General features: G+C 71.9%; 55 protein-coding genes and 1 tRNA gene. 21 read left to right on the top strand and 35 right to left on the bottom strand.

All coding sequences use genetic code 11. The features are described from left to right. The first annotated feature begins 17 nt into the window (after positions 1 to 17). On the top strand, positions 18 to 728 hold the full coding sequence (locus ACIRPK_RS27235) for a VC0807 family protein (protein WP_403042817.1): 711 nt from the start codon (positions 18 to 20) through the stop codon (positions 726 to 728). A gap of 173 nt (positions 729 to 901) precedes the next feature. Here ACIRPK_RS27235 and ACIRPK_RS27230 read toward each other — a convergent pair whose 3' ends face one another. The 6 genes from ACIRPK_RS27230 to ACIRPK_RS27205 form a co-directional block, all read right to left on the bottom strand. Further along, on the bottom strand, positions 902 to 1,792 hold the full coding sequence (locus ACIRPK_RS27230) for an alpha/beta fold hydrolase (RefSeq protein ID WP_403042814.1): 891 nt from the start codon (positions 1,790 to 1,792) through the stop codon (positions 902 to 904). Next, on the bottom strand, positions 1,789 to 2,868 hold the full coding sequence (locus tag ACIRPK_RS27225; RefSeq protein WP_403042811.1) for a branched-chain amino acid ABC transporter permease: 1,080 nt from the start codon (positions 2,866 to 2,868) through the stop codon (positions 1,789 to 1,791). Before ACIRPK_RS27225 ends, ACIRPK_RS27230 begins: the two co-directional genes overlap by 4 nt. Positions 2,869 to 2,984: 116 nt before the next feature. Beyond that, entirely contained in the window at positions 2,985 to 3,851 is an 867-nt protein-coding gene (locus tag ACIRPK_RS27220) for a branched-chain amino acid ABC transporter permease (RefSeq protein ID WP_403042808.1), read from the bottom strand. After that, positions 3,851 to 4,621 (bottom strand): ABC transporter ATP-binding protein, encoded by a 771-nt coding sequence (locus ACIRPK_RS27215; protein ID WP_403042806.1) that lies wholly within the window; start codon positions 4,619 to 4,621, stop codon positions 3,851 to 3,853. The genes ACIRPK_RS27220 and ACIRPK_RS27215 overlap by 1 nt, the downstream gene beginning before the upstream one ends. 107 nt (positions 4,622 to 4,728) lie before the next feature. After that, positions 4,729 to 5,562 carry an ABC transporter ATP-binding protein gene (locus ACIRPK_RS27210; protein ID WP_403042803.1) on the bottom strand — a complete coding sequence of 278 codons (834 nt, stop codon included), beginning with the start codon at positions 5,560 to 5,562 and terminating at the stop codon, positions 4,729 to 4,731. Between the two features lie 116 nt (positions 5,563 to 5,678). Then, on the bottom strand, positions 5,679 to 6,983 hold the full coding sequence (locus ACIRPK_RS27205; RefSeq protein ID WP_403042800.1) for a substrate-binding domain-containing protein: 1,305 nt from the start codon (positions 6,981 to 6,983) through the stop codon (positions 5,679 to 5,681). A gap of 284 nt (positions 6,984 to 7,267) precedes the next feature. On the opposite strand from ACIRPK_RS27205, the gene ACIRPK_RS27200 reads away from it, so the two are divergent. Further along, the gene (locus ACIRPK_RS27200) at positions 7,268 to 8,089 is read left to right on the top strand and encodes a CoA transferase subunit A (protein WP_403042798.1); all 822 of its coding nucleotides are present in this window, start codon (positions 7,268 to 7,270) and stop codon (positions 8,087 to 8,089) included. A 3-nt stretch (positions 8,090 to 8,092) separates the two neighbouring features. Then, positions 8,093 to 8,764, top strand: a complete 672-nt coding sequence (locus ACIRPK_RS27195) for a 3-oxoacid CoA-transferase subunit B (protein ID WP_403042796.1) — start codon at positions 8,093 to 8,095, stop codon at positions 8,762 to 8,764. Positions 8,765 to 8,872: 108 nt separating this feature from the next. On the opposite strand, the gene ACIRPK_RS27190 is transcribed toward ACIRPK_RS27195, so the two are convergent. After that, entirely contained in the window at positions 8,873 to 9,601 is a 729-nt protein-coding gene (locus tag ACIRPK_RS27190; RefSeq protein WP_403042793.1) for a uracil-DNA glycosylase, read from the bottom strand. A gap of 171 nt (positions 9,602 to 9,772) precedes the next feature. Continuing rightward, positions 9,773 to 10,552 carry an HAD-IIA family hydrolase gene (locus ACIRPK_RS27185; protein ID WP_057237655.1) on the bottom strand — a complete coding sequence of 260 codons (780 nt, stop codon included), beginning with the start codon at positions 10,550 to 10,552 and terminating at the stop codon, positions 9,773 to 9,775. A gap of 295 nt (positions 10,553 to 10,847) precedes the next feature. Here ACIRPK_RS27185 and ACIRPK_RS27180 point away from each other — a divergent pair, with 295 nt between their 5' ends. The 3 genes from ACIRPK_RS27180 (at position 10,848) to ACIRPK_RS27170 (ending at position 13,413) form a co-directional block, all read left to right on the top strand. Then, a complete protein-coding gene (locus ACIRPK_RS27180) occupies positions 10,848 to 11,792 on the top strand; it encodes a lytic polysaccharide monooxygenase (protein ID WP_403042790.1) in 945 nt (314 codons plus the stop codon). 117 nt (positions 11,793 to 11,909) lie between these two features. Next, entirely contained in the window at positions 11,910 to 13,010 is a 1,101-nt protein-coding gene (locus ACIRPK_RS27175) for a Gfo/Idh/MocA family oxidoreductase (protein WP_403042788.1), read from the top strand. A 112-nt stretch (positions 13,011 to 13,122) separates the two neighbouring features. Further along, entirely contained in the window at positions 13,123 to 13,413 is a 291-nt protein-coding gene (locus ACIRPK_RS27170; protein WP_403042785.1) for a DUF6412 domain-containing protein, read from the top strand. A 216-nt stretch (positions 13,414 to 13,629) separates the two neighbouring features. Here ACIRPK_RS27170 and ACIRPK_RS27165 read toward each other — a convergent pair whose 3' ends face one another. Both ACIRPK_RS27165 and ACIRPK_RS27160 read right to left on the bottom strand, forming a co-directional pair. After that, a complete protein-coding gene (locus ACIRPK_RS27165; protein ID WP_403042782.1) occupies positions 13,630 to 14,691 on the bottom strand; it encodes an adenosine deaminase in 1,062 nt (353 codons plus the stop codon). Positions 14,692 to 14,736: 45 nt separating this feature from the next. Next, positions 14,737 to 16,038 (bottom strand): DUF445 domain-containing protein, encoded by a 1,302-nt coding sequence (locus ACIRPK_RS27160; protein WP_403042779.1) that lies wholly within the window; start codon positions 16,036 to 16,038, stop codon positions 14,737 to 14,739. Positions 16,039 to 16,149: 111 nt separating this feature from the next. On the opposite strand from ACIRPK_RS27160, the gene ACIRPK_RS27155 reads away from it, so the two are divergent. Further along, positions 16,150 to 17,145: a Gfo/Idh/MocA family protein gene (locus ACIRPK_RS27155; RefSeq protein ID WP_403042777.1), complete on the top strand. Its 996-nt coding sequence runs from the start codon at positions 16,150 to 16,152 to the stop codon at positions 17,143 to 17,145. A gap of 35 nt (positions 17,146 to 17,180) precedes the next feature. On the opposite strand, the gene ACIRPK_RS27150 is transcribed toward ACIRPK_RS27155, so the two are convergent. From ACIRPK_RS27150 to ACIRPK_RS27120, 7 genes are all read right to left on the bottom strand, one after another. Continuing rightward, entirely contained in the window at positions 17,181 to 18,470 is a 1,290-nt protein-coding gene (locus ACIRPK_RS27150; RefSeq protein WP_403042775.1) for a nucleotide sugar dehydrogenase, read from the bottom strand. A gap of 13 nt (positions 18,471 to 18,483) precedes the next feature. After that, positions 18,484 to 19,581 (bottom strand): glycosyltransferase family 2 protein, encoded by a 1,098-nt coding sequence (locus ACIRPK_RS27145; RefSeq protein ID WP_403042772.1) that lies wholly within the window; start codon positions 19,579 to 19,581, stop codon positions 18,484 to 18,486. Then, positions 19,578 to 20,522: a Gfo/Idh/MocA family protein gene (locus ACIRPK_RS27140; protein ID WP_403042905.1), complete on the bottom strand. Its 945-nt coding sequence runs from the start codon at positions 20,520 to 20,522 to the stop codon at positions 19,578 to 19,580. Before ACIRPK_RS27140 ends, ACIRPK_RS27145 begins: the two co-directional genes overlap by 4 nt. A 58-nt stretch (positions 20,523 to 20,580) precedes the next feature. Beyond that, on the bottom strand, positions 20,581 to 21,699 hold the full coding sequence (locus ACIRPK_RS27135; RefSeq protein ID WP_403042770.1) for a DegT/DnrJ/EryC1/StrS family aminotransferase: 1,119 nt from the start codon (positions 21,697 to 21,699) through the stop codon (positions 20,581 to 20,583). A gap of 133 nt (positions 21,700 to 21,832) precedes the next feature. Further along, positions 21,833 to 22,792, bottom strand: a complete 960-nt coding sequence (locus ACIRPK_RS27130; RefSeq protein ID WP_403042767.1) for an ATP-binding cassette domain-containing protein — start codon at positions 22,790 to 22,792, stop codon at positions 21,833 to 21,835. Between the two features lie 23 nt (positions 22,793 to 22,815). Then, positions 22,816 to 23,589: an ABC transporter permease gene (locus tag ACIRPK_RS27125; RefSeq protein WP_403042903.1), complete on the bottom strand. Its 774-nt coding sequence runs from the start codon at positions 23,587 to 23,589 to the stop codon at positions 22,816 to 22,818. Between the two features lie 46 nt (positions 23,590 to 23,635). After that, positions 23,636 to 24,484: an ABC transporter permease gene (locus ACIRPK_RS27120; RefSeq protein ID WP_403042765.1), complete on the bottom strand. Its 849-nt coding sequence runs from the start codon at positions 24,482 to 24,484 to the stop codon at positions 23,636 to 23,638. Between the two features lie 274 nt (positions 24,485 to 24,758). Between ACIRPK_RS27120 and ACIRPK_RS27115 the strand changes: the two genes are divergently transcribed. After that, entirely contained in the window at positions 24,759 to 27,059 is a 2,301-nt protein-coding gene (locus tag ACIRPK_RS27115) for a transglycosylase domain-containing protein (protein ID WP_403042762.1), read from the top strand. Between the two features lie 34 nt (positions 27,060 to 27,093). Here the strand turns inward: ACIRPK_RS27115 and ACIRPK_RS27110 are convergent, their stop codons facing one another. Next, positions 27,094 to 27,396 (bottom strand): GroES family chaperonin, encoded by a 303-nt coding sequence (locus tag ACIRPK_RS27110; protein WP_403042900.1) that lies wholly within the window; start codon positions 27,394 to 27,396, stop codon positions 27,094 to 27,096. A gap of 173 nt (positions 27,397 to 27,569) precedes the next feature. Beyond that, complete coding sequence (locus ACIRPK_RS27105; RefSeq protein ID WP_403042761.1) at positions 27,570 to 27,908, bottom strand: DUF3618 domain-containing protein; 339 nt, start codon at positions 27,906 to 27,908, stop codon at positions 27,570 to 27,572. A 154-nt stretch (positions 27,909 to 28,062) separates the two neighbouring features. Between ACIRPK_RS27105 and bcp the strand changes: the two genes are divergently transcribed. After that, a complete protein-coding gene (gene bcp, locus ACIRPK_RS27100) occupies positions 28,063 to 28,539 on the top strand; it encodes a thioredoxin-dependent thiol peroxidase (RefSeq protein ID WP_403042758.1) in 477 nt (158 codons plus the stop codon). Between the two features lie 82 nt (positions 28,540 to 28,621). Here the strand turns inward: bcp and ACIRPK_RS27095 are convergent, their stop codons facing one another. Next, complete coding sequence (locus ACIRPK_RS27095) at positions 28,622 to 31,003, bottom strand: chitinase C-terminal domain-containing protein (RefSeq protein ID WP_403042897.1); 2,382 nt, start codon at positions 31,001 to 31,003, stop codon at positions 28,622 to 28,624. Between the two features lie 539 nt (positions 31,004 to 31,542). On the opposite strand from ACIRPK_RS27095, the gene ACIRPK_RS27090 reads away from it, so the two are divergent. Continuing rightward, positions 31,543 to 31,626 (top strand) — tRNA-Leu (locus ACIRPK_RS27090). A 58-nt stretch (positions 31,627 to 31,684) separates the two neighbouring features. On the opposite strand, the gene rdgB is transcribed toward ACIRPK_RS27090, so the two are convergent. The 4 genes from rdgB to ACIRPK_RS27070 form a co-directional block, all read right to left on the bottom strand. Continuing rightward, on the bottom strand, positions 31,685 to 32,293 hold the full coding sequence (rdgB, locus tag ACIRPK_RS27085) for an RdgB/HAM1 family non-canonical purine NTP pyrophosphatase (protein WP_403042756.1): 609 nt from the start codon (positions 32,291 to 32,293) through the stop codon (positions 31,685 to 31,687). 20 nt (positions 32,294 to 32,313) lie between these two features. Further along, positions 32,314 to 32,700 (bottom strand): hypothetical protein, encoded by a 387-nt coding sequence (locus tag ACIRPK_RS27080; RefSeq protein ID WP_403042754.1) that lies wholly within the window; start codon positions 32,698 to 32,700, stop codon positions 32,314 to 32,316. A 164-nt stretch (positions 32,701 to 32,864) separates the two neighbouring features. Then, entirely contained in the window at positions 32,865 to 33,590 is a 726-nt protein-coding gene (gene rph / locus ACIRPK_RS27075; protein WP_403042752.1) for a ribonuclease PH, read from the bottom strand. Between the two features lie 106 nt (positions 33,591 to 33,696). Further along, a complete protein-coding gene (locus ACIRPK_RS27070; RefSeq protein WP_030060521.1) occupies positions 33,697 to 33,930 on the bottom strand; it encodes a glucose PTS transporter subunit EIIB in 234 nt (77 codons plus the stop codon). 346 nt (positions 33,931 to 34,276) lie between these two features. On the opposite strand from ACIRPK_RS27070, the gene ACIRPK_RS27065 reads away from it, so the two are divergent. The 5 genes from ACIRPK_RS27065 to ACIRPK_RS27045 all read left to right on the top strand — a co-directional run bounded on the left by ACIRPK_RS27065 (position 34,277) and on the right by ACIRPK_RS27045 (position 41,066). Continuing rightward, entirely contained in the window at positions 34,277 to 35,566 is a 1,290-nt protein-coding gene (locus ACIRPK_RS27065) for a PTS transporter subunit EIIC (RefSeq protein WP_403042749.1), read from the top strand. 243 nt (positions 35,567 to 35,809) lie between these two features. Continuing rightward, entirely contained in the window at positions 35,810 to 37,057 is a 1,248-nt protein-coding gene (locus ACIRPK_RS27060; RefSeq protein WP_403042746.1) for a PTS transporter subunit EIIC, read from the top strand. Between the two features lie 287 nt (positions 37,058 to 37,344). Then, entirely contained in the window at positions 37,345 to 38,619 is a 1,275-nt protein-coding gene (locus tag ACIRPK_RS27055) for a PTS transporter subunit EIIC (protein ID WP_403042743.1), read from the top strand. A 231-nt stretch (positions 38,620 to 38,850) separates the two neighbouring features. Next, positions 38,851 to 39,798, top strand: coding sequence for an LLM class flavin-dependent oxidoreductase (locus ACIRPK_RS27050; protein ID WP_403042740.1), 948 nt, complete (start codon positions 38,851 to 38,853; stop codon positions 39,796 to 39,798). After that, positions 39,795 to 41,066, top strand: a complete 1,272-nt coding sequence (locus tag ACIRPK_RS27045; protein ID WP_403042737.1) for an LLM class flavin-dependent oxidoreductase — start codon at positions 39,795 to 39,797, stop codon at positions 41,064 to 41,066. Before ACIRPK_RS27050 ends, ACIRPK_RS27045 begins: the two co-directional genes overlap by 4 nt. Before the next feature lie 167 nt (positions 41,067 to 41,233). Here the strand turns inward: ACIRPK_RS27045 and ACIRPK_RS27040 are convergent, their stop codons facing one another. Together ACIRPK_RS27040 and ACIRPK_RS27035 are read right to left on the bottom strand one after the other, a co-directional pair. Beyond that, a complete protein-coding gene (locus ACIRPK_RS27040; protein ID WP_403042735.1) occupies positions 41,234 to 41,980 on the bottom strand; it encodes an MBL fold metallo-hydrolase in 747 nt (248 codons plus the stop codon). A gap of 196 nt (positions 41,981 to 42,176) precedes the next feature. Then, on the bottom strand, positions 42,177 to 42,371 hold the full coding sequence (locus tag ACIRPK_RS27035) for a MarR family transcriptional regulator (protein WP_350676554.1): 195 nt from the start codon (positions 42,369 to 42,371) through the stop codon (positions 42,177 to 42,179). A 183-nt stretch (positions 42,372 to 42,554) separates the two neighbouring features. Here ACIRPK_RS27035 and ACIRPK_RS27030 point away from each other — a divergent pair, with 183 nt between their 5' ends. Continuing rightward, positions 42,555 to 42,968, top strand: a complete 414-nt coding sequence (locus tag ACIRPK_RS27030; protein WP_403042732.1) for a type II toxin-antitoxin system PemK/MazF family toxin — start codon at positions 42,555 to 42,557, stop codon at positions 42,966 to 42,968. A gap of 63 nt (positions 42,969 to 43,031) precedes the next feature. On the opposite strand, the gene ACIRPK_RS27025 is transcribed toward ACIRPK_RS27030, so the two are convergent. The 7 genes from ACIRPK_RS27025 to clpS form a co-directional block, all read right to left on the bottom strand. Next, positions 43,032 to 44,000: a PLP-dependent cysteine synthase family protein gene (locus tag ACIRPK_RS27025; protein ID WP_403042729.1), complete on the bottom strand. Its 969-nt coding sequence runs from the start codon at positions 43,998 to 44,000 to the stop codon at positions 43,032 to 43,034. Positions 44,001 to 44,047: 47 nt separating this feature from the next. Continuing rightward, positions 44,048 to 44,320 carry a MoaD/ThiS family protein gene (locus ACIRPK_RS27020; protein ID WP_057237604.1) on the bottom strand — a complete coding sequence of 91 codons (273 nt, stop codon included), beginning with the start codon at positions 44,318 to 44,320 and terminating at the stop codon, positions 44,048 to 44,050. A gap of 91 nt (positions 44,321 to 44,411) precedes the next feature. Continuing rightward, positions 44,412 to 44,528, bottom strand: coding sequence for a putative leader peptide (locus tag ACIRPK_RS27015; protein WP_313068514.1), 117 nt, complete (start codon positions 44,526 to 44,528; stop codon positions 44,412 to 44,414). Positions 44,529 to 44,677: 149 nt separating this feature from the next. Further along, positions 44,678 to 45,109: a Mov34/MPN/PAD-1 family protein gene (locus ACIRPK_RS27010; protein WP_403042726.1), complete on the bottom strand. Its 432-nt coding sequence runs from the start codon at positions 45,107 to 45,109 to the stop codon at positions 44,678 to 44,680. A 30-nt stretch (positions 45,110 to 45,139) separates the two neighbouring features. Beyond that, on the bottom strand, positions 45,140 to 46,624 hold the full coding sequence (locus tag ACIRPK_RS27005) for an amino acid permease (protein WP_403042724.1): 1,485 nt from the start codon (positions 46,622 to 46,624) through the stop codon (positions 45,140 to 45,142). A gap of 168 nt (positions 46,625 to 46,792) precedes the next feature. Next, positions 46,793 to 47,356: a DUF2017 domain-containing protein gene (locus ACIRPK_RS27000; RefSeq protein WP_403042721.1), complete on the bottom strand. Its 564-nt coding sequence runs from the start codon at positions 47,354 to 47,356 to the stop codon at positions 46,793 to 46,795. Between the two features lie 38 nt (positions 47,357 to 47,394). Then, positions 47,395 to 47,688 carry an ATP-dependent Clp protease adapter ClpS gene (gene clpS / locus ACIRPK_RS26995; protein WP_057237597.1) on the bottom strand — a complete coding sequence of 98 codons (294 nt, stop codon included), beginning with the start codon at positions 47,686 to 47,688 and terminating at the stop codon, positions 47,395 to 47,397. Positions 47,689 to 47,816: 128 nt separating this feature from the next. Here clpS and ACIRPK_RS26990 point away from each other — a divergent pair, with 128 nt between their 5' ends. Beyond that, on the top strand, positions 47,817 to 49,133 hold the full coding sequence (locus ACIRPK_RS26990) for a nicotinate phosphoribosyltransferase (RefSeq protein ID WP_403042718.1): 1,317 nt from the start codon (positions 47,817 to 47,819) through the stop codon (positions 49,131 to 49,133). A 146-nt stretch (positions 49,134 to 49,279) separates the two neighbouring features. Next, on the top strand, positions 49,280 to 49,870 hold the full coding sequence (locus ACIRPK_RS26985) for an isochorismatase family protein (RefSeq protein WP_403042716.1): 591 nt from the start codon (positions 49,280 to 49,282) through the stop codon (positions 49,868 to 49,870). 56 nt (positions 49,871 to 49,926) lie between these two features. On the opposite strand, the gene ACIRPK_RS26980 is transcribed toward ACIRPK_RS26985, so the two are convergent. After that, on the bottom strand, positions 49,927 to 50,961 hold the full coding sequence (locus tag ACIRPK_RS26980) for a hypothetical protein (RefSeq protein WP_403042713.1): 1,035 nt from the start codon (positions 50,959 to 50,961) through the stop codon (positions 49,927 to 49,929). 317 nt (positions 50,962 to 51,278) lie between these two features. Between ACIRPK_RS26980 and ACIRPK_RS26975 the strand changes: the two genes are divergently transcribed. Then, positions 51,279 to 51,710: a hypothetical protein gene (locus ACIRPK_RS26975; protein ID WP_403042711.1), complete on the top strand. Its 432-nt coding sequence runs from the start codon at positions 51,279 to 51,281 to the stop codon at positions 51,708 to 51,710. 93 nt (positions 51,711 to 51,803) lie between these two features. On the opposite strand, the gene ACIRPK_RS26970 is transcribed toward ACIRPK_RS26975, so the two are convergent. After that, on the bottom strand, positions 51,804 to 52,928 hold the full coding sequence (locus tag ACIRPK_RS26970) for a cation diffusion facilitator family transporter (protein WP_403042709.1): 1,125 nt from the start codon (positions 52,926 to 52,928) through the stop codon (positions 51,804 to 51,806). A gap of 273 nt (positions 52,929 to 53,201) precedes the next feature. On the opposite strand from ACIRPK_RS26970, the gene ACIRPK_RS26965 reads away from it, so the two are divergent. Then, entirely contained in the window at positions 53,202 to 53,612 is a 411-nt protein-coding gene (locus tag ACIRPK_RS26965; protein WP_403042706.1) for a hypothetical protein, read from the top strand. Positions 53,613 to 53,748: 136 nt separating this feature from the next. Next, positions 53,749 to 54,843 (top strand): DUF2332 domain-containing protein, encoded by a 1,095-nt coding sequence (locus ACIRPK_RS26960; RefSeq protein ID WP_403042704.1) that lies wholly within the window; start codon positions 53,749 to 53,751, stop codon positions 54,841 to 54,843. Positions 54,844 to 54,932: the final 89 nt, after the last annotated feature.

The raw sequence follows: 54,932 nt of genomic DNA, 5'->3' as shown, positions 1-54,932 counted from the left end.
GGACAGGGGAATCAGCGATGGCACTCAGCACCAGCACTCGAATCGACGGCAGCGCCCGTACCGACTCCGTCGCCACCACCGACGCTCCCGGCGCCGGGGTGGACCCGAGGATCGCCGGGCTCGCGCCGCTGGCCGTCGACGTGGCACTGCCGCTGGCCGTGTACTTCGCCGCCCACTCACTGCTCGGGCTCGGCCTGGTCGCCGCCCTCGGCCTCAGCAGCGCGGTGCCGGTGGTCCGGACGGTGGTCGGCCTGGTGCGGCGGCAGCCGACGAATGCGCTCGCGCTGCTGATGCTGGCCCTCAACGTGGCGGGCATCGCCCTGTCCACCGTGGCGGGTGACGCCCGGCTGATGATCGCCAAGGACGGCGCGGTCTCCAGCGTGCTCGGCGGCGCCATCGTGATCTCGGCGCTGCTCGGCCGACCGGCGATGAGCGCCGGGCTGCGGCCCTTCCTGGTCAAGAACAGTGCGGCCCGGGACACCGCCTGGGTGCGGCTCTCCGCCGGGGACGCCGCCTTCCGTCGCAACGAGCGGCACTTCTCGCTCGTCTGGGGCACCGCGCTGCTCGTCGAGTGCGCGGCCAAGGTCGTCGGCGCCTACACCTTCCCCGTCGAGACCATGGTCTGGCTGGGGCCCGTCATGCTCTCGGCCGCCATCGTCGTCGGCATCGCCGTCGGCAACGTCTTCGCGGGGCGGATGGCCGAGCGCATCGGCGCCGAGTCGGTCTGACCCCGGCGGTAACCGCCGTGTCCCGCCGACGACCCCTGCTCCCTCGGGCCCCTCCGGACATGATCCGGCGGGGCCCGAGGCGTCGCTGCGCGGCGCCGACACCCCGTCACCACGGGGTGGCTGTCGGCAGGCGCCGCGCTCTGGCCGGCCGCAGCGCCCCGGTGACGACCGGATCAGCCCGCGAGCAGCCGCCGCACGATCTGCTCGGCTCCGGCCTGGCCGGCAACGATCGTGTAGTGGTTGGTGCCCGGCACAAGGGTGGCCCTGACCCGCTCCGGGTCGAGCCCCGCGAACGCGAGCCGGCCGGGGTCGTACAGCCCCTGCGGCTCGTCCATCAGGCCACGCTCGGCCCACAACAGTTCGGCGGGCAGCGGCAGTCGGTGGACCGCCCCGGCGGCGTCCTTGTCGAGCAGGACCTCCCCGCCGTCCTGCCGGATCGCCTCCGGCACACAGGAGGAGCGGAGTTCGGGCTCGGTGCCGATCAGGTCCCGTTGGATGTACTCCTCGAACCCGGCCGGCCACCTGCCCGCGAAGGCCGGGTGCCGCTGCCAGAACTCCCGGTAGGCGTCCCGGTCGGGGAAGGTCATCGACAGCCGGGCCAGGGCCGGGCCGAGCACGGCGGCCAGTGCGGCGTCCTCAGTCACGCCGACCGGCAGCGGAAAGCTGACCGCCCCGTCCACCAGGAGCAGCGAGGACGCCAACCCCGGGTGCCGGACGGTGGCGAGCGCGGCGATCCACGCGCCCATCGAGTGCCCGGTGAGGCGGACCGGGCCGAGGTCGAGGGCCGCCACCAGAGCGGCCACGTCGTCGGCGTGCCGAGCCAGACCGTACGGCCCGGTGACCGTCCGGCTGGCTGCCCGGCCACGCAGGTCGGGCGCTATCAGGGTGGCCCGGCCGGCGAGACGGCGGGCCACCTCGCTCCAGGCCAGGGCGTTCGCGGTGATGCCGTGCAGCGCCAGCACGGTCGGGGCGTCCGGCTCGGTGGCCGGCCACCGAAGCACGGTCAGATCACCGCCCGGGACGGGGACGGTCAGCTCTTGGTACGGGGTGGGTCCGGAGCTCACGTGGTGCCACCTTCCAGGGAGTGGGCCGGGCCGGGAACGCCGGCCCGGTCGGCTTCGGAACGGCCGGCCCGGATACGGGCGGGCAGCTTGGCCAGGCCGCCGGGGAGCAGGTAGACCACGGCGACGAAGAGTGCACCGAGCAGGAAGAGCGGCTGCGACAGCGGTACCCGGAGCACGGCCGGAAGGTCGGCGATTGCCGAGGAGTTCGCCAGATCGCCCAGCCGGTGCCCCGCCCAGGTGTAGAGGACGCCGCCGAGCAGCGGACCCCAGCGGGTGCCCGAGCCGCCGAGCACCACCATCACCAGCAGCGCGAGGGTCGCGTCGGAGGTGGCGGCCTGCGGGGTCGCGCCGCCGGTCAGCAACAGGTAGACGACCCCACCGCCACCGGCCAGGCCGCCGGCGATCACGAAGGCCAGCAACTTGAATCCGTAGGGGCGCAGGCCGAGCACCTCGACCCGACGCTCGTTCTCCCTGATGCCCTCCCAGACCCGGCCGGTGGGAGAGCTGACGGTCCAGTGGACGATGGCCAAGGTCAGCACCAGGTACCCCAGGGCGATCCAGTAGAGGTTGGCGGTGTTCTCGATCCCGACCAGGCTGTCGGGCAGCATCTCGACCGGGGCGGCTCGCCCCTCCTCGCCCCCGGTGACCCCACCGGGGTTGCGCTGGACCAGGATGGAACCGGCCTGGGCGAACGCGAGCGTCACCATCGAGAACCCGATGCCGGTCACCCGCAGGCTGACCGAGCCGAGCAGCAGTGCCAGGCTGACGGAGCAGCCGATGCCGAACAGGGCGGCGGCGGCGAACGGGAGTTGAAGTTCGAGCATCGCGAGGTCGGTCGCGTAGAGACCGGTGGCGAAGTAGAGCGCGTGCCCGAACGAGAGCAGGCCGGTGCGGCCGAGCAGGAGGTCGTAGCCGGTGGCCAGCGCCCCGTAGACCAGGCAGAGGGCGATGAGTTGCAGGCTGCCGGGACTGCCGAGCGGGCCGTCGAGCAGTCCGGGAAGCGGAAGCGCACTGTATGGGGCGACAAGGAACAGGATCAGCAGAGCGATCGGCCACCAGCGTAGCGCTCTGTGCACGACTGTCGAGCGCTCCGTGATTGATTCACCTGTTCGAGGGATGGTGCGATCAGGCCCCGCTGGAGCAGACTTGCCGTCAGCGGCACTTCCGGTGCTCGTGGTTGAGGTGTCAGTGCTCACGCGAGCCTCCCGGTGAGTCCGCGCGGTCGTACCAGGAGCAGTACGGCCAGCAGCACGACGACCGAGAGGTCGCCGAGCCCGGCAGCGGTGTAGTAGTTGGCGAACTGCTGGACCAGCCCCACCGCGACGGAGGCCACCGCCGCTCCGGTGACGGAGCCCATGCCTCCCATCACGACCACCACGAAGGCGAAGATGAGCAGGCTGGTCCCCTGGCCGGGGTGGACCGAGCCGAAGTAGAGACCGCTCAGCGCCCCGCCGAGGGCGGCGGCCGCACCACCGATCGCGAAGACCAGCGTGAACGCCTTGCGGACGTCGATGCCCAGGGCCGTGACCATCGCACGGTCCTCGACGCCGGCCCGGACCACCAAGCCGTACCGGGTCCGGCTCAGGAAGAGCCGCAGCGCCACCAGGACCAGGGCCGCTGCCGCGAGCAGGACGAAGCGATTGACCGGGACGATCGCACCGAACAATCCCACCGTGCCGGAGAGCGCGGCGGGTTGGGGGAAGGGACGGGAGTCCGCCCCCCAGATCCCCATCAGCAGCGCGGGCAGCGCAAGACCGACACCGACCGTGGCCAGGATCTGGTCCCGGGGCCGGTTGTAGAGAGGACGGATCAGCACCAGTTCGAGCAGGACGGCCGCGACCGTCCCGACCGCCGTACCGAAGACCACCGCCAACCAGAAGCCCATCCCGCCCTCGGTGCCCGCCCACCAGGTGGCGTACGCACCGACCGAGAGCAGCGCACCGTGGGCGAAGTTGAGCACGTCCATCAGGCCGAAGATGAGCGAGAGCCCGGAGGCGACCAGAAAGTACAGCGCACCCAGTCCGAGACCGGTGCAGGTGAGGAGGACGACAGTGTCCATCAGGGGGCCACCTCCGTGGTGACAGCGGCAGTCGGAGCGACGGGAGCGGTCGTGGATGCGGGCACGGGGCGGCCGACGCCGAGCAGGCGGCGAGCGGCCTCCTCGTCGGCGAGCAGCTCGGCCGTCCCGCCCCGGTGGGCGGTCCGACCGTCGGCCAGCACCGCGCAGGTGCCGGCGAGCCGGCGGACCAGGGCGAGGTTCTGTTCGACCAGCAGGACGGGTACCGTCGCGGCGGCCCGCTCCAGCACGTCGGCGACCTCGGACACGATCCTGGGCGCCAGGCCCTTGGTCGGCTCGTCGGCGATGATCAGGCGGTTGCCGTTGAGCAGGGTCCGCCCGATCGCCACCATCTGCTGCTGTCCGCCGGACAACGTCCCGGCCAACTGCCCGGCCCGTTGCGCGAGTTCCGGGAAGAGCTCGTGGACCAGGTCGTACGCCGGGATGCCGTCCCGCTCGGCCAACCGGAGGTTCTCCGCCACGGTCAGACCCGCGAAGATCCCCCGGTCCTCCGGGGCGTAGCCGATGCCCTGACGGACCACCAGATGGGTCGGCAGCTTGACCAGCTCGGTGCCCGCGAACCGCAGGCTCCCGGTGCGCGGCACCAGCCCCATGATCGCCTTGACCGTGGTGGTCTTCCCCGCGCCGTTGCGCCCGAGCAGGGCGGTGACCCCGCTCGGCGCGACATCCAGGTCCACCCCGTGCAGGATGTGCAACCCGTCGATCACCACCCGCAGATCACGCACGGTCAGCAACGCCGCACGGTCACCCACGGCACCGGGGTCAGCGGCACCAGCAGCGGCGTCAACACCGGCGCGAGCACCAGCCTCGGTGCCCCCGGAGCCGTCGGTCCGACCGGAGGTCGGGAAGGAGGAGTCCGTCACAGTCCCTCTCCCAGGTACGCCTGCTGGACAGTGGCGTCTGCCATCACCGCAGCAGGGGTGTCGAGCGCGAGCAGCGTGCCGTGGTGCATCACGGCCAGCCGGTCGGCGAGTCCGAGCAGGACGTCCATGTGGTGTTCCACCATCAGTACGGTGCGGCCGAGGTCCCGGTGCACCGAGCGGATCAGTGTGGTCAGGGCCGGGACCTCCTCAGCGCTGACTCCGGCCATCGGCTCGTCCAGCAGGATCACCCGGGGGTCGGAGACCAACAGGACGGCCAGTTCCAACTTGCGTTTCTCGCCGTGCGACAGCGCACTCGCCAAAGTGTCGGCCCGGTGCGCGAGTTCGGTCCGCTCCAGGGTCTCGGCCACCTGCTCGGCGTACCGACCGGCCCGACGCCAGATCCGGTACGAGGTACCCGGCCCGGCCGCCGCCTGGGCGGCCAGCCGGACATGGTCGGCCACCGTCATCCCGCCCCACAGGGAGGAGGTCTGAAAGGTCCGGCCCAGGCCACGGCGGGCCCGGCCGTGCACCGACTCGGTGGTGACGTCCGCGTCGTCGAGCTCGATGCTTCCGTGCGTCGCCGGATAGATCCCGGAGATCAGATTGAACAGAGAGGTCTTGCCCGCCCCGTTCGGACCGATGAAGGCGATGAACTCGCCCTCGTGCACGTCGAAGGAGACATCCTCGACAATCGGCACCGCACGGACCGACCACCCCACCCCGCGCAGCCGCAGCCTCGGCTGCGGCCGCCGCGCGGAAGCCGCCGAGGCAGCCGAGGCAGCCGAGGCAGCCGAGGCACCGACTTGGGCTTCCGCTGCCGGGGTTCCCATCGCCCTGTCGGCGCCGTCCGCCCCAGCCCCTTCCACCGCCCCGGCCGCCCCGGCCGCCCTGTCGACTCCGTCAGCAGCCGGGGAGGCGGCTCCCACCACGCGGTTCGGCATCGGGATCAGCCCGCGATCGGGGTGACCGGGGGTGCCACCTGGTCAGCGGCCAGGGTCTTCTCCACCGTCGGCTTCGCGTCGGCACCGGTCCCGGTGAGCTTCACCTGGAACATCGGCTGCAGCAGTGCGTGGTCCTCGGCCCGGACGGTGAGCTTGCCCTTGACCCCGTCGAAGCTCCACCCCTCCAACGCCTTCACGAGTGCGTCGGTGTCGTCGGCCGAGCCCTTGTTGGCCTCGATCGCGTGCACCACCATCTGCGCGGCGGTGAAGCCGTCGGGGGTGAAGATGTCCGACCTGCTGCCGGCCTTGCCGACCGCGGCGGTCATCGCCTTCTCGGCCTCGGTGCCGGCCGCACCGTCGAAGTAGTGGTTCAGGAAGGAGATCCGCTCGGCCGCCGGGCCGAACAGCGGGTAGGAGGCCGCCAGGTCGAGGCCGGTCACCACCCTGGTCGCCGCGAAGACGTCCTGCTGGCTGAGCGAGGTCCAGAGCGCGGAAGCGGTCTCCCCCGCCCAGGCGACGTACAGCAGGTCCGGCTTGGCGGACTTTGCCTGGGTCGCGAACGGGGTGAGGTCAGTGGCGCTCGGCGGCGCGAGCACCGACTCCACCGTCGCCCCCTGTCCGCCCAACACCGCCTTCACCGCCGCCACGTTGCCCTGCCCGAAGGCGTTGTCCTGGGCAAGCACCGTGACCTTCTTGCCCTTGGCGTCCCCGATGAACGAGGCCGCCGCACGAATGTCCTGGTACGACTGCCGGCCCGAGCGGAAGGTGTACTTGTTCAGTCCGGTGACCTTGTCGGTGGCGGCCGGGCCGCTGATGAAGAGCACCTTGTTCTGCGCCGCGATCGGGCCCACCTGGAGCGCCACCCCCGAAGCGGTCGAGCCGGCCAGGATCTTGTGCCCCTTGCCGATCAGGTCCTTGGCGGCGGAGACGGCCTTGGCCGGATCGCCCGCGTCGTCCTGTTCGGCGATCTCGATCCGGTGCCCGGCCACCGCGCCGGTGCCCTTGGTCGCGTAGTCGAGCCCGGCCTTGAAGCCCTCCAGGTACTGCTTGCCGTAGGCCGCCAGCGGACCGGTCTTGGAGTACACCAGTCCGACCTTCACCGGAGCACCGCTACTGCCCGAGCCGCCCGAGCCACCGGAGCCGCCCGCGTCGGCCGCCGTGGTGCCCGCCGTGCCGGCCTTGGCACAGCCGACCACGGTCACGGCGAGCAAACCGCCCAACGCGGCGGCGAGCACACGCCGGCTGCCTCGGCGGACGGTCGGTCTCGCGGCCCGAGCTGCGGTTCCTGGGGTGCTGGTCGAACTGCGCATGATGGCCGACTCCTGACAACACGGCGGGGGTGGATGCCGGAACCGTAGGTGCGGCGTCGAACGGGCGACATGTGACGGGACGACGCAGCGTCAGCCGTCGATGTGTGCCGGGCAGCCATATCCCCGACCGTCGCCCCGGCTCATGTGCCCGATCGCCATGGAACCAGCCACCCCCATGGCCACGGCCGCCATGGAAAGCGCCGCTCGGCTGCGGCGAAGGTGGGGGCGCAGCAGGGTCCCAACCCCCTGCGGCACCGTCCCAACCCCCTCATGAGGTGACTCCCTTGGACAAGGTCTTGGACTCCCCCGCCCACGCGGTCGCGGACATCCCCGACGGCGCGACGCTCGCCGTCGGCGGCTTCGGCCTCTGCGGCATCCCGAGCACCCTGATCGGCGCCCTGGTCACGGCCGGCACCACCGACCTACGCGTGGTGTCCAACAACTGCGGCGTCGACGGCTGGGGCCTCGGCCTGCTCCTGCGGGCCGGCCGGATCGCCCGGATGACCTCCTCCTACGTGGGTGAGAACAAGGAGTTCGCCCGGCAGTACCTGTCCGGCGAGCTGGAGGTCGAACTCACCCCGCAGGGCACGCTGGCCGAGCGGCTGCGGGCGGGCGGCGCGGGCATCCCCGCGTTCTTCACCCCGGCGGGAGTCGGCACCCAGGTCGAGGAGGGCGGTCTGCCCTGGCGGTACGCCGCCGACGGGAGCGTCGCGCTGGCCTCACCGCCCAAGGAGGTAAGGGAGTTCGGCGGTCGGCGCTACCTGCTGGAGGAGGCCGTCACCGCCGACTACGCACTGGTCCGCGCCGAGGTGGCCGACCGGCACGGCAACTGCGTCTTCCACGCCGCCGCCCGCAACTTCAACCCGCTCTGCGCCACCGCCGGCCGGATCACCGTGGTCGAGGCGGACCGGATCGTCGAGCCCGGCGAGCTCCCGCCGGACGCGATCCACCTGCCCGGCGTGTACGTCGACCGGGTGGTCGCCGCCGACCCCACCGACCGCCGGATCGAACGCCGCACCGTCCAGCCCTCAGCACCGACCCAGGACCAGGCCCACACCCGGACCCCGGCCTCGCCCGCCAACTCCACCACCCGCCAGGGGAGCTGAGCCATGACCAGCACGACCACCACGGATCACGAGCCCGGCCGCACCGCCGCTCTCGACCCGCGCGAGGCCCTGGCCGCCCGGGCGGCCCGCGAGCTCCACGACGGCCAGTACGTCAACCTGGGCATCGGCCTGCCCACCTTGATCCCCGGTCACCTGCCACCCGGCGTACACGTGGTGCTGCACTCGGAGAACGGCATCCTCGGTGTCGGCCCCTACCCGGACGAGGGAGCCGAGCACCCCGACCTGATCAACGCGGGCAAGGAGACGGTCACCGTCGCGGACGGCGCCGCGTACTTCGACTCGGCCTTCTCGTTCGGCATGATCCGGGCCGGTCGGATCGACGTCTCGGTGCTCGGCGCGATGCAGGTCTCGGCCACCGGAGACCTGGCCAACTGGATGATCCCCGGCAAGATGGTCAAGGGGATGGGCGGTGCGATGGACCTGGTGCACGGCGCCCGACGGCTGATCGTGGTGATGGAGCACACCGCCCGGGACGGCTCCCCGAAGATCGTTGACGAGCTGTCACTGCCCGCCACCGGCCGGGGTGTGGTGCACCGGATCGTCACCGACCTGGCCGTCATCGACGTCACGCCCGAGGGCCTCCGGTTGGTCGAGGTCGCCCCCGGCCGCACCTTCGACGAGGTGCAGGCCGCCACCGGCCCGAAGCTGCTCTGACCCCCGCCCCACCGTCCGCCCCCCAGCCCACCCCAGCCGGGCCCGGCACCACCTTCGCCCCTCGCAGCGCATCGGTGCCGGGCCCGGTCTCCGGTCAGCCCTGCCCGGTCAGCCCTGCTCGGACAGGTTCGGCACCCGCCAGTCGATCGGCTCGCTGCCGAACCCGGTCAGCGCCTCGTTGATCTGCGAGAACGGGCGGCTGCCGAAGAACAGCCGGGCCGACAGCGGCGAGGGGTGCGCCCCCTGCACGACCACGTGCCGGGAGGTGTCGATCAGCGGCAGCTTCTTCTTCGCGTAGTTGCCCCAGAGCACGAAGACGCAGGGCTCCGGCCGGTCACTGACCGCCGTGATCACCGCGTCGGTGAACTTCTCCCAGCCCTTGCCCTTGTGCGAGTTGGCCTCATGCGCCCGCACCGTGAGCACCGCGTTGAGCAGCAGCACGCCCTGCTCGGCCCAGTGCATCAGGTACCCGTTGTCGGGGACGGGGATGTCGAGGTCGGCGTACAGCTCCTTGTACATGTTCCGCAGCGAGGGCGGGGTCTTGACGCCGGGCTGCACGGAGAAGCTCATCCCGTGCGCCTGGTTGTCGTCGTGGTACGGGTCCTGACCGAGCACCAGCACCCGGACCTTGTCGTACGGCGTGGCCGCCAGCGCCGCGAACTCCTGGCCGCTGGGCGGGAAGACCTGGTGCTCGGCCCGCTGCTCCGCCACGAAGGCCGCCAGCTCACCGAAGTACGGCTTGGCCAACTCCCCTGCCAGCGCCCCGCGCCAGGAATCCGGCACCTCGAACCCGGCCACCGTCTCCACCGTTTCCGCCGTCTCCACCAGCTCGGTCACAGCCCCACTGCCTTTCGCCGCACAATGCCTCTGACCCCCCGTATGACACCCCGAACGCTACACACCCGGACCGACACGCCCGTGCCCCTCCGGACCGCTGGGAACCAGCCGGACCGAAGGGGCACGGACAACGGAGAGCGAGCCCGGCGAGGAGCGGGCGGCGAGCGTCGGTCAGACCAGCTCGATCAGGTCGGCGATCGACTTGACCACCCGGGTCGGCCGGTACGGGAAGCGCTCCACGTCCGCCTCGGCGGTCAGGCCGGTGAGCACCAGGATGGTCTCCATGCCGGCTTCCATGCCCGCGACGATGTCGGTGTCCATCCGGTCGCCGATCATCACGGCGGTCTCCGAGTGGGCGCCCGCGCTGTTCAGCGCCTCGCGCATCATCAGCGGGTTGGGCTTGCCGACGAAGTACGGGTCGACGCCGGTCGCCTTGGTGATCAGCGCCGCGACCGAGCCGGTGGCCGGCAGCACGCCCTCGGGGGACGGGCCGGTCTCGTCCGGGTTGGTGCAGATGAACCGCGCCCCGGCGTTGATCAGGCGGATCGCCTTGGTCAGCGCCTCGAAGCTGTAGGTGCGGGTCTCACCGAGGACCACGTAGTCCGGGTCCTTGTCGGTCAGCACGTAGCCGGCCTGGTAGAGCGCGGTGGTCAGACCGGACTCGCCGATCACGTAGGCGGTGCCGCCCGGGCGCTGGCCCTTGAGGAACTTGGCGGTGGCCAGGGCCGAGGTCCAGATGCACTCCTCCGGCACCTCCAGGCCCATCCCGGCCAGCCGGGCGCTGAGGTCACGAGGGGTGTAGATGGAGTTGTTGGTCAGCACCAGGAACGGCTTGCCGGACTCCCGAAGGCGCCGGAGGAACTCCTCCGCGCCCGGGATCGGCGTGCCCTCGTGAATGAGGACACCGTCCATGTCGGTCAGCCAGGACTCGATGGGCTTGCGCTCTGCCACGTGCGTGTCTCCCGAAGTCGTGCGAGGTCGTGCGGATTGCGGTGAGAGTGGCGCCCGGGAGGGCCCCACCAGGGATACTGCGCTGCCCCAACGGGGCCCAGCCTAATCCGCACGCCTGCCCGAGGGGAGCACGTCCCGCCCACCGGACGGTGCACTCCGTCCCTCGGGCCGATCCTCATGGGCACCTCAAGGGAGCCTTAAAAGGTCCCTAACGGAGCTGATGCTCCGTCAACTGCCAAGCGGCGCCTGGCTAGCGTACTTCCCAGCGACCCCCACCGCTGAAGGAGCACCCCACATGTCTCTCCGTCGCACCGCCGTCGTCGTCGCGCTCGCCGGCACCGCACTGGCCACCAGCGCGCTCGGCGCGGGCACCGCCACCGCCCACGGCTCCCTGCAGAACCCGCTCAGCCGGGTGTACGGCTGCTACCTGGAGAACCCCGAGCAGCCGAAGTCCGCCGCCTGCAAGGCCGCCATCGCCTACGGCGGCACCCAGGCCATGTACGACTGGAACGGCATCCGGATCGGTGACGCCGCCGGCCGCCACCGCCAGCTGATCCCGGACGGCCGCCTGTGCAGCGCGAACGCGGCCGAGTTCGTCGGGCTCGACCTCCCCCGCAACGACTGGCCGGCCACCAACCTGACCGCCGGTGCCGCCACCACGTTCAAGTTCCGGGCCACCGCGCCGCACCGCGGCACCTTCCAGCTCTTCATGACCAACAGCAGCTACAACCCGACCCTCCCGCTGAGCTGGTCGAACCTGGACGCCACGCCCTTCGCCAGCATCACCGACCCGGTGGTGGTGAACGGCTACTATTCGTTCCCGGTGACCGTCCCGACCGGCAGGACCGGCCGTCAGATGATCTACGCGATCTGGCAGCGCTCGGACAGCCCGGAGGCGTTCTACACCTGCTCCGACGTGGCCTTCGACGGCAGCGGTACGGCCGCCGCCCCGGCCGCCGCGGTGCCGGCCTCGGACACCGCCGAGCACCACGACCACGCGGCCGCACCGGCCGTGGCCCCCGCCGCAGCCGCACCCGCCGCAGCTCCGGCCGCCGCCCCCGTGGTCGCCCCGGCAGCCGCACCCGCGGCCGCACCGGCACCCGCCAAGGAACTGGCCGCGACCGGCACCGACCGCTCCACCGGCCTGATGGCCGCCGTCGGCACCTCGTTCGTGCTGGCGGGCGGCGCCGTCGCGGTCCTGCACCGCCGTCGCCGGCTCGACGGCCGCTCCGCCCGCTGACCCCACGCACTCACCGCCCGCAGCACCTCGCCGGAGCTCGACCCGGCACCGACCACGACCCCCCGCTCCGGAGGTTACGTACCCGTCCGACGGCGGGGGTCGTGGTTGAGTAAGGGCATGAGCAGCACGCCACGCCCCCCGTTCCGCGTCGGCCTGGTCGGCTTCGGCCTGGCCGGCTCGGCCTTCCACGCCCCGCTGATCGCCGGCACCCCCGGACTGCGGCTGGACGCGGTGGTCACCGCCAACCCCGACCGCCGCGCCCAGCTGCACCGCGAGCACCCGGACGCCCGTCCGCTCGACACCCCCGAGCAGCTCTTCGAGCAGGCCGCCGACGGCCGGCTGGACCTGGTGGTGATCGCCTCTCCCAACCGCACCCACGTACCGCTGGCCCGGACCGCCCTGACCGCCGGTCTGCCCACCGTGGTGGACAAGCCGCTGGCCGCCACCGCCGCCGAGGCGGCCGAGCTGTGCCTGCTGGCGGAGCGGACCGGCACCCTGCTGTCGGTGTTCCAGAACCGCCGCTGGGACGGCGACTTCCTGACCGCCCGACGACTGGTCGAGGACGGCTCGCTCGGCCGGGTGCACCGGTTCGAGTCCCGGTTCGAGCGGTTCCGGCCCAAGCCCAAGGCGGGCTGGCGCGAGCTGGCCGACCCGGCCGAGGTCGGCGGCACCCTCTACGACCTGGGCAGTCACCTGGTGGACCAGGCGCTCACCCTGTTCGGTCCGGTCGAGTCGGTCTACGCCGAGGTCGACGTCCGCCGGGACGGCGCGGCGGTCGACGACGACGCCTTCCTCGCCCTCACCCACGCCTCGGGGGTCCGCTCGCACCTCTGGACCAGCGCGATCACCGCCCTCGGCGGCCCCCGCCTGCGGGTGCTCGGCGACACCGCCGGGTACGTGAAGTCCGGGATGGACCCGCAGGAGGCCGACCTCCGGGCCGGCCGCCGCCCAAACGACGGCACCCCCTGGGGCGCGGACGACCCCGCCCACTACGGCACGCTGGGCACCGACGAGTCGTCAGCCCCGTGCCCGACCGCCTCCGGCGACTACCCGGCCTACTACGCGGGCATCGCGGCCTCCCTCGCCGACGGCACCCCGCCCCCGGTCGATCCGCGCGACGCCGTCGCAACCCTCGCCGTACTGGAGGCCGCCCGCGCCTCGGCCGCCACCGGAAACACCGTCCGACTGCCGGACCACCAGGCCGGTCGGCACGGCTGACCCCCGGCACCCGGCACCCGGCAGACTGGCACCCCGCCGGAGCCACACCCCGCCGACCGGTCTGCGTAGGATGCCCCCGAAGCTCTCGCCCCGCACCGGAGGAGGTCCGGCCATGACACTGCTCGCCGTACTCCTCGGCCTGGTCCGGGTGCTGACGGGCGACCAGCTGACCGGTGCCGGCGGCCTCGGAGTCGCCGCCGCAGCCACCCTGGTCCTGTTGGCCGGGGTGGCCGCGGCCGCCCTGTCGACCACCCGGGCGCTCGGGGCACGGGCCCCGCGCGCGGTACGGGACGGGGCGCTGCGCCGACGCGCGTTCCGGTCGGCCTTCCTGCCCCAGCGTGATCCGGACGCCCGGGGCCGTCGTCGTCCCAGGGCACCGGGCGCGGCCCTGACGGCCGCCTGAGCCCGCAGCTCCCTCCGCACCACCGAGCACCGCACCGGCACACCGGCCGTCCTCCGCCGACCTCTCGTACCCGAGACCCCGGAGGGCTGTTCGCGGTCCTGCTGCCGCTGGCCGGAGCGCTCTACCTGCTCACCACCACCGCCTGGGCGCTGGCCGAACGGGCCCGGCTGCTCCGGCCGGAGAGCGGATCGGTGCCCGTCCCGGCCGGGAGCTGACTCAGCCCCGGTCCCACCCGGCAAGGTACTGGTCGATCTCACCGATGATCCGGGCCTTGCCGGGTGCGTCCAGGAAGGACGCCTCGACGGCGTTTCGCGCGAGCGCGGCGACGCCGGACTCGTCCAGGTCGAGCAGCCGGGCGGCGACCGCGTACTCGGTGTTCAGGTCGGTGCCGAACATCGGCGGGTCGTCGCTGTTGACCGTGACCAGCAGGCCCGCGTCGACCATCTGCCGGATCGGGTGCTCCTCCATCCGCGCCACCGCCCGGGTGGCGATGTTGGAGGTCGGGCAGACCTCCAACGGGATGCGGTGCTCGCCGAGCCAGTCCAGCAGCGCCGGGTCCTTGACCGCCTGGGTGCCGTGGCCGATCCGCTCGGCGCCGAGCACCCGCAGGGCGTCCCAGACCGTCTCGGGCCCGGTGGTCTCACCGGCGTGCGGGACGCTGTGCAGACCGGCCGCGCGGGCCCGGTCGAAGTACGGCTTGAACTGCGGGCGCGGCACGCCGATCTCGGGACCGCCGAGACCAAAGCTGACCAGGCCGTCCGGCGCCAGGTCGACCGCCAGCCGGGCGGTCTCCTCGGCAGCGCCCAGACCGGCCTCACCCGGGATGTCGAAGCACCAGCGCAGCACCACGCCGAGCTCCTTCTCGGCCGCGATCCTGGCGTCCTCGATCGCCTCCATGAAGGCCACGTCCGGGATGCCCCGGCTGACCGAGGAGTACGGGGTGACGGTCAGTTCGGCGTACCGGATGTTCTGCCGGGCCATGTCCTCGGCCACCCCGAAGGTGAGCGAACGGACGTCCTCGGCGTCACGGATCAGGTCCACCACGCTCAGGTAGACCTCGATGAAGTGCCCGAAGTCGGTGAAGTCGAAGTACGCGGCGAGCGCGGCCGGGTCGGTCGGCACCCTGCTCTGCCCGGCGTGGCGGGCGGCCAGTTCGGCCACCACCCGCGGTGAGGCGGAACCGACGTGGTGCACGTGCAGCTCGGCCTTGGGCATCCCCGCGATGAACGCCTCGATGCCCCGCTTGCCCTCGATGCCCGGCTTGCCCTCAACCGCCACTTCGTTCTCCTTCGTACGATGCAGACGCGCCATGCTAACCCGCCCTCAACCGCCCAGCGCCACGGCCACGGTGTGGATCAGCAGCCCGGCCAGCGCACCCACCACGGTGCCGTTGATCCGGATGAACTGCAGGTCGCGGCCCACGTTCGCCTCGATCTTGCGGGAGGCGTCGTCGGCGTCCCAGCCCGCCACGGTCTCCGAGATCAGCGAGGTGATCTCGGCCCGGTAGGTCTCCACCACGTACTGGGCGGCGTCCTGCAGCCAGCCGTCGGCCTTCGCCTGCAGCTTGGTGTCGGTGGCCAGCCGCCGGCCGAACGAGCGCAGCCCGTCCCTGATCCGGCGGCGCAGCTCGCTCTGCTCGTCCTCGGCGGCGGTCAGCACCAGGGTGCGGACGGCCGACCAGGAGGAGGCGATCAGCTCCTGCACCTCGGGACGGGCCAGCAGGTCGTCCTTGGCCCGCTCGACCCGGGCGATGGTCGCCGGGTCCTGCTGGAGCTCGGTGGCGAAGTCGGCCAGGAAGTTGTCGATCGCGCCCCGGGCCGGGTGCTGCGGGTCGTCCCTGATGTGGGTGACGAACCGCATCAGTTCCTTGTGCACCCGCTCACCGACCTGGTGGTCGATGAACTTCGGGGTCCAGCCGGGGCTCTTGCTGGTGACCCGCTCGACCACGTCCCGGTGATGCTCCGTCAGCCAGTCGTGCACCCGGACGGCGACCAGGTCCACCACGCCGTGGTGCCCACCGTCGGCGACCACCTTGGCGAGCAGCCGACCGGCCGGTTCGGCCACCGAGGTGGCGGCGGCCCGCCGGGTGACCGCCTCGGCCACCACGGCCTGTACGTCGTCGTCGTTGAGCACCGCGAGCACCCCGCGCAGCGCGGCCGCCGCCTCGCCGGTGACCCGCTCGGCGCTGCCCGGCGCTGCCAGCCACTCGCCGAGCCGGTGGGCGATGCCGATCCGGGCCAGCCGGTCCCGGACCACCGGGGCGGAGAGGAAGTTGTCCCCGACGAAGTCGCCCAGCGACTGGCCGAAGGCGTCCTTCTTGGTCGGGATGATCGCGGTGTGCGGGATCGGCAGCCCGAACGGGCGGCGGAACAGCGCGGTGACGGCGAACCAGTCCGCCAGCGCACCCACCATGCCCGCCTCGGCCGCCGCCGCGACGTACCCGGCCCACGGCCCGGCCCCGGCCGCGTCGGCCCAGGTGGCGAGCCCGAACACCACCGTGGCCAGGCCGAGCAGCCCGGTGGCGAACAGCTTCATCCGCCGGACACCCCGGCGTTTCTCCTCGTCGGCCGCCGTGAAGCTGACGCCCAAGCCGGCCTTCGTCCTGACCTTCTGATCGACGCTCACCTGGACAGTCTGCCCCGCCCGGGCCGATCATCCGACGGAGCCACGTCCTTCTCCGGGAGAGATCAGGGACGCGCCACGCTCCGGGCCCAGCCTCGAAAGGTGTCATCACCCATGACCAGCTCCGACCGACCGATCCGCTGGGGCATCCTCGCCACCGGCGGGATAGCCGCCGCCTTCACCGAGGACCTGCTCGCCGTCCCCGGCGCCGAGGTGACCGCCGTGGCCTCCCGCACCGAGCCCGCCGCCCGGGCCTTCGCCGACCGCTTCGGCATCCCCCGGGCGTACGGCTCCTGGGCGGAGCTGGCCGCCGACCCCGAGGTCGACGTGGTGTACGTGGCCACCCCGCACACCGCCCACCACGACGCCACCGCGCTGATGCTGGAGGCGGGGAAGGCGGTGCTGTGCGAGAAGCCGTTCACCCTGAACACCCGTCAGGCCGAGCGGCTGGTCGCCACCGCCCGGGCCCGGCAGCGCTTCCTGATGGAGGCGATGTGGATGTACGTCAACCCGGTGGTCCGCCAGGTCGTCGAACTGGTCAAGGGCGGGGCGATCGGCGAGGTCAGGGCCGTGCACGCGGACTTCGGCTTCCCGGCGCCGCCCGACCCCACCAGCCGGCTGCTGGACCCGGCGGCGGGCGGCGGCGCCCTGCTGGACCTCGGCGTCTACCCGGTCTCCTTCGCCCACCTGCTGCTCGGCGAGCCCGAGCGGATCGAGGCGGTCGCCACGCTGACCCCGGAGGGGGTGGACGAGCACACCGCCGTGGTGCTCGGCCATGCCGGCGGCGCACTGTCGCTCCTGAGCTGCTCGCTGGTGGCCGGGTACGGGCAGCGGGCCTCGGTCCACGGCAGCACCGGCCGGATCGAGCTGCCCACCGACTTCTTCCATGCCACCAGCTTCGTGCTGCACCGGGACGGGGGGACCGCCGAACGGTTCACCCTCGACCGGGGTCCCGGCCACGGCCTGGGGCTGGAGGCCGCCGAGGTGGTCCGCTGCCTGCGGGCCGGACTGACCGAGTCGCCGCTGGTGCCGCTGGACGGCTCGCTCGCGGTGATGCGGACGCTGGACGCCGTCCGGGCCCGGATCGGGGTGCACTACCCGGGCGAGTGACGGCCCGTCCTCCAGCGGCTCGGCGGGACGGCCGGTCAGGCGCCGAGCACGATCCGCCGCACCCCCGCCCAGCGCGCCGGGTCGGTGACCCGGCGGCCGTCGAGCAGCACCCCGACGCCCGGCAGGTCGGCCACCCCCAGGGTCCGGTACTCGGGGTGGTCGGCCTGCACCACCGCCGCCTCGACCGGCTCGCCCCGGTGCGGCGGCAGCCCGAGCCCGGTCAACTCCTCGGCGTCGTACAGCGGATCGGCCACGTACGGCCGTGCCCCGGCCGCCCGGAGCTCGGCCACCAGCGGGAAGGCCCCGGAGTACGCGGTCTCCTTGACCCCGCCCCGGTAGGCGGCGCCGAGCACCAGCACGCCCCGGCCGGTCAGCCCGCCGAGCACCGCCGCCAGCCGTCCGACCGCGTACCCGGGCATCGCCAGGTTGGCCTCCCGGGCGGCCTCGACCACCGTCGCGGCCGGGTCGCCGGCCAGGTAGAGCCTCGGGTAGACCGGGATGCAGTGGCCGCCGACCGCGACGCCGGGCTGGTGCAGGTGGCTGTACGGCTGCGAGTTGCAGGCTTCGGTCACCTCCGCCAGGTCCACCCCGATCCGGTCGGCGTACCGGGCGAACTGGTTGGCCAGACCGATGTTGACGTCCCGGTAGGTGGTCTCGGCCAGCTTGGCGAACTCGGCCGCCTCGGCCGAGCCGAGCGCCCAGACGCCGTTCGGGCGGGGCAGGTCCGGGCGCGGGTCGAAGTCCAGCACCTCGCGGTAGAACTCGACGCCCTGCCGGGTGGAGCGGTCGTCGATCCCGCCGACCAGCTTCGGGTACCGCCGCAGGTCGGCGAAGACCCGGCCGGAGGAGACCCGTTCGGGGCTGAACACCAGCCCGAAGTCCGTCCCGGGCCGCAGGCCCGAGCCCGCCGCCAGCAGGTCGGCCACCCGGCCCGCGGTGGTGCCGACCGGCAGGGTGGTCTCGTAGCTGACCAGGGTGCCGGGCCGTAGCCCGGCCGCCACGGCGGCGGTGGCGGCGTCCAGCAGGGTGAAGTCGGGCCGGTCCTCCGGGCCGGTCAGCAGCGGCACCGCGACCAGGACGGCGTCGGCTCCGGCGACCGCCGCCGTGGTCTCCGCCTGCGCCGTCAACCTGCCGTCGGCGACCGCGAGTTTCAGCCGCTCCGGCAGCTCGGCCTCGCCGGGGAACGGCGGTCGGCCCTCGTTCACCTGCCGGACCACCGAGGGCGCGGTGTCCGCGCCGAGCACCCGGTGCCCCTTGCCGGCGAACTGCACCGCGAGCGGCAGTCCGATCTTCCCCAGCCCGACCACACAGATCGTCCGACCCACCGTCGACTCCCCCTCAGCCCCGCGTCATCCGGCCGGCCAGCCGGCGCCAGCCCTGCCGTCGGCGCAGCTCGCGCCTGGCCCGCTCCGGGACCAGGTCCCGCCAGATCTGCCGGGGCAGCTCGAACCGGGCCGCGCCCCGGCCGAGTTCGTCCTCGATCAGCCCCCGGACCGCCTGGTACCGGTCGGCCCGGGCCAGCTCCAGCCGGAGCCGTTCGGGCTCGGCCAGGTCGGCCAGCACGTCGCAGTGCTCGCGGACCAGCCGGCCCACCTCGGCCACCACGTACCGCTGCTCGGCCTCGGACTGCCCGAGCAGCTCGGCCTGCAGCAACTGCGGTACGTCCCAGCCGAAGTGGCGCAGGTGCAGGGCCCGGCGGACCTCGCCGCCGGGCTCGGTGAGCCGGTCGGTGACGGCCAGGATCTCGGTCAGCCCGCGCAGCCGGTCGCGGTGGCCGGAGCGGACCGTGGCGTTGGCCCGGTCGGCGCGCAGCACCGCGTGGTAGCAGTCGTAGTCGGCCAGCACCGAGACCCGCCGGGCCCGCAGCAGCGCCTGCAGGGTGAACGGCTGGTCGGAGTAGACCGGCAGGTCCTCCCGGCGGCGCAGGCCGTGCCGGACCAGCGGCTCCCGGCGGAACAGCTTGGTGTCCGAGAGCGCCCAGGCCAGCGCGGAGTCGGTGAAGTCGACCGAGGGCTCGGTGCGGTCGAAGATGCCCTGCGGGACGTGCCGGCCGCCGACCCCGACCATCTTGCCGAGCACCACGTCCGACTCGTACCGGTCGGCCATCGCGACCAGCCGCTCCAGCGCCTGCGGGCCGAGCCAGTCGTCGGCGCCGAGGAAGAACACGTAGCGGCCCCTGGCCAGTTCCATCGCCCGGTTGGTGGGTGAGGCCGGGCCACCGGAGTTGGCCTGCCGCTCGACCCGGAACAGCCCGGGATGCTCCCGGGCGAACCGGGCCAGCTCGGCGCCGCTGCCGTCGGTGGAGCCGTCGTCGACCGCGACCACCTCCAACCGGCTTGCACAAACGGACTGTTCGACCAGCGAGGTGAGACAGGCCGTCAGGTACGGCATGGTGTTGTAGACCGCGATCACCACGGTGACGTCGGGGGTGCTCACCGGGACACCACCCCCAGCAGGCTCTGCCGCCCGGCGGCGGCCAGCACCGACTCCGCCACCTCGACGGTGTGCAGGCCCTCGGTCAGCGCGACGGTCTCGGCCGGCCGGCCGGCCACCGCCTCGCGGAACTGCTCGTGCTCGCTCATCAGCGGCTCCCGTTTCGGGAAGGCGTACCTGATCACGTCGCCTTCGGTGACACCCCGGAAGGTGCGGACGGTGTCCCACTCGGTCGGCACCGCGCCGTTCACCTGCAGGGTCAGGTCCGCGGTCAGCGTGTCGGCGACCAGGCAGCCGCGCTCGCCGGTCACCGCCACGTACCGCTCCTTCTGCGGGCTGAGCCAGTTCACCAGGTGGCTGACCATGGTGCCGTCGGCCAGCGTGCCGACCGCCGCCACCATGTCCTCGTACGGGCGACCGCTCTTGCGCACCGTCCTGGCGGCCACCGAGGCGTAGCTCTGGCCGGTGATCCAGCCGGTCAGGTCGATGTCGTGGGTGGCCAGGTCCTTGACCACCCCGACGTCCGCGATCCGGCGCGGGAACGGGCCCTGACGGCGGGTCGACACCTGGTACACCTCGCCGAGTTCGCCGCGGGCCAGCCGGGCCCGGAGCTGCTGGAGGGCCGGGTTGTAGCGCTCGACGTGGCCGACCCCGGCGATCTGCCCCCGGAAGGCGTCCACCAGCCGGCGGGCGGCCCTGGCGTCGTGCGCCAGCGGCTTCTCGATCAACGCGGGCACTCCGGCCACCGCCAGCCGCAGGCCGACGCTCTCGTGCTGGGCGGTCGGGCAGGCCACCACCGCGTAGTCGACGCCCAGCGCGAGCAGGTCGTTGAGGTCGGCCAGCACCGGGACGCCGTTGGGAGCGGTGCCGCCCGCCGGGTCCACCACGCCGACCAGCTCGACCCCGGCCAACGCACCCAGGACCCGAGCGTGGTTGCGTCCCATCGCACCCAGGCCGATCAGCCCGGCCCGGAGCGGCCGCCCGCGTTCGGTGCCCCTCGGCTCAGCCCGCACGCCGCACCACCCGGACCACCAGGGCCAGTTCGGCCTCCGACAGGGTGGGGTGCACCGGCAGTGCGACCACCTCGGCGGCGGCCCGCTCGGTCTCCGGCAGGTCCCAGTCGCCCGGGTAGGGCGGCAGCCGGTGGATCGGCACCGGGTAGTACACCGCGCTTCCCACCCCCGCCTCGGCCAACTCCCGGCGGAAGTCATCCCGTTCACCGCGTACCCGGACGGTGTACTGGTGGTAGACGTGCCGGGCACCGGCCGCCACCGGCGGGATCCGCAGATCGGTGGCGGCCAACTCCCGGTCCAGTACGGCCGCGTTGGCCCGGCGGCGCTCGGTCGCCTGCGGCAGCCGGCCGAGCTGGACCCGGCCGACGGCCGCCGAGACGTCGGTCATCCGGAGGTTGGCCCCGACGATCTCGTTCCGGTACGGCTGCTCCATCCCCTGGTTGCGGAGCAGCCGCAGCTTCCGGGCCAGCGCCGGGTCCGCAACGGTGACCATGCCGCCCTCCAGGGCGTGCATGTTCTTGGTCGGGTAGAAGCTGAAGCACCCGGCGGCGCCGAACGAGCCCACCGGCCGGCCGTCCAGGGTGGCGCCGTGCGCCTGGCAGGCGTCCTCGACCACGGCCAGGCCGTTCCTGGCGGCGAGTTGGGTCAGGTCGGCCATCGCCGCCGGGTGCCCGTACAGGTGCACCGGGAGCAGGGCGGCGGTGCGCGGGCCGATCGCGGCCCGGACCGCCGCCGGGTCGAGGCAGAAGCTGTCCGGGTCGATGTCCGCGAAGACCGGCTCGGCGCCGACCAGCCGGACGGCGTTGGCGGTGGCGGCGAACGAGAAGGACGGCACCACCACCTCGTCCCCGGGCCCGATCCCGAGCGCCGTCAACGCCAACTGCAGAGCCGACGTGCCGGAGTTGACCGCCACGCAGTGCCTGCCGTCCACCAGCTCGGCGAACTCCCGCTCGAAGGCGGCCACTTCGGGGCCCTGGACGACCGATCCGCTGCGCAGCACCCGGACCGCGGCGGCGATCTCCGCCTCCCCGATCACCGGCCGCGCCACCGGCACCACCCCGGCGCCCGGGCGGGCCGACCGCACCGACTCCCCGACCAGCTGAGCCATCCGCGCGCACCCCTCACAAGCCTGTCCGGTGATCCGGAGTGTCAACTGTCCACGACACCCCGGAGTCACCGGTTTCACCCGGACGAGTGACGGTGGCCGTCCCTCGATCGGTCCGCTCCGCCGATCGGGCCGCTCAGCCGATCGCGACCTCGGCGTACATCCGGGCGATCACGTCCTCGATGGCGGGTTCCCGGACCGACAGGTCGACCAGCGGGTAGCGCGCCGCCACCGCCGCGACCAGCGGGGCGGCGCTCTGCTCGGCCGGGAAGGCCAGCCACTGCCGGGGCCCCTCGACCCGGACCACCCGGGCGCCCGGGACCTCGATCGCCGGGCGCGGCTCGGCCAGGTCGACCACCAGGGTCCGTTCGCTGCGGCCCGCCGTGTGCAGCCCGTCCAGACCGCCGTCGTAGACCACCCGCCCGTGGTCGATCACCATCACCCGGCCGCAGAGCTGCTCGATGTCGGTCAGATCGTGGGTGGTGAGCAGCACCGTGGTGCCCTCGGCCTGGTTGACCTCGCGCAGGAACTCCCGGACCTTCGCCTTGCTCACCACGTCCAGGCCGATGGTGGGTTCGTCCAGGTAGAGCACCTGCGGGTCGTGCAGCAGCGCCGCCGCCAGGTCGCCGCGCATCCGCTGGCCGAGCGAGAGCTGCCGGACCGGGGTGTCCAACAGGGCTCCCAGGTCCAGCAGTTCGACGCATCGGGCCAGGTTGGCCCGGTACCGGTCGGGCGGGATGCGGTAGATCCGGCGGGCCAGTTCGTAGCTGTCCCGCAGCGGCAGGTCCCACCACAGGGTGGTGCGCTGGCCGAACACCACGCCGATCCGCCGGGCCAGCCCGACCCGCTCCCTGGCCGGCTCGACCCCGGCCACCCGGAGCAGCCCCGCGCTGGGCACCAGGATGCCGGTGAGCATCTTGATCGTGGTGGACTTGCCCGCGCCGTTCGGGCCGATGTAGCCGACGCACTCACCCGCCCCGACGGTGAAGCTCAGCCCGTCCACCGCGTGCACCACCCGCTTCTCCCGGCGCAGCCGGCCGGCCTTGGTCCGGATCGTGAAGTCCCGTCGGACGTCCTTGAGTTCGATCAGTGCCATGTCCAACTCCTCTTCTGGAGGTTCTAGGTGCCGGTGCCCCGGTAGGCGCGCAGTCCGGCCCGCCAGGCCAGGCCGGCGGCCAGCACGCAGAGCAGGGCGGCCAGTGGGGAGGCGAACCGGAACGCCTCGGGCAGGCCGAGCGGATCGGGCTTGCCCAGGATGTGCAGCGCGGGCAGCCAGTTGACGAAGGCGAGCGGCAGGCCGAACACGGTGCCGGCCACCAGCTCCTTGGCGAAGATCGTCGGCGGGTACTGGAGCATGGTGGCTCCGCCGTAGGTGAAGGAGTTCTGGAACTCACTGGCCTCGCCCCACCAGAACTGCACGGTGGAGAAGCCGATGAAGAGCGCGCCGAAGATCACGCTGCCGCAGACCAGCAGCACCGCCAGCAGCAGCACCCGGTCGGCCGTCCAGGCCACCTGCACCCGGGTCAGCGACCAGCCCAGGATCACCGCGGCCTGCACCGGGCGGCCGACCCGGCGCAGCGAGAAGCGTTCGGCGCAGACCTGGGCGAGCGCGGGGGCGGGCCGGATCAGCATGGTGTCCAGGGTGCCGCTGCGGATCCGCTCACCGAGCGCGTCCACGCTGCCGACCAGCAGGTTGGCCGTGCCGAGGGCGAAGCTCGACGTCCCGTACAGGAAACCGAGTTCGCCGAGCGACCAGCCGCCGAGCTGGTCGGTGTGCTGGAACATCAGCAGCAGGACGACGAAGTCGAGGGCGGTCACCGCGGTGCTCGCGGTCAGCATCAGCACGAACGAGGTCCGGTAGGCCATGGTCGAGCGGGTCCACATCCCGGCCATCAGCCACCAGGAGCGCAGCGCCCAACCCGTCCGGACGGCGAGGTGGTCAGCCACCGTGCACCACCACCTTGCGGGTGGCCAGCAGTTGGACCAGCCGGCCGGCCGCGAGCAGCAGCACCGCCCAGGCCGCCTGGAAGCCGAGTGCCCCGAGCAGCGCGGTGCCGACGCGGCGCTCCAGGAAGACGTCGGCGGGGACCTGGACCAGCGCGGACCAGGGCAGCAGTCGCGCCGACTCGCCCAGCCACCCCGGGAAGAGGGTGAGCGGCAGCAGCGCCCCGGAGAAGAACAGCGCGACCACCACCATCACCGAGCGCACCCCCTCCGAGTCGTGCAGCCAGAAGCCGGTGAGCGAGACCAGGTAGCGCACCCCGAAGCTGACCGTCACGGCCAGCAGCACCGAGCCGAGGAAGGCCACCCAGGTGTACGGGTGGGCGGGCAGCCGGATGTCGAAGGCCAGCACCCCGGCCACCGTGGGCACCGCGCCCCGGGCGACCAGCTGGAACCCGGCCCGGCCGAGGTCGGCGGCCAGCCACCACCCCATGAAGTCGACCGGCCGGTACAGGTCGACGGCGATGTCCCCGTTCCTGAACCGGGCCTGGACGTCGTCCTGGAAGCCGCCGCCCCAGACCGCGACGGTGACCAGCAGCGCCTGGCTGACCCAGATGTAGGTGACCGCCTGGTTGCCGTCGTACCCGCCGACGCCCGGCCGGGCCCGCCAGAGCGCGAGGAAGGTGTACGCCAGGATGAAGCCGAAGACGGTGTTGGTGAAGGCCCCGGCCACGGTGGCGGCCCGGTAGGTGGTGTAGCGGCGGAACGAACCGGCGGCGATCGCGAGGTAGAGGCGCGCAGAGCCCGTCCGGCCCGGCGGCCGGAGCTGCTGAGCGAGCTGCATCATGTCTCCTTGTCGACTTTTTAACAGGCCTGTGGGCAGGCGTTCGGGCAGCCCGACGAGCACAGCCGGAGCGACCTCGGGGCAGCCCCGAACGGCCCCGACCGGCTGACCCCCGGGGGTACCGGGGACTGCGGGCGGAGCTGCGTCTGTCCTGCTGCGCTATGGGGTTGTCATCTTTCAACGTACCGCCGGAGCGGGCCGGGCGCAGCCGAATTGCCCGGGGCCACGCAGGGTCAAACCGGTCTGATGGTGGATCAGATCCCACATAATTCCCCCCATGAGCCACCAGCCGGACCTGCTGCCAGCGCCCGACAGTCTCGAGTGGGAGGACCGCGCCGAGGGCTCCCGGCGCGACCGGCGGCGGGCCCGGCGAGCCGCCCGCAAGGCCCGGCGCCGGGCCCTGCCCTGGTGGCGCCGGGTGGTGCCGACCTGGCGGATGGTGCTCGGCGGACTGCTCGGCCTGCTGCTGCTCGGCCTGGCGGGCTTCGTCACGCTCTACCTGATCGTCCCGGTGCCCGGCCCCAACACCCAGGCGGTGGCGCAGAGCAACGTCTACTACTACGCGGACGGCAGCACCGAGCTGGCCCGCACCGGCTCGGTCAACCGGCAGGACGTGACGATCCGCCAGGTCCCGCTGGACACCCAGCACGCGGTGGTCTCCGCCGAGGACCGCACCTTCTACCGGAACAAGGGCGTCGACCTGCGCGGCATGGCCAGGGCCGCCTGGAACACCGCATCCGGGAAGGACACCCAGGGCGGCTCCACCATCACCCAGCAGTACGTGAAGAACTACTACCTGACCCAGGACCAGACGGTGGCCCGCAAGGTCAGGGAGCTGTTCATCGCGCTCAAGGTGGACCAGCAGCAGAGCAAGGACGAGATCCTGGCCGGCTACCTCAACACCAGCTACTTCGGCCGCAACGCCTACGGCATCCAGACCGCCGCCAAGGCGTACTACGGCGTGGACGTCTCCCGGCTGACCCTCGCTCAGGGTGCTTACCTGGCCGCCCTGTTGCAGGCGCCGAGCGCCTACGACGTGAAGAACGGCACCCCGGCCAACCGGGCCAAGGCGCTCGCCCGCTGGAACTACGTCCTGGACGGCATGGTCCAGCTCGGCTTCCTGGACGCCGCCGCCCGGGCCGCCACCACCTTCCCCGAACCGGTCGACCCGCAGCCCGCCACCGGTCTGAGCGGCCAGGCCGGCTACCTGGTGGACATCGCCGACGACTACCTGACCAGCGCCAACGTGCTGGACGCGGCCACCCTGAAGGCCGGCGGCTGGAGGATCACCACGACCTTCGACAAGCCCCGGCAGGACGCCTTCGTCCAGGCCGTCCGGCAGGAGCTGACCGCCGAACTCGACCCCGCCGCCCGCCCGGAGAGCGACACCGCGGTCCGGGTCGCCGGTGCCTCGATCGACCCCGGCAGCGGGCGGATCGTCGCGGTCTACGGCGGTCCCGACTACGCCGAGCAGCAGTACAACGACGCGCTCCGGCAGGACAACCAGGTCGGCTCCACCTTCAAACCGATCGACCTGGCGGCCGGTCTGGAGGGCGGGCACACCACCCAGGACGGCCGGCCGATCACCACCCAGACGCTGTACGACGGCAGCTCCCGCCGCCCGGTGGTCGGCGGCCCCACGGCGTACGCCCCGCCGAACGAGGACGACGCCGACTACGGCTCGGTGACCCTGCGGTTCGCCATGATGAAGTCGGTCAACTCGGTCTACGCCCAGGAGGGCGTGGACGCCGGGCTGGACGACGTCCGGCAGACCGCGATCCGGCTCGGCCTGCCCGACACCGTGCCGGGCATGGATCCGGCCAACACCTCGATGACACTGGGCACCGCCACCCCGAGCGCGATCGACCTGGCCTCGGTGTACGCGAGTCTGGCCAACCACGGCCAGGCGTTCACCCCGTGGGCCGTGCTCAGGCTGGAACGCTCCGGCGGCTACTCCGACCTGCCCGAGCTGCCCGCCCACCCGGCCCGCACCGCGGTCGGCCGGGGCACCGCAGACGCCGTCACCGACGTGCTGGCGGACGTGGTCAGCCCCGCCGGCACCGGTGCCCGGGCCCTCGGTCTGGGCCGCCCGGCGGCCGGCAAGACCGGCACCACCGACAGCAACCGGTCGGCCTGGTTCGCCGGGTTCACCCCCGAACTGGCCACCGTGGTGGGCCTGTTCCGGGAAGACCCGAAGACCCATGCCAAGCTCTCGCTGGCCGGTACGGCGGGCTACAGCCGGATCAACGGCGGCGCCATCCCGACCGAGATCTGGACCAGCTACACGACCACCGCGCTCCGGGGCACCCCGGTCCAGCAGTTCGACCTCAGGCCGAGCCGGGGCAACAGCCAGCCCAGCGCCCCCGCCTCACCCACCGGCAGCCCGTCGGCCACCCCGAGCCAGAGCCAGAGCCCGAGCGGTACGCCCTCGGGCGCCCCCACCCCGACCGGGACACCGTCCGCCACCGGATCACCGTCGACCCGCCCGAGCACCACGCCGTCGGGCAGCGCCACCCCGACCGGCACTCCCCCGGCCGGCACTCCCCAGCCCGGTCCGAACGGCTCCCCGAGCCCCTGACCCCACCTGGTCCCGCCTGACCCCCGGTCAGCCGTCAGAGGTACAGCCCGGTCGAGCCCTCCGTGTCGCCGAACCGGCTCGCCGCCACCGCGTGCAGGTCACGCTCGCGCAGCAGCACGTACGTGGCGCCCCGCACCTCGACCTCCAGCTTGTCCTCCGGGTCGTACAGCACCCGGTCCCCCGGCTCCACCGAGCGCACACTCTGACCGACCGCGACCGCCTCGGCCCAGGTGCAGCGCTTGGACAGCTCGGCGGTGGCCGGGATCAGGATGCCGCCGGTCGACCGGCGCTCCCCCTCGCTGCCCTCGGTCTTCACCAGCACCCGGTCGTGCAGCATCTTGATCGGCAGCTTCGCGCCCAGCCGGTCGTGCCGGGTCTCCTCGTGCTGTTCGTTCCGCTCTTCGTTCACGCCCCCGACGGTACCCGCCCCGGCCCGGCGGCGTGACGCTGCCCCGGCAGGCGGGAGGGGCCGGACTCGGCTGGGTCCGGCCCCTCCTCCGCGCGTCGCGGTCAGCCGCGCCGGCGCTTGCGCACCGAAGCCACCAGCAGCAGCACCCCGACGCCGACCAGCGCGGCCGGGACGATCCGCTCCTTGCGCGGCTGCCCCTTCTCGTCGGTGAACTGCGCCTTCACCTGCTCCACCGCACCGCTCGCGGCGACGTACGCCCGCCCGGCCCGCTGCTCGACCGAACCGAGCAGCTTGGCCTTGGTCTGGGCCGCGATGGTGCTCGGGTGCACCCGGACCGCGAGCTCGTCCAGGGTCGTCGCGAGCTGGGTGCGGGTCCGCGCGATGTCCGCCTCGATCTGGGCGGTCGTCCGCGCCGCCTTGTCTGTCCCGGCCTTGCCCACTCGGGCCACCCCTTCACTGGTTGCGTCCGTCAGTGTCCGTTCCGACAGGTGTCAGTCTGTCAGCTCCCCGCCCGGCCCGCGCAGTGCCACCCACCAACGGGGGTAGGTTGGCGGCTGGTACGACCAACGAGTCCGCACGAGGAGAAGCCCCACCATGAGCGAGCGCCTTCAGCCCGGCGACACCGCCCCCGCCTTCACCCTGCCCGACGCCGACGGCAACCAGGTCTCCCTCGCCGACCACCTCGGCCGCAAGGTGATCGTGTACTTCTACCCGGCCGCCCTCACCCCCGGCTGCACCAAGCAGGCCTGCGACTTCACCGACAACCTGGAGGTCTTCGCGGGCGCCGGGTACGACGTGATCGGCATCTCCCCCGACAAGCCGGCCAAGCTGGCGAAGTTCCGCGAGACCGAGAACCTCAAGGTCACCCTGCTGGCCGACGAGGACCACGCGGTGCTGGAGGCGTACGCCGCCTACGGCGAGAAGGTGAACTACGGCCGCACCTACGTCGGCGTGATCCGCTCCACCGTGATCGTCGACGAGCAGGGCAAGGTCGAGCACGCCCTCTACAACGTCAAGGCCACCGGCCACGTCGCCAAGCTGCTCCGCGACCTCAAGGTCGACGCGGGCTGACCCGGCCCCGGCGCACGACGAAGCGGTGGCGGTGCACCCCCCGACCGGGTGCACCGCCACCGCCGTCTCTCACCTCGTCAGGTCAGCAGACCCCGAGGTCGCTCCAGACGCCCCACTGACCGGTGGTCGAGGGGTCCTCGTTGGTGGTCCACCACTTGTTGCTGTACTGGTGGCCCTTCCAGGACACCTTGGTGCCCGTGGTGGCGTAGACGGCGCCCGCGCTCCAGCTCGGCGCGGTGCAGCTGCCCGGCGTGGTGGGGCTGCTGCTCGGGCTGGTGCTGGGCGAGCTGGACGGCGAGCTGCTCGGGCTCGACGACGGGCTGCTCGACGGGGAGCTGCTCGGCGAGGAGGACGGGCTGCTCGACGGGCTGCTGCTCGGGGAGGCGGACGGCGAGGAGGTCGCGCCGCCGGAGCCCCGGGTCAGGTCGCCGGTCAGGCCGTACAGGGTGCCGCCCACGCTGACCGTCCAGTTGGACGGGGTCGAGACCGGCAGGTAGTAGGTGAAGTCCATGGTCAGCGACGCACCCGGAGCCAGCGACTGCCAGCCGGGCAGCTTGACCGAGGCCCGGTTGTAGACGCCCTTGAGGCCGCCCACGTTGTTGCCGGTGTGGTCCTGACGGATCGTGGTGAGACCGAAGCCGGAGGAGTCCTTGGCGTTGCCGGGGGCCGAGCTGGAGTAGTCGAACTGGAACTCGGTGCCGCCGGGCAGGGTCACCGTGGAGTTGTTGGTGACCTGCAGCTTGGGGCTGATCGGGTAGTTCGAGTCACCGAGCGCGAAGCTGTTGAACTGGACGTCGATCGGCAGGGTCTGCTGCGGCAGCGCGATGGTGGAGCGCTTCGCGCCGTACGCCGGGGCGGACTTGAACTTGTCGTACATCAGCGAGGTCAGGGTCGAACCGGGGACGTACTGGTTCTTGGCGGCGTCCCACTTGTAGTCACCCGCGAGTTCCCAGATCATCGCGCCGCCGATGCCCTGGTTGACCACGTAGTCGGCCTTGGCGCCGACCGACTGCTCGTCCTCGGTAGAGAGGAAGACCTTCTTGGTCGCGTTCCACAGCCACGGCGCGACCAGGGTCGAGTCGTAGTTGCGGACGTAGCTGCCCTGGAGCGCGGTGTCGGTCACGCCGTACTTGGAGAGGTAGTCGGGGACGATGCCCTTCTCCAGGTTCTTGGCGTGCCACATCGGGTTGGAGCCCGCCGGGGACTCGACCCCGTTGGTGTCCTTGTCGTTCCAGATGTTGTCGATGCCGACCGCGCCGTCACCACAGGTGGTCAGACCGGCCCCGGCCGGGCAGGTGTTGGTCGAGGCGGTGCCCCACAGACCGTTGGTGCCACCGGTGACGTTCTTGAACCCGCGGGTGTAGTACGGCAGGCCGACGTTGATCCGCCCGGCCGACATCGCGCCCCGGAAGTAGTGGTACGCCCAGTCGGTGTTCAGGTAGCCGATGCCGCCGTACTGGGTGGTCCCGTAGACGTTGGCGGCCGCCAGCTCGGCGTCCTTGCCGTCGTCGAACAGCGAGGCGTTCGGGCCGACGTACTTGTTCCAGGCGCCGTGCAGGTCGTACGACATGATGTTGACGTAGTCCAGGTACTTCGCCATCTGGTACGTCTCCATGCCGCGGAGCAGGTACCCGGAGGACGGAGCGGCGACGGTCACCATGTAGTGCTTGCCGTCGGCGGCGCCGGCCCGGTCCATCTTCTCGCGCAGGGTCTTCAGCAGGGCGTCGAACGCCTTGACCAGCGAGCCGCGCTTGGCGTTCGCGGTGGTCCAGTCGAGCGGGTTGCCCGCGTCCTTCATCGAGGTGGCGTACTCGTAGTCGATGTCGACGCCGTTGAAGCCGTACTTCTTGATGAAGTCCACGGCCGAGTCCGCGAAGGTGTTGATGCCGGCCTGGTTGACCGAACCGTCCGCGTTGACCGTGGTGGAGTAGAAGCCGCCCGAGTTGACGCGCTTGCCGTCGGCACCGAAGTAGCCGCCGGTCTCGGCCCAACCACCCACCGAGATCAAGGTCTTGACGTTCGGGTACTGCTTCTTGTACTTGGTCAGCAGGTTGAAGTGACCCTTGTACGGAAGGGTCGGGTCCATCTCCGCGCCGGCCACCCCCGGGAAGGTGATCCCGGTGGCCTCGTTGGTCGGGGAGTCGTCACCGACCGAGAGCTTGTTGTTGGCGTCGATGTGCCCGAACGCGTAGTTCAGGTGGGTGACCTTGTCCCAGGGGATGTTGTTCACCAGGTAGGCGGGGGTGCCGTCCTTGCCGGTGCGCCAGCCGGTGAAGTAGCCGATGATGCGGCGCTGGTGGTCGGCGCCCATCTTCTCGCGGCCCTCGGCGTCGTACACGCTGCAGTAGGGCACGTCCACGCCGGGCGTGGTGTACATGCCGTCGGGGCGACAGGACTGGTTGTCGACAGCCGCGGCGGCCTGCGAAGGCGCCGTGCCGAGCGTGGCGACCAGCAGACCGGCCATCACGGCGGCGGCAGCGGTGGCGAACGCCACCCGCTTGCCGGACGTCTGACGGCCCGCAGCGGTGGGACGCTGCTCCGTCGTGGATCGGATCAACACTCGGTCCTCCAGGGGAGAGTGCCGGCGCGCTGTGGGGGCGCGCAGTGGGGGAGGTGGGACAGCCCGCAGCTGACGACCGGTCAGAACCCCGACTGCCGCGCTGCAGATTGGCGTGAAGCTATGTGGTCTGAACCACATAGGTCAATAGGTCTGTACCAATCGAGTGTCAACCGATACTCACCGGCGGGCCGTGATTCTCATCACGTTCTCACCTTCCGTGCACCGCTCGCCCTTGTCCCCCAGGAGTCGTTCGTACTCACCGGTAGGGAGGTCCGGCCCGGCGGCCCGGTGCGGGGTCGGGCGGATCACAACGACTTGGTCAACTCTTGGGTATCGCCTCGCGCGCCCCGTCCAGGACCCCCGGCGGGGCACCGGGGCACGCCGGGGGCCAAGGCAGGTGCAGGGTCGGCGGCGGGCGAAGTAGCATGACGGGACGTTGTTCTGCGGCCTTGGTGAAATTGGCAGACACGCGGGCCTTAGGAGCCCGTGAGGGTGACCTCGTGAGGGTTCAAGTCCCTCAGGCCGCACCGCGGAAGGGCCCCGCATCCGAGGATGCGGGGCCCTTCGCGTCCGGCCGACTGGTCGTCAGCCGAGCAGCTCGCGGACCACCGGGGCCAGGCCGCGGAACGCCTGGCCCCGGTGGCTGATGGCGTTCTTCTCCTCGGCGGTCAGCTCGGCACAGGTGCGGGTCTCACCGAGCGGCTGGAGGATCGGGTCGTAGCCGAAGCCGCCGTCGCCCGACGGCGTGGTGCGCAGGGTGCCGAGCAGCCGGCCCTCGACCACCCGCTCGGTGCCATCGGGGAGTGCGAGGGCGGCGGCACAGGCGAAGTGCGCGCCCCGGTGCGGGTCGGCGATGTCGCCGAGCTGGGCCAGCAGCAGCTCCAGGTTGGCCCGGTCGTCACCGTGCTTGCCGGCCCAGCGGGCGGAGAAGATGCCGGGCGCGCCGTTCAGCACGTCCACGCAGAGACCGGAGTCGTCCGCCACGGCGGGCAGGCCGGTGCCGCGCGCCAGCGCGTGCGCCTTCAGCAGGGCGTTCTCGGCGAAGGTCACACCGGTCTCGGGGACGTCCGGGATCTCCGGGTAGGCGTCGGCGCCGACCAGCTCCACGTCGAGTCCGGCCGCGCCGAGGATGGCGCGCAGCTCCGCGACCTTGTGCTGGTTCCGGGTGGCGAGGACGAGGCGTCGGGTAGTCATGCCGACCACCCTATGCGCCGTCAGCCGGTGCAGGCCTTGGTCAGGTTGGAGGCCGCGTCGCCGAGCGGCTTGAGGTCCGGGACCTGCTTGGCGTCGATCGCCTTCTGGGTCTTGTCGACCTGGGTCTGCAGGTCGGTGATCGCCTTGCTGACGTCGGTGTCGCTGGAATTGCGGCCCAGCTCGTCCAGGTCGGTCTTGAGCTTCTGCAGCGCCTGCCCGGCGGCCTGCGGGTCGTCCGCCGCATTGCCGAAGGCGGTGCTCACGTTCGCGAAGTCGGTGCTGATCCGCACCGCCGTGTTGCCGCAGTCGAGCGCCTTCTGGGCGGCCGAGCAGCCCACGCCGAGCGGCAGCAGGAGCGCGAGCGCGGCCACCGACAGGATGGTGGAACGGTTGATGCTGAGGGGCATCGAAGGTCCTCCGATACGACGACGCTGGGGCAGGTCCGGCAGTCAGGAGGACGGTGGTACGGCCACCGCCGGTTCCCGTACCGGGCTGACCGCCCGAACGGTACGGGCTCCGGGCCCCGCCTGTACAGCGGCCGCTCCCGGAGCCCGTACGGGCTGACGCCCGGTCAGCCTTCGAGCACCTTGCGCTGGATCTCGTCCAGCTCGGCGCAGCCCAGCGTGCCCAGGTCGAGCAGCTGGTCGAGCAGCGCGCGGTCGAACGGCGCGCCCTCGGCGGTGCCCTGCACCTCGACGAAGCGGCCGTCGGAGGTGCAGACGATGTTCATGTCGGTCTCGGCCCGGACGTCCTCCTCGTAGCGGAGGTCGAGCATCGGGACGCCGTCGATGATGCCGACGCTGACCGCGCTGACGCCGCCGGTGATCGGCTGGCCCTTCGCCCGGAGCAGCTTCTTCTCCCGGGCCCAGGAGACCGCGTCCACCAGCGCCACGTACGCGCCGGTGATCGCCGCGGTGCGGGTGCCGCCGTCGGCCTGGAGCACGTCACAGTCGAGCACGATGGTGTTCTCGGCCAGCGCCCGGTGGTCGATCACCGCGCGCAGCGAACGGCCGATCAGCCGGCTGATCTCGTGGGTGCGGCCGCCGATCTTGCCGCGGACCGACTCGCGGTCGCCACGGGTGTTGGTGGCGCGCGGGAGCATGGAGTACTCGGCGGTGACCCAGCCCTCGCCGCTGCCCTTGCGCCAGCGGGGGACGCCCTCGGTGACGCTGGCGGTGCAGAGCACCTTGGTGTCGCCGTAGGAGACCAGGACGGAGCCTTCGGCGTGCTTGCTCCAGCCTCGTTCGATGCTGATCGGGCGGAGCTGGTCGGGGGTGCGGCCGTCGATGCGTGACATAGCCACCGAGCCTAGCCGCTCCCGGCGAAGGGTCGGGAAACACTGCGGCCCGTCCACCCCCTGACGGGGTGACGGGCCGGAGCGGGTGAGACCGGTGGGTCTCAGCTCACATCATGTCCTCGATGTCCGCGGCGATCGGGTCGGCGTCGGTGCCGATCACGACCTGGATCGCGGTGCCCATCTTCACGACGCCGTGGGCGCCGGCGGCCTTCAGCGCGGCTTCGTCGACCAGGGAGGCGTCCTTGACCTCGGTGCGCAGGCGGGTGATGCAGCCCTCGACCTCTTCGATGTTGTCGATGCCGCCGAGACCGGCGACGATCTTCTCAGCCTTGCTGGCCATGTCTTTCTCCCTCTGTCTCGGCTCCCGGCAGCTCTGCCCGGTGCCGTACCGCTCGGTGCTGGTGACTGTCGTCGGAAGGTGACGCGGACTCAGTTGCCGCGCCCACGACAGCGCGCGACCAGCATCGCCCGAGTTCGACCGACTTGCCACGTTAGTCCACTTTTGGCCCAGCATGGCGCGCGCGCTGCCGATCTTCATCACAGGATGACGATCAGTAGGACCTTGGACCCGGCACGCCCGCCCTGCCCCGCAAGTGGTCTACACCAATATTAGGTGCACTTCGGACAACGCGGAAACGCCCGCCGGTGTTCCGGGCCCGGACACATCCGGCACTCGGAGGACGATGATGAGTTCGGCAGGCGCCACGGCCCCACAGACGCAGTGGTGGCACGGCTTCTACGGCGGCCTCCAGAAGATGGGTCGCAGTCTCCAGCTCCCGGTGGCGGTGCTGCCGGCGGCCGGCATCCTGAACCGGCTCGGCCAGGACGACGTCTTCGGCAAGGACGGGCTCGGCTGGAACAACGTGGCGAAGGTCTTCGCCGCCGCCGGTGGCGCCCTGCTCGACTCCAACCTCGGTCTGCCGCTGCTGTTCTGCATCGGTGTCGCGATCGGCATGGCCAAGAAGGCCGACGGCTCCACCGCGCTGGCCGCCGTGGTCGGCTTCCTCGTCTACTACAAGGTGCTCCAGGCCTTCCCGGTGGACTGCACGGGCACCACCACGCTGGTCGGCAACCAGTGCGTGGACTACAGCTCGAAGAAGGCGGCGAACGCCGTCTACCAGAACCCCGGCGTGCTCGGCGGCATCCTGATCGGCTTCGTGTCGGCCTGGCTCTGGGTCCGCTACCACCGCACCAAGCTGGTCGACTGGCTCGGATTCTTCAACGGCCGCCGCCTGGTTCCGATGATCACCGCCGTGTTCGGCCTGGCGCTCGCCTGCCTCGCGCTCTGGATCTGGCCGCCGATCGGCGACGCCCTGACCGACTTCAGCCAGTGGCTCTCCGACCTGGACGCCTGGGGTGCCGGCCTGTTCGGTCTGGCCAACCGCGCCCTGCTGCTGATCGGCATGCACCAGCTGCTGAACACCTTCGTCTGGTTCCAGTTCGGCGACTTCACCAAGTCGGACGGCTCGGTGGTCCACGGCGACATCCCGCGCTTCCTGGCCGGCGACCCGACGGCCGGCCAGTTCACCTCCGGCTTCTTCCCGATCATGATGTTCGCGCTCCCGGCCGCCGCCCTGGCCATCGCGCACTGCGCCAAGCCGCACCGGCGCAAGGAGATCACCGGCCTGATGCTCTCGGTCGGCCTGACCTCCTTCGTCACCGGCGTCACCGAGCCGATCGAGTACTCCTTCGCCTACATCGCCCCCGCCCTGTACGGCGTGCACGCGGTGCTGACCGGCGCCTCGATGGCGATCACCTGGGCACTCGGCGTGAAGGACGGCTTCAGCTTCTCGGCCGGCCTGATCGACTACGCCATCAACTGGAGCCTCGCCACCAAGCCCTGGATGATCATCCCGATCGGACTCTGCTTCGCGGTGGTCTACTACGCGCTCTTCCGATTCATCATCACCAAGTTCAACCTCAAGACCCCGGGCCGCGAGGACGACGACGAGATCGAGGACGTCACCAAAGCCTGACCCTCCGACCGTTCCCGCCCAAGGCCCTCGGACCACCGGTCCGGGGGCCTTTCGGCATGTCCGGAATGGGACCAACGGCCCTAACGGAATTCCGCCCGACGGCGGCCCGGTATACGATGTCGGATTTTTTTCAGTTCCCTGTCAGCGGCGTGTTAGAAAAGTGCTGCACCGAAATGGTGTAGACCAATCGGCCATCATCCCGCCGATCGGTGCGCAAGGTCGCCCACCGCCGAAGGACAGCCCATGAGTACGACGACCGCCCCCGCGGCGGCTCCCGCGAAGAAGCCGGGAGCCGGCCTGCTTCAGGGTCTCCAGAAGATCGGCCGCAGCCTGCAGCTGCCGGTCGCCGTGCTCCCGGCGGCAGGCATCCTGCTGCGCCTGGGGCAGGACGACGTGTTCGGAAAGGACGGCCTCGGCTGGGGCAAGGTCGCCACCGTCTTCGCCACCGCCGGTGACGCGGTCTTCAGCAATCTGCCGCTGCTGTTCTGCGTGGGCGTGGCGATCGGCTTCGCCAAGAAGGCCGACGGCTCCACCGCACTGGCGGCACTGGTCGGATATCTGGTCTTCCACAATGTGCTGACGGCCTTTCCGATGGCCGGGACGATCACCGAGGCACTGCCCGCCGGCAAACCGCAGAACCCCGGCGTCTTCGGCGGCATCGTGATCGGCCTGCTGAGCGCGATCCTCTGGCAGAAGTACCACCGCACCAAGCTGGTCGACTGGCTGGGCTTCTTCAACGGCCGCCGGCTCGTCCCGATCATCATGGCCTTCGTCGGCACCCTGGTCGGCGTGGTGGTCGGTCTGGCCTGGGGGCCGATCGGCACCGGCCTGACCAACGCCAGCGACTGGCTGGTCGGCCTCGGCTCGGCCGGCGCGGGCATCTACGGGGTGGCCAACCGGCTGCTGATCCCGATCGGCATGCACCAGTTCCTGAACACCTTCTTCCAGCAGCAGGTCGGTAGCTTCACCGACGCCGGCGGCCACACCTGGATCGGCGACATCCCGCGCTTCTTCCACGGCGACCCGACCGCCGGTCAGTTCATGTCCGGCTTCTTCCCGATCATGATGTTCGGCCTCCCGGCCGCCGCCATCGCGATCGCGCACTGCGCCCGCCCGGAGCGCCGCAAGGCCGTCATGGGCATGATGGTCTCGGTCGCGCTGACCAGCTTCATCACCGGCGTCACCGAGCCGATCGAGTTCTCCTTCATGTTCATCGCCCCGGTGCTGTACGTGATCCACGCCCTGCTCACCGGCCTCTCGATGGGGCTCACCTGGGCCCTCGGGGTGCACGACGGCTTCAGCTTCTCGGCCGGGCTGATCGACTACCTGCTGAACTGGAACCTCGCCACCAAGCCCTGGATGATCATCCCGATCGGGCTCTGTTTCGCGGCGCTGTACTACTCGCTCTTCCGGTTCGCGATCGTCAAGTTCAACCTCACAACCCCGGGCCGTGAGCCCGAGGACGAGATCGAGGACATCACCAAGGACTGACGCCCCGTCAATCCGAAACCCGCCCCCGACGGCCTCCACCGCCGGGGGCGGGTCTTTTTGTTGCGCAACTCGCCAAAGTCGCGATTACGGCGGGTAGTCATGATCGTTAATCCATAAGAAGGTTTCGATTTCATAGCGCTTCTCACCTGCACGGCTTCCAGGGGTTCCGGCCCCCCACTTGCCGTGCTAGAAAACTGGTCTACACCACTAGTGGTGTAGACCAGTTCGCGGTTCGGCCCCCGATGCTCCTCCCCGACCGATCCGCCCTGCCGTTAGGAACCACCCCCATGACTAAGACTGCGCAGGCACCGGCGCCCGCAGCGGCACCGGTCCCCTCCCCCGGCAAGAAGTTCGGGCAGAGTCTGCTCCAGGGCCTGCAGAAGATCGGCCGCAGCCTCCAGCTGCCGATCGCCGTGCTCCCGGCGGCGGGTCTGCTGCTCCGCCTGGGTCAGGACGACGTCTTCGGCAAGGACGGCCTCGGCTGGGACAAGGTTGCCGCGGTGTTCGCCACCGCCGGTGACGCCGTCTTCTCCAACCTGCCGCTGCTCTTCGCGGTGGGCATCGCGATCGGCTTCGCCAAGAAGGCGGACGGCTCCACGGCGCTCGCCGCCCTGGTCGGCTTCCTGGTCTACAAGAACGTGCTGACCGCCTTCCCGATCACCGAGGGCCACATCGCGGACGGCAAGTGGGTCGCCCCGACGTACCAGAACCCGGGCGTGCTCGGCGGTATCGTGATCGGCCTGCTGAGCGCCGTGCTCTGGCAGAAGTACCACCGCACCAAGTTGGTCGACTGGCTCGGCTTCTTCAACGGCCGCCGCCTGGTCCCGATCATCATGGCCTTCGTCGGCACCGCCGTCGGCGTCGTGTTCGCGCTCTGCTGGGGCCCGGTCGGCGACGCCATCGGCAGTCTGAACGACTCGCTGATCGGTGCCGGTGCGTTCGGCGCCGGTGCGTTCGGCCTGGTCAACCGTGGCCTGCTGCCGGTCGGCATGCACCAGTTCGTCAACTCCTACGCCTGGTTCCAGACCGGTGACTTCACCAAGGCCGACGGCACCGTGGTGCACGGCGACCTGACCCGCTACTTCGCCGGTGACCCGACCGCCGGTCAGTTCATGGCCGGGTTCTTCCCGATCATGATGTTCGCGCTCCCGGCCGCCGCCCTGGCCATCGCGCACGCCGCCCGCCCCGAGCGCCGCGCCGCCGTGATGGGCATGATGATGTCGCTCGCGCTGACCTCCTTCGTCACCGGTGTCACCGAGCCGATCGAGTTCGCCTTCGTCTTCATCGCCCCGGCCCTGTACGTGATCCACGCGGTGCTCACCGCCGTCTCGATGGCCGTCACCTGGGCCCTCGGGGTGCACGCCGGCTTCACCTTCTCGGCCGGTCTGATCGACTACCTGCTCGGCTGGAGCAAGTCCACCAACGCCTGGATGATCATTCCGATCGGCCTGGTCTTCGCGGTCCTGTACTACGTGCTGTTCCGCTGGGCGATCGCCAAGTTCAACCTGCCGACCCCCGGTCGCGAGAGCGACGAGGAGATCGCGGAGATCACCAAGGCCTGACGCCTGCCCGCAGAACGGACGGACCCCGCTCGGCAGCTGCCGGGCGGGGTCCGTCCGTTCTGCGGGTGGTTGACGAACTGCCAAGATCACTGGTCCACTTGGGCCGTGCACGCCTCTCGCATCCTGGTCACCCGCAGCCACATCGACTTCGGTCGCGTGTGGTCGGCGGCGTGTCGACGCGGCTGACTCCTCCGCCGCCTCGACCCCTCCCAGGAAAGCCAAGGCCCTGCCATGCCTCTGTCGCCTTCGTTCCACCTCTCCGCCGGTCTGGACGGCCCCGGGCCGCTCACCGCAGGACACTTCACCGCCCTCGCCCGGCTCGCCGAGCGCGGCGGGCTGGACTTCGTCACGCTGGACGACTCCTTCAGCCCCGGCCTGGACGCGCTGGCCGTGTTCGCCCGGATCGCGCCGGCCACCAGCAGGATCGGCCTGGTGCCGACCGTCACCACCACGCACACCGAGCCGTTCCACACCTCGATCGCGGTCAACACCCTGGACTGGGTGAGCGAGGGCCGGGCCGGCTGGCTGGTCGACGTCTCCGGCACCGAGGCGGAGGCCGCCACCGTCGGACGGCGCCCGCTGCTCCCGGCCGAGGAGCTCTGGCGGGAGGCCGCCGACACGGTCGAGGTGGCCGCCCGGCTCTGGGACAGCTGGGAGGACGACGCGGAGATCCGGGACCGGGCCACCGGCCGCTTCGTCGACCGGGAGAAGCTGCACTACGTCGACTTCGAGGGTCCGTACTTCTCGGTGAAGGGCCCCTCCATCACCCCCAGGCCACCCCAGGGCCGCCCGGTGGTGGTGGTCCGGCTCGACCACGGGGACCGGGGTGCCAGGCTGGAGCTGGCGGTCCGTCAGGCGGACGTGGTGCTGCTGGAGGCGGCCACGCCGACCGGGGCCGCGACCGTCCGGGCGAGCCTGCGCGAGCTGGTCAGCGGGCACGGGCGCGATCCGGACCAGTTCCGGGTGCTCGTCAGGGTGGGGCCCGAGGTCCGGCCCGCCGACTGGCTCGGCGCGGTGGACGGGCTGCACCTGGTGGCCCGGCAACTCCCGGACGACCTCACCCGGTTCGTGGCGGCGACCGACCGGCTCGGCCGCCCGCCGGTGAGCGGCGGCACCCTGCGGGAGCGCCTCGGCCTGGCCCGTCCGGTCAGCCGCTACGCGGTGGGAGCGGCCCGATGAGCACGAAGTCGACCCCGAAGCAGATCCACCTCGCGGCGCACTTCCCCGGCGTCAACAACACCACCGTCTGGGCCGATCCGGCCTCCCGGAGTCAGATCGAGTTCAGCTCCTTCCGGCACCTGGCCGAGACCGCCGAGCGCGGCCGGTTCGACTTCTTCTTCCTCGCCGAGGGCCTGCGGCTGCGCGAGGTGAAGGGCCGGATCCACGACCTGGACGTGGTCGGGCGGCCGGAGGCGATCACGGTGCTGAACGCGCTGGCCGCCGTCACCACCCACCTCGGCCTGGCCGCCACGGTCAGCGCCACCTTCAACGAGCCATACGAACTCGCCCGCCGGCTGGCCTCGTTGGACCACCTCTCGGACGGCCGGGCGGCCTGGAACGTGGTCACCTCGAACGACGCCTTCACCGGGGCGAACTTCCGCCGGGGCGGCTACCTGGACCACGCCGACCGGTACCACCGGGCCGCCGAGTTCGTCCGGCTGGCCCGGGAGCTCTGGGAGGCGGACGGCAAGGTGGTCCGGCACGACGGCCCGCACTTCACCGTCGAGGCGGCCGGTCCGCTGCCGCCCTCGCCACAGGGCCGGCCGGTGGTGATCCAGGCCGGGGACTCCGACGACGGAAGGGAGTTCGCCGCCGAGCACGCCGACGTGGTGTTCAGCCGGCACAGCACGCTGGAGGCCGGCCGGGCCTTCCACACCGACGTGAAGCGGCGGCTGGCCCGGTACGGCCGGCGGCCGGACGAGCTGCGGATCATGCCGGGGGTGACCTTCGCGCTCGGCTCCACCGAGGAGGAGGCGGCCCGCCGGTCGGCCGAGATCCGCCGGGCCCAGGTCCCGCCGAGGACGGCGCTGGCCTTCCTGGAACAGGTCTGGGGCGTCGACCTGTCGGACCACGACCCGGACGGGCCGCTGCCGGCCGGGGACCCGGTGGTCGGTTCCGACCTGGTGCAGGGCCGCACCAGGCTCGGCGACCCGCTGGAGATCGCGGCCCGCTACCGGAAGCTGGCGACCGAGCGCGGCCTCAGCTCGCGCGAGCTGGTGATCGAGCTGAGCGGGCGTCACTCCTTCGTCGGCACCCCGGAGTCGGTGGCCGACCAGCTGGCGGAGCACGTCGCGACCGATGCCGCCGACGGCTTCATCCTGGTCCCGCACCTGACCCCGGGCGGCCTGGACGACTTCGTCGACCAGGTGGTGCCGATCCTGCAGCGGCGCGGCCTGCACCGCACCGAGTACACCGGCACGACCCTGCGCGGGCACCTGGCCGAGTAGGAAGTAGGGCGTGGGGCCGGTCGTCGCACTCCCGTTGTCGCCCGGAGGGCGGCCCTGCGGCGTCCGGTGCGTGCGCTCGGCGTGCTGGGTCGTACGTGGGCTCCCGCCCAGCACGCCGAACGTGCGTGCCAGGCGTCGTGGGGCAGGCGGGAGTCTGCCGACAGTCCCTAGAGCTCGTACGTGGCGCCCGGGCGGGCCAGCTCGACCGGGCCGGCGTAGACCTCGGCCGCGTCGCGGTGGTTGATCTCGGGGTCGGTCCACGGCGGGATGTGGGTGAGCACCAGGCAGCCGACCCCGGCGGCGGCCGCGTGCTCGCCCGCCTCGCGGCCGTTCAGGTGGACGGCCGCGAAGGTCTCCTTGCCGTGGGTGTAGGCCGCCTCGCAGAGGAACAGGTCGGCGCCCCGGGCGAGTTCGACCAGCGCGGCGCACTCGCCGGTGTCGCCGGAGTACACCAGGCTGCGGCCGCCGTGCTCGATCCGGAACGCGAAGGTCTCCACCGGGTGGCTGACCCGGACCGTCGTGACGGTCAGCGGGCCGAGCCGGAAGCTGCCCTCGGTGAGGGTGTGGAAGTCGAAGACCTCGGTCATCCCGGGCTGCTCGGGCATGTCGTACGCCCGGGCCAGCCGGCCGGCCGTACCGGCCGGGCCGTACACCGGGACGGGCTCGGGGCAGCCCTCCAGCCGGTAGTTCCGGGCCACCCAGTAGGCGCAGAGGTCGATGCAGTGGTCCGCGTGCAGGTGGCTGAGCAGCACCGCGTCGATGTCGTACAGACCGCAGTACTTCTGCAGGGCGCCGAGCGCGCCGTTGCCGAGGTCGAGCACCACCCGGAAGCCGTCGGCCTCGATCAGGTAGCTGGAGCAGGGCGACTCGGCGGACGGGAAGCTTCCCGAGCACCCCACCACGGTCAGTTTCATGCCGAGCCCCTCCACCCCGATGGGTCATGGTCCGTGCCTGCGGGAGCTACCTGGTGGTAGCGGCCGGCTGCCAGACGAGAGTAAGGGCCGGGAGGCACTTTGCCCCCGTCTCCGTGCCGTCCTGTGGCTGATGTCACCAGAACGGGCCGCGCCGGGCGCGGGGCGGGGACGGGGGCGGTTCGGCGGGCGGGCGGGCTCAGCGGTTGCCGGGGCGGTTCCGGGCCCAGGCGCGGATGGTGCCCGCGAACCAGCGCGGGTGGCCGCTGCCGTCGATCATGTCCGGGTCGGGCAGCAGGCCGTGCCGGCGGTAGTTGCGGACGGTGTCGGGCTGGACGTTGATGTGCCTGGCGATCTCGGTGTACGACCACAACTCGTCGCTGCGTGAGGACATCTGGGCCACCTTCAGGGAGGGTTCCGAGGCTGCTCTCGGGGAGTCACGATCAGCTTTTCCGGCCCAACGAGAATCTTTAGTGCAGAACGGACTCCGTGGTCGTTCCGTGACAAATCAGCAGCACCAAACGGATAAATCCCCGACTGTCACAGCCGGATCGGGACCTGGTTGTACGGTCTGCGGATGGAGAAATGGCTGCTTGCGGCGTTGGTCGTGCTGGTCCTGCTCGCGGTGCTGGTCGCCGTCCGCCGACGGCGGCCGTCCGGGCGGCCCGCTACGCCGTCCGGAGGACCGGCGCCCCGCGAGGTGTGGTGGGCCGAGGTGCCGTTCGAGGACGGGCCGGGGACGAAGGACCGGCCGTGCCTGGTGCTGCGGGTGAACCGGCGGACCGCCACCGTCGCGAAGATCACCAGCAAGCGCCACGACGACCGCCCGGGCGTGCTGGCGCTGCCCCCGGGCGCGGTCGGCGACCGGCAGGGCCGGACCAGCTGGCTGGAGACGGACGAGTTGCGCGAGGTGCCGCTGCGGGCGTTCCGCCGCCGGGTCGGGCCGTTGGACGGGGCGACCTGGACGAAGGCCCGGCGGGCGCTGCGCTGAACGACGGACGGCGCGGCCCCCGCCAGGCGGGAACCGCGCCGTGGCGCTCGGACTGACGGGACCTCAGGCCCAGAGCTGCCCCTGCAGCGCCTCGACCGCGGCCTCGGTCGACTCGGCGGTGTAGATGCCGGTGGACAGGTACTTCCAGCCGCCGTCGGCGACCACGAAGGCCACCTCGGCCCGCTCGCCCGCCTGGGCCGCCTTGCGGCCGACCCCGATCGCGGCGTGCAGGATGGCGCCGGTCGACACGCCCGCGAAGATGCCCTCCTGCTGGAGCAGTTCGCGGGTGCGGCGGACGGCGTCAGCCGAGCCGACCGAGAACCGGGTGGTGAGCACCGCGGCGTCGTACAGCTCGGGGACGAAGCCCTCGTCCAGGTTGCGCAGCCCGTAGACCAGGTCGTCGTAGCGCGGCTCGGCCGCGACGATCTGGACGCCCGGGGACTTCTCCCGCAGGTAGCGGCCGACGCCCATCAGGGTGCCGGTGGTGCCGAGGCCCGCCACGAAGTGGGTGATGCCGGGGAGGTCGGCGAGGATCTCCGGGCCGGTGCCGGCGTAGTGCGCACCGGCGTTGTCCGGGTTGCCGTACTGGTAGAGCATCACCCAGTCCGGGTGCTCGGCGGCGATCTCCTTGGCGATCCGGACGGCGGTGTTGGAGCCGCCGGCGGCGGGCGAGGGGATGATCTCCGCACCCCACATCCGGAGCAGCTCGCGACGCTCCTCGCTGGTGTTCTCCGGCATCACGCAGACCATCCGGTAGCCCTTGAGCTTGGCCGCCATGGCGAGCGAGATGCCGGTGTTGCCGCTGGTCGGCTCCAGGATGGTGCAGCCGGGGGTGAGCAGCCCCGCCGCCTCGGCCCGCTCGATCATGTGCAGGGCCGGCCGGTCCTTGATCGAACCGGTCGGGTTGCGGTCCTCCAGCTTGGCCCAGAGGGTCACCAGCCCGTCCCCGTTGCCGGGCACGGCGGCGGAGATCCGGGGCAGCCGGACCAGCGGAGTGTTGCCGACGGCTTCGAGCGGGCTGTCGTACTTCATCTGACGGAGCCTCCGGCAGTCGAGGAGCGGATCGGGGTGGCGGGTCTTCAGCCGCCGGCCACGGCGGGGAGGATGGTGACGCTGTCGCCGTCGGTCAGGCCGGTGCCGATGCCCTCCAGGAAGCGCACGTCCTCGTCGTTCAGGTAGACGTTGACGAAGCGGCGCAGCTCGCCGCCGTCCAGCAGGCGGGCGGCGATGCCCGGGTGCCGGGCGTCCAGGTCGGCGAACAGCTCGCCGAGGTTGGCGCCGGCGCCCTCGACTGCCTTCTGGCCGTCGGTGTACGTGCGGAGGATGGTGGGGATGCGGACCTCGATGGCCATGGCTGCGCTCCTGATCGGGTGAGTTCGGTGGCCGCGGGCGCGGCAGGGGAGGGTGGCCCCGGGGACCGGGGAAAAGCGGTTGGTGCCGAGGTCAGCGGGCGTCGGCGGGGCCGGGACAGATCGCGCTGGCGAGCCGGCACAGGTCGACGTGCAGGCGCGCCACGAGGCGGATGCCCGGGGCCTGGTTGCTCACATCGACGGAACGCATGGGCTCATCGTATAGATTCCCGCCCCCGCTCCGACATCTCCGTCTCGGCATCCGGATGTTTCCGTATCCCCTGGTGAGACGGCTGGGTCCGGACACGCCTCTGCCCGCCGTACCGGCCCGGTCGGGCGGTGCGGCGGGCCGGAGGTGGGTCAGGCGGGGTACGCCTCGACGATCTCGACGTCTTCCTCCGTGATCACACCGTCCACGATCCGGAACGAGCGGAACTGGAACGGGTCACCGGGCCCGGTGCCCTCCGCCGTGGAGACCAGCACGTAGTGGGCCTCCGGCTCGGAGGCGTAGCTGACGTCGGTCCGCGACGGGTAGGCCTCGGTGGCGGTGTGCGAGTGGTAGACGATCACCGGCTCCTCGTCCCGGTCGTCCATCTCGCGGTAGAGCTTGAGCAGGTCACCGGAGTCGAACTCGTAGAAGGTGGGCGAACGGGCCGCGTTGAGCATCGGGACGAACCGCTCGGGGCGGCCGCTGCCGGCCGGGCCCGCGACCACGCCGCAGGCCTCGTCCGGGTGGTCGGCACGGGAGTGGGCGACGATCGCGTCGTGCAGCTCTCGGGTGATGGTCAGCATCGGGTCAGGATAGCCAGCCGACCAGGGCCTTCACCGGTCGTCCCGGCCACCGGACTCCCGGCCACCGGACTCCCGGCCACCGGACCCGGCGTGGACGTGGTCGTGCCCGTGCGGCACCACGGCCTCCGGCCGGCGGCGCTTGAGCGCCTGGTAGCCGATCACCAGCAGGGCGGCCCAGAACGGGAAGACGTACAGCGAGATCCGGCTGTCCTCGTCGATCGCGATCAGCACGATCACCATCACCAGGAAGGCCAGCGCGGCCCAGCTGGCCACCGGTCCGCCGGGCGCCTTGAAGGTCGGCGCGGGCAGGTGCCCGGCCTTCCAGGCGGTGCGGTAGCGGATCTGGCAGATCAGGATCATCGCCCAGGTCCACAGACCGCAGACGGTGGCGACCGAGGTGATGTACTCGAACGCCTTGGCCGGGGCCAGGTAGTTGAGCACCACGCCGAGGCCCATCAGCAGGCAGGAGACGGTGATCGCGGCGGCCGGCGTCTTCCGCGCGTTGAGCGAGGTGAGCTGCCCGGGGGCCTGGCCGCGCAGCGCGAGGTCGCGGAGCATCCGGCCAGTGGAGTACATGCCGGAGTTGCAGGAGGAGAGCGCGGCGGTGAGCACCACGAAGTTGATGATCCCGGCCGCCGCCGGGATGCCCATCTTCTCGAAGGCGGCCACGAACGGGCTGACCCCGGGGGCGAACTCCCGCCACGGCACCACGGCCAGGATGACCACCAGCGCACCGATGTAGAACAGCGCGATCCGCCAGGGCAGGGTGTTGATCGCGCGCGGCAGGGTCTTCTGCGGGTTCTGGCTCTCCCCCGCCGTGACGCCGACCAGCTCGACGCCGAGGTAGGCGAACATGACGATCTGCAGGGTCATCACGGTGGAGCCGATGCCCTTGGGGAAGAAGCCGCCGTCCGACCAGAGGTTGCTCAGCGCGGCGGTGTCACCGGCGTCGCTGAAGCCCAGGGTGAGCACCCCGATGCCGATCAGGATCATTCCGATGATCGCGGTCACCTTGATCATCGAGAACCAGAACTCGATCTCGCCGAACAGCTTCACCGAGATCAGGTTGGCGCCGTACAGGATCACCAGGAAGACCAGCGCGGAGATCCACTGCGGGATGCCCGGCGCCCAGAACTTCACGTACACGGCGGCGGCGGTGGTCTCGGCCATTCCGGTGACCACCCAGAACAGCCAGTACGTCCAGCCGGTCACGTAACCCGCGAACGGGCCGAGGAACTCCCGGGCGTACTCGGCGAAGCTGCCGGAGACCGGACGGTACGTCAGCAGCTCGCCGAGCGCCCGCATGATCGCGAAGATCACCAGGCCGGCCACGGCGTAGCTGAGGATCAGGCTCGGGCCCGCCTTGGAGATGGCGGTGCCCGCGCCGAGGAACAGGCCGGTGCCGATCGCGCCACCGATCGCGATCATCTGGATCTGACGGCTGCCCAGACCTCGGGCGTAGCCCTCCTCGTCCGGTACCGGGTCGGTCACCTCGTCGAACTGTTGCTGCGTCATGGCCACCGTCCTTGACTCGTGGGGAGTGGCAGTAGTACCACGCATGCCCCGGATACCGGTGCGTATCTGAGCGATATTTGAGCATGGGATGTCAGGTCTGGTGGCGGTATGCCGGAAATGCCGGAACCCCCGTCCCAAGGGGTGGGACGGGGGTTCCGGGCGACCGGATCAGTCGGAGATCGCCTCCAGCAGCGACTCCTGGAGCGCCCCGAGCCACAGGTACGCCATCGCCAGCGGCTTGGCCGGGTCGTCGTCCGGCAGCGCGAAGAAGTCGTCGTCCTCGGTGACCTCCAGCCGGGTGCCGAGGATCAGCCGCAGGTCGTTGGTGGCCCCGAGCCAGCGCGGGCACTCCTCGGCCGGCAGCGTCAGCGACTCGCCCGTGCCCACGCCGTCCAGGGTCCGGATCACCGCGAGCACGTCCTCCCGCTTGCGGGCCCGCAGGTCGGGCTCGGTGTAGCGACGGAACTCGGCCGAGTACGCCACAGCCTCCTGGTCCTCCGGCTTGCCGGGATCGCCGTAGGCGTCCGGGAACAGCCGGGCCAGCGCCGGGTCGGCGGGCGGCTTGCTGGGCCCCTCGGCGAACAGCGCGGCCAGCGGGTCGTCGTTCTCGGCCGGACCCGGGCCGATCATCTCCAGCACCTGCATGAACAGCGAGCGCAGCAGGACGGCGTCGCCCTCGTCCAGCGCGGCCCGCGCGCCGCCGTCACCCGTGCTCTCGAACAGCCGAACCATGATTAGTCGTCAACCCGTCGTCGTGGTGGAGTGGTTGGTCAGTCGTGCTGGAGCGTGGCCCACAGGCCGTAGCCGTGCATCGCCTGGACGTCCCGCTCCATCTCCTCGCGGGAGCCGCTGGAGACCACGGCGCGGCCCTTCTGGTGCACCTCCATCATCAGCGTCCTGGCCTTCTCCTTCGGGAAGCCGAAGTAGGCCTGGAAGACGTACTGGACGTAACTCATCAGGTTGACCGGGTCGTTGTGGACGATCGTGACCCAGGGGGTGTCGGGCTCCACCGCTGGAATGCCTTCGACCTCCGGGCGCTCGATCTCCACGGGCGCGACACTCACGGCTGCACTCCTCGTCGGGACACGGATTACCGCCTCTCATGCTTCCATCCGGGGGACGTGCGAGCGAATCCGGGTCGATCGGGGCGAGAAATCGTCAAAGTGACGCTAAGTCCAGTAGCATCATCCCCATGGATGCCGACACCGTGCGCCGCTCCACGGCGCTGCTCACCGACCGTTACGAGCTGACCATGCTGCAGGCCGCCCTGCGCAGCGGCGCCGCCCACCGGCGCTCGGTCTTCGAGGTGTTCACCCGCCGACTGCCCGACGGCCGCCGCTACGGCGTGCTGGCCGGGGTCGGCCGGGTGCTCGACGCGGTCGAGGACTTCCGTTTCACCACCCCGCAACTCGACTGGCTGGCCGACCAAGGGGTGGTCGACGAGACCACGCTGCGCTACCTGGCCGACTACCGGTTCTCCGGCGACATCCACGGCTACCCCGAGGGCGAGGTCTACTTCCCCGGCTCGCCGCTGCTCACCGTGGAGGGCAGCTTCGCCGAGGCGGTGATCCTGGAGACGCTGATCCTGTCGATCCTCAACCACGACTCGGCGATCGCCGCCGCCGCCTCCCGGATGACCAGCGCGGCGGGCGGGCGGCCGTGCATCGAGATGGGCGCCCGCCGGGCGCACGAGGACGCCGCCGTGGCGGCCGCCCGGGCCGCGTACGTGGCCGGCTTCGGCGCCACCTCCGACCTGGCCGCGGGCTTCGCCTACGGCATCCCGACCACCGGCACCGCCGCGCACGCCTTCACCCTGCTGCACGACAGCGAGCGGGACGCCTTCACCGCGCAGATCGACTCGATGGGCCGGGGCACCACCCTGCTGATCGACACCTACGACCTGAACGAGGCGGTGCGCACCGCCGTCGAGGTGGCGGGCACCGGGCTCGGCGCGGTCCGGATCGACTCCGGCGACCTCACCCTGCTGGCCCACCGGGTCCGCCGCCAGTTGGACGAGCTCGGCGCCACCGGCACCCGGATCATCGTCACCTCCGACCTGGACGAGTACGCCATCGCCGCGCTGGCCGCCGCCCCGGTGGACGGCTACGGCGTCGGCACCAGCCTGGTCACCGGCAGCGGGGAGCCGACCTGCGCGATGGTCTACAAGCTGGTCGCCCGGGCCGCCGGGCCGGACGGGCCGCTGGTCTCGGTGGCCAAGCGCTCGGCCGGCGCCAAGTCCAGCGTCGGCGGCCGCAAGTGGGCCGCCCGGCAGCCGGACGCCGAGGGCGTGGCGGCGGCCGAGGTGGTCGGCACCGGGCCGGTCCCGGACGAGCTGGAGCCGTACCTGCTGCACGTGCCGCTGATCCGCGGCGGCAAGGTGGTCGGCCGCGAGCCGCTGACCGCCGCCCGGGACCGCCACCTCCGGGTCCGGGACTCGCTGCCGCTCTCCGCCACCCAGCTCTCCAAGGGCGAGCCGGTCCTGCCGACCGAGCTGCGGCTGGGGTCCTGACCGGACCCGCCGAGCAGCACCCGGCCGGGCACCCGCTCGACCGCCCGGCCGGGCCTCGCCCCTTTCGCCTACGCGCGTAACTCCCTACAGTGGCCACCATCGAGGCCCACCACACCGCCCCCGGTGGCGGAGAAGGAAGCAACCCCATGCATCGGGCACTGATCGTCGTGGACGTGCAGAACGACTTCTGCGAGGGCGGCAGCCTGGCCGTGGCCGGCGGCGCCGAGGTGGCCGCCGCGATCACCGACCTGATCGCCGAGGGGACTCCCGGGTACGCGCACATCTGTGCCACCCGGGACCACCACATCGACCCTGGGCCGCACTTCTCCGCCGAGCCCGACTACGTCGACTCCTGGCCGGTGCACTGCCTGGCCGGGACGGAGGGGGTGGGCTTCCACCCGAACTTCTCGCCGGCGGTGATCTCGGGCGCGATCGAGGCGGTCTTCGACAAGGGCGCGCACGCGGCGGCCTACAGCGGGTTCGAGGGCTTCGACGAGAACGGGGCGACGCTGGCCGACTGGCTGCGGATGCGGGACGTCACCGAGGTGGACGTGGTGGGGATCGCCACCGACCACTGCGTCCGGGCCACCGCGCTGGACGCCCGGCGGGAGGGCTTCACCACCCGGGTCCTGCTCGACCTCACCGCAGCCGTCGCGGCACCGACCACCGAGGCCGCACTGATCCAACTCAGGGACGCCGGCGTCGAGTTGACCGGGACACCGATCGTCCGCGGCTGATCCGTCCAAACCTCGACAGCTCAGCCCGCGGCTCCTCCCCCGGGTCGTGCGGCCGTTCACTCATGACTGGTCGCCAGCAGCTCCACCACATCGGTGCCGCCCGCCAGGAACGCCTCCCGCAGCTCGTCGCCGACCGCGTCCGGCTCGGCGGCGAGCCGGGCTCCCGAGACGTACACCACCCGGACGCCCAGGTACTCCATCCGGTGCTGTCCGCCCCGCACCCAGGCCGCCTCGCCCTCGCTGACACAGCGCAGCTCCGAGTCCACCTCCACCGCGACCGCGGCGGCCGGCCAGTACAGGTCCGGCACGGCCACGAAGGTGCCGCCCCGCATCCGCAGTTCGGGCCCGGCCAGCGGGGCCGGCAGCAGCCACTCGTCCACCAGCTCGCCGATCCGGCCGAGCACCGACTCCCGCTCCGCCGCCAGCAGTTCGTCCGCCGCGGCCCGCACCCGCTCCTCGCCCAGCAGGTCGGCCTCCCGCAGCTCGGCCATCAACTCCCGCAGCGTGCAGCCAGGTTCGGTCTTCGTCAGCGCCTCCCGGAGCACCGCCCTGAGCTGCCCGGCCGGCACCTCGCCGGTGTCGAAGACGCCCGCGTCGGTCCACTCCCGCAGCGTGTCGGCCACCGCCCTGGCCACCGGCGCGCAGGCCAGCCCGTGCACCGAGCGGGCCACCAACTCCCGCTCCGTGCGCCGGATCCGGACCTCCCCCGCGTCCTTCAGCCGACGCTGCCGGGGCACCAGCACCTCCACCCCGGTCACGGCGGGCAGCCGGGGCGCGGAACTGAAGCCGTACAGCGCGAGCGCCGCCGCACCGGTGATCACCGCACCGTCCCGGCCGCCCTCCTCGCGACCGTTCTGCGCGGCGTACAGCAGCGCGGCCCACATCCGCTGCTCCGGCGTCGGCTCGCCGCCCTGCAGCAGGTAGACCCGCGGCAGCAGGCGCTGCCACGGGCCCCCCTCGCGACAGTGGCCGCTGACCACCCTGGTCGGCACCCCGCGGGCCCGGAGCTGGCTGGCGGTGATCACGTTCTGCTGGCGGCGGGCCAGCTCCTCGAGGGAGGGCGACTGCGACGGAATCTGGTAGCTGCTCATGCCGACAACCCTCCCCATCCGCCCCCGCTCCGCATCCACGACCTGACGCACCGTTACCCAACCGTCGCGAAACCGGGACTCGGCCGCACTAAAGTCCTCATACCCTCACCCATTCGGACTAAAGGTTGTTCAGCCATATGCCGGTACAGATCGGACTTGGCCTGTACCATCCGATTTTCCGCCTGGTGGTTCCGCCACCCTCGACCGCACCCGAACCCCCTACCACCTGCGACGCCTGACCCAGAGTGACGAGCGCCATACAGTTCACCGCCGTCCGGGGGTCACGGCCGCCCCTCAGGATTGCCTAACATCGCCTCATGCCACGTGACGAATCCGCCGCCCTGCGCGCTGCCCAGCTGCGCCTCGGTCGCCTGCCCGGCTACGTCCGCCAGCCGGACCTGGCCCGGCGCAGCGGCGACGACGGCCACATGTACAAGAAAGGCTGGGAGGTCCGCTTCACCGCGCGGACCGAGGAGGAGATAGCCGAGATCCGGGATCTGGTGATCGCGGCCGGGTTCGCCCCGGCCCGACCGTTCTTCAAGGGCAACCAGCTCATCCAGCCGGTGTACGGCATCGCCGCCGTGCACGCCTATCTCGAGGCGCGGGAGGCCGCCGAGTCGGCCGGCATCCCCGAGCAGCCCAGCCGGCGCGCCGCCGCATCCGCCGCTGCGGCGGCCGCGGCCACCGCCGCCGGTGCGGCCGCCAAGCGCGCCCGCCGCAAGCCCGAGGAACCCAACCGCACCTGCTGAACGGCGACCGCGGTTCCCGGGGGCTCGGGGCCCGACCGGCAGACGGCTCCGCCGCAGGGCGACGCCGAGCCCAGAACAGATGATCCGTACGTACTAGCCCGCCAGCGGTCGAGCGACCGCGGAGGGCGTGAGGTGGACAGTGGCCGCGCGAAGGCGGGGGACGGCCCGGATCAAGGCGTGTTCGGCGGCTGAGGCGACCTGGTGCCCGGCCGTCACCGTGAGGCTGCCGTCGACCAGGACCTCGGCCTCGGCCCGCAGCGAGTGCCCGATCCACCGCAGCCGCAGCGCACCGACCCCCTGAACGCCCTGCACCACCCGCAACTCCCGTTCCACCACGTCCAGTAGCGCCGGATCGACGCCGTCCATCAGCCGTCGCCCGACCTCCCGGGCGGAACTCCGCAGCACCAGCAGGATCACCCCGGTGATCAGCAGCCCGACCACCGGGTCGGCCGCCCGCCAACCCGCCGCGCTGCCCGCCGCACCGAGCAGCACGGCCAGCGAGGCCAGCCCGTCGGTCCGGGCGTGCAGTCCGTCGGCGACCAGGGCGGCGGAGCCGATCCGGCGCCCGGTGCCGATCCGGTAGCGGGCCACCCACTCGTTGCCCAGGCAGCCGACCAGCGCCGCGCCGACCACCGCCCAGAGCTGGCCGACCGGCTGCGGGTGCAGCAGCCGGTGCACGGCGGTGACCCCCGCGAACACGGCCGAGACGGCGACCACCGCCACCACCGCCACCCCGGCCAGGTCCTCGGCCCGGCCGTAGCCGTACGGGTAGCGGCGGTTGGCCGCCCGGCGGCCCAGCAGGAAGGCCAGCCCGAGCGGCACCGCCGTCAGCGCGTCCGCCAGGTTGTGCACGGTGTCCCCGAGCAGCGCGACCGATCCGGAGAGCGCCACCACCGCCTGCACGCCTGCCGTGAGCGCCAGTACCACCAGCGAGATCCAGAGCGTGCGCAGGCCCTCGGCCGAGGCCTCCAGGGTGCTGTCCAACCGGTCGGCGGCGTCGTGCGAGTGCGGCCGGAACAGGTGTGCCGCCCGGTGCCGGCGCGACGGGCCGTGGGTGTGGTCGTGGCCGTGGGTGTGGTCGTGGCCGTGGGTGTGGTCGGCGCCAGGATCGTGGGCGTGGTCGGCGCCAGGATCGTGGGCGTGGTCGTGCCGGGGTCCGTGGGAGTGGCCGTGGCGGTGCTCGTTCCGGTGCTCATGCGGGTGTCCGTGCGGCTCCATGGAGGTACGGTGGCACACCAACTCCCTTGCAGCCACTGCCGTTCTACCCATCCTGACCAGGTGCGCAGCGGTCGCAACTGACGATCCGTCACACAACGGCTCAATCGCACCCATCCCGGGTATCTGATGGGACTTGTCACTCAAAGCAGCTGCCCAAGGCCCTAGAGTGAACATGGACCACCTGTCGCCCACCTCTCCGGACCCGTCGCCCGTCGCCCATCGCCCTGTGCCCATCGCCCGCCCACGTTGCCCCACCCGATCCGAGAGGCTGATATGACTGACCGTCATGACCCTCTCTCCTCCGTGGAGTTCATCGCCTTTCGGGAGCTGCACCAGCCCCGGTACCTGAGCTACGCCCGGGTCTGGTTCCGCGAGGGCGGCCAGGCCGCCTCCGTGGTGGAGGAGGCCTTCGCGGCGATGGCCGCGCGCTGGGCGGAGATCCTCGGCAGCCCCAACCCGACGGCCGCCGCCTGGCGGATCCTGCGGGCCACCGTCGCCGGCCGGTTCGATCCGACCCGGGTGCCGGTCCAGGCCCAGCGGGTCGCCGCCGCCGACGAGGACCTCGCCATCCTGCACTACGTGGTCGGCCTGGCCACCCCGGAGATCGCCGACGTGGTCGGCACCGACACCGCGAGCGTGGCCAGCCAGCTCCGGCACGCGCTCCGCGCGGCGGCCGACTGGTGACCGCACCCGGCGGTCCGCGCACCGGACGGTGATCACCGTCACCCCGGTGGCGCCTTCACCGCGACCCCGCGCGGGCCAATGATGGGAGACCCCACCCCTGACGGGTGGTCGTCGATCCCGACCGAGGAGCCCGCCGGTGCCACTCCCGCACGCCGCCGCGATGATCGACCAGCAAGCCGCCGCCTGCGGTGAACTCGGTTCCCCGCTCTACGAGTTCCTGCTCCGCCGGGCGGCGCTGGACGTGGCGGCCGGCGGCCCGTGCGCGGCGGCGATCGCGGGGTACGAGCAGGCGCCCGGACCGGACGCGATCGCGCTCCGACTGCTCGGCGGGGTGCACGCACTGGTGCTGACCGGCCGCGCACCGGCGCTGGCGGCCTACTACCCGAGCGCCGGCGGGGAGTTCACCCTGCCCGTCCCGGAGGCCGCCTGGACGGCCTTCCTGGCCACCGTCGCGGAGCACCTCGACTGGGTCCGGACCTGGCTCACCAGGCCGCCGCAGACCAACGAGACCGGCCGGGCCAACCTGCTGATCGCCGGACTGCTGCACCTGCTGGCGGACGCCCCGCACCCGGTCCGGCTGTTCGAACTCGGCGCCAGTGCGGGGCTGAACCTGCTCGCCGACCGATTCCGCTGCGAGTGGTCCGGCGGCGCCCACGGCCCGGCCGACTCCCCCGTCCGGCTGACCGACGCCTGGCGCCGCGAGCCGGTGTTCCGTTCCGACCGCCCGCTGCCCGCCCTGGAGTTCACCGAACGGCGCGGCTGCGACCTGACCCCGATCGACCCGCTCTCACCGGAGGGTGCGCTCGCGCTGCGCGCGTACGTCTGGGCCGACCGCCCCGAACGGGCCGCCCGCCTGGACGGCGCGCTGGCGCTGGCCGCCAAGCATTCCGCGCCGGTCGAACGGCTCGGTGCCGCCGAGTTCCTCCGCCGGGTGTCGGTGGCCGAGGGGACGCTCACCGTGGTCTGGCACTCCGTCATGCGCCAGTACGTCCCGGCCGACGAATGGGCGCTGGTGGAGACGGAGTTGACCCGCCTCGCGGACGCCGCCACCCCCACCGCCCCGTTCGCGCACATCGCCTTCGAACCCAACCGGGTGGCCGGCTCGGACCAGCGCCGGTTCGTGCTGACCGTCCGGACCGGTACGGCCCCGGAGCAGGTGCTCGCCGAGGCCGTACCGCACGGCCTGCCGGCTTGGGCCTGGTCGGAGCGGCCAGGGCTGCCGGTCGGCTAGGCCGTGTTTTAGAACGGGGTTCCGGTCCAGTCCTCGCGCTGTGATGATCATGGTGTGGGGCGTGGAGATCTTTCTGATGAGCAGTGGTC

It is taken from the genome of Kitasatospora sp. NPDC101801 (assembly GCF_044766665.1).
Lineage (GTDB): Bacteria > Actinomycetota > Actinomycetes > Streptomycetales > Streptomycetaceae > Kitasatospora.
The sequence above is the reverse complement of the archived record's forward strand: the minus strand, read 5'-3'. Positions and strand labels throughout refer to the sequence as shown.

Excerpts from the sequence above, each read along its gene's own strand:
- ACIRPK_RS27210 (WP_403042803.1), bottom strand. The coding sequence starts at position 5,562 with ATGGGAACCCCGGCAGCGGAAGCCCAAGTCGGTGCCTCGGCTGCCTCG.
- ACIRPK_RS27175 (WP_403042788.1), top strand. The coding sequence starts at position 11,910 with ATGAGCAGCACGCCACGCCCCCCGTTCCGCGTCGGCCTGGTCGGCTTC.
- ACIRPK_RS27115 (WP_403042762.1), top strand. The coding sequence starts at position 24,759 with ATGAGCCACCAGCCGGACCTGCTGCCAGCGCCCGACAGTCTCGAGTGG.
- ACIRPK_RS27020 (WP_057237604.1), bottom strand. The coding sequence starts at position 44,320 with ATGGCCATCGAGGTCCGCATCCCCACCATCCTCCGCACGTACACCGAC.
- ACIRPK_RS27035 (WP_350676554.1), bottom strand. The coding sequence starts at position 42,371 with ATGTCCTCACGCAGCGACGAGTTGTGGTCGTACACCGAGATCGCCAGG.
- rdgB (WP_403042756.1), bottom strand. The coding sequence starts at position 32,293 with ATGACTACCCGACGCCTCGTCCTCGCCACCCGGAACCAGCACAAGGTC.
- ACIRPK_RS27235 (WP_403042817.1), top strand. The coding sequence starts at position 18 with ATGGCACTCAGCACCAGCACTCGAATCGACGGCAGCGCCCGTACCGAC.
- ACIRPK_RS27220 (WP_403042808.1), bottom strand. The coding sequence starts at position 3,851 with ATGGACACTGTCGTCCTCCTCACCTGCACCGGTCTCGGACTGGGTGCG.
- ACIRPK_RS27030 (WP_403042732.1), top strand. The coding sequence starts at position 42,555 with ATGGAGAAATGGCTGCTTGCGGCGTTGGTCGTGCTGGTCCTGCTCGCG.
- ACIRPK_RS27005 (WP_403042724.1), bottom strand. The coding sequence starts at position 46,624 with ATGACGCAGCAACAGTTCGACGAGGTGACCGACCCGGTACCGGACGAG.
- ACIRPK_RS27040 (WP_403042735.1), bottom strand. The coding sequence starts at position 41,980 with ATGAAACTGACCGTGGTGGGGTGCTCGGGAAGCTTCCCGTCCGCCGAG.
- ACIRPK_RS27060 (WP_403042746.1), top strand. The coding sequence starts at position 35,810 with ATGAGTACGACGACCGCCCCCGCGGCGGCTCCCGCGAAGAAGCCGGGA.
- ACIRPK_RS27025 (WP_403042729.1), bottom strand. The coding sequence starts at position 44,000 with ATGAAGTACGACAGCCCGCTCGAAGCCGTCGGCAACACTCCGCTGGTC.
- ACIRPK_RS27180 (WP_403042790.1), top strand. The coding sequence starts at position 10,848 with ATGTCTCTCCGTCGCACCGCCGTCGTCGTCGCGCTCGCCGGCACCGCA.
- ACIRPK_RS27170 (WP_403042785.1), top strand. The coding sequence starts at position 13,123 with ATGACACTGCTCGCCGTACTCCTCGGCCTGGTCCGGGTGCTGACGGGC.
- ACIRPK_RS27135 (WP_403042770.1), bottom strand. The coding sequence starts at position 21,699 with ATGGCTCAGCTGGTCGGGGAGTCGGTGCGGTCGGCCCGCCCGGGCGCC.
- ACIRPK_RS27000 (WP_403042721.1), bottom strand. The coding sequence starts at position 47,356 with ATGGTTCGGCTGTTCGAGAGCACGGGTGACGGCGGCGCGCGGGCCGCG.
- ACIRPK_RS26985 (WP_403042716.1), top strand. The coding sequence starts at position 49,280 with ATGCATCGGGCACTGATCGTCGTGGACGTGCAGAACGACTTCTGCGAG.
- ACIRPK_RS27095 (WP_403042897.1), bottom strand. The coding sequence starts at position 31,003 with ATGGCCGGTCTGCTGGTCGCCACGCTCGGCACGGCGCCTTCGCAGGCC.
- bcp (WP_403042758.1), top strand. The coding sequence starts at position 28,063 with ATGAGCGAGCGCCTTCAGCCCGGCGACACCGCCCCCGCCTTCACCCTG.
- ACIRPK_RS26970 (WP_403042709.1), bottom strand. The coding sequence starts at position 52,928 with ATGGAGCCGCACGGACACCCGCATGAGCACCGGAACGAGCACCGCCAC.
- ACIRPK_RS26965 (WP_403042706.1), top strand. The coding sequence starts at position 53,202 with ATGACTGACCGTCATGACCCTCTCTCCTCCGTGGAGTTCATCGCCTTT.
- ACIRPK_RS27130 (WP_403042767.1), bottom strand. The coding sequence starts at position 22,792 with ATGGCACTGATCGAACTCAAGGACGTCCGACGGGACTTCACGATCCGG.
- ACIRPK_RS27205 (WP_403042800.1), bottom strand. The coding sequence starts at position 6,983 with ATGCGCAGTTCGACCAGCACCCCAGGAACCGCAGCTCGGGCCGCGAGA.
- ACIRPK_RS27155 (WP_403042777.1), top strand. The coding sequence starts at position 16,150 with ATGACCAGCTCCGACCGACCGATCCGCTGGGGCATCCTCGCCACCGGC.
- ACIRPK_RS26975 (WP_403042711.1), top strand. The coding sequence starts at position 51,279 with ATGCCACGTGACGAATCCGCCGCCCTGCGCGCTGCCCAGCTGCGCCTC.
- ACIRPK_RS27010 (WP_403042726.1), bottom strand. The coding sequence starts at position 45,109 with ATGCTGACCATCACCCGAGAGCTGCACGACGCGATCGTCGCCCACTCC.
- ACIRPK_RS27055 (WP_403042743.1), top strand. The coding sequence starts at position 37,345 with ATGACTAAGACTGCGCAGGCACCGGCGCCCGCAGCGGCACCGGTCCCC.
- ACIRPK_RS27065 (WP_403042749.1), top strand. The coding sequence starts at position 34,277 with ATGAGTTCGGCAGGCGCCACGGCCCCACAGACGCAGTGGTGGCACGGC.
- ACIRPK_RS27050 (WP_403042740.1), top strand. The coding sequence starts at position 38,851 with ATGCCTCTGTCGCCTTCGTTCCACCTCTCCGCCGGTCTGGACGGCCCC.
- ACIRPK_RS26990 (WP_403042718.1), top strand. The coding sequence starts at position 47,817 with ATGGATGCCGACACCGTGCGCCGCTCCACGGCGCTGCTCACCGACCGT.
- ACIRPK_RS27110 (WP_403042900.1), bottom strand. The coding sequence starts at position 27,396 with ATGCTGCACGACCGGGTGCTGGTGAAGACCGAGGGCAGCGAGGGGGAG.
- ACIRPK_RS27120 (WP_403042765.1), bottom strand. The coding sequence starts at position 24,484 with ATGATGCAGCTCGCTCAGCAGCTCCGGCCGCCGGGCCGGACGGGCTCT.
- ACIRPK_RS26980 (WP_403042713.1), bottom strand. The coding sequence starts at position 50,961 with ATGAGCAGCTACCAGATTCCGTCGCAGTCGCCCTCCCTCGAGGAGCTG.
- rph (WP_403042752.1), bottom strand. The coding sequence starts at position 33,590 with ATGTCACGCATCGACGGCCGCACCCCCGACCAGCTCCGCCCGATCAGC.
- ACIRPK_RS27080 (WP_403042754.1), bottom strand. The coding sequence starts at position 32,700 with ATGCCCCTCAGCATCAACCGTTCCACCATCCTGTCGGTGGCCGCGCTC.
- ACIRPK_RS27045 (WP_403042737.1), top strand. The coding sequence starts at position 39,795 with ATGAGCACGAAGTCGACCCCGAAGCAGATCCACCTCGCGGCGCACTTC.
- ACIRPK_RS27140 (WP_403042905.1), bottom strand. The coding sequence starts at position 20,522 with ATGGGACGCAACCACGCTCGGGTCCTGGGTGCGTTGGCCGGGGTCGAG.
- ACIRPK_RS27070 (WP_030060521.1), bottom strand. The coding sequence starts at position 33,930 with ATGGCCAGCAAGGCTGAGAAGATCGTCGCCGGTCTCGGCGGCATCGAC.
- ACIRPK_RS27195 (WP_403042796.1), top strand. The coding sequence starts at position 8,093 with ATGACCAGCACGACCACCACGGATCACGAGCCCGGCCGCACCGCCGCT.
- ACIRPK_RS27125 (WP_403042903.1), bottom strand. The coding sequence starts at position 23,589 with ATGGCCGGGATGTGGACCCGCTCGACCATGGCCTACCGGACCTCGTTC.
- ACIRPK_RS27015 (WP_313068514.1), bottom strand. The coding sequence starts at position 44,528 with ATGCGTTCCGTCGATGTGAGCAACCAGGCCCCGGGCATCCGCCTCGTG.